The sequence below is a fragment of the Tepidimonas sediminis genome (assembly GCF_007556605.1).
Taxonomy (GTDB): Bacteria; Pseudomonadota; Gammaproteobacteria; order Burkholderiales; family Burkholderiaceae_C; genus Tepidimonas; species Tepidimonas sediminis.
Genome location: NZ_VJND01000002.1, coordinates 108906 through 164040 on the forward strand (window position 1 = coordinate 108906; position 55135 = coordinate 164040).

The 55135-nt window shown below is 72.5% G+C and carries 52 protein-coding genes (2 of these 52 only partly in view); 32 read left to right on the forward strand and 20 right to left on the reverse strand.

Going from position 1 to position 55135, the window contains the following annotated elements; genetic code table 11:
* The 3 genes from Tsedi_RS02455 to sucC form a co-directional block, all read right to left on the reverse strand.
* A protein-coding gene (locus Tsedi_RS02455) for a Stp1/IreP family PP2C-type Ser/Thr phosphatase (RefSeq protein ID WP_143893552.1) crosses the window boundary here: on the reverse strand, positions 1-246 show its start. The gene continues 552 nt to the left of window position 1, outside the view; the window shows 246 of its 798 coding nt (coding positions 1-246); the start codon lies at positions 244-246; the stop codon falls past the left edge of the window.
* Positions 247-363: 117 nt separating this feature from the next.
* Positions 364-1257, reverse strand: coding sequence for a succinate--CoA ligase subunit alpha (gene sucD / locus Tsedi_RS02460; RefSeq protein WP_143893254.1), 894 nt, complete (start codon positions 1255-1257; stop codon positions 364-366).
* A gap of 29 nt (positions 1258-1286) precedes the next feature.
* Positions 1287-2456, reverse strand: a complete 1170-nt coding sequence (sucC, locus tag Tsedi_RS02465) for an ADP-forming succinate--CoA ligase subunit beta (RefSeq protein ID WP_143893256.1) — start codon at positions 2454-2456, stop codon at positions 1287-1289.
* 145 nt (positions 2457-2601) lie between these two features.
* Here sucC and argC point away from each other — a divergent pair, with 145 nt between their 5' ends.
* Positions 2602-3522 (forward strand): N-acetyl-gamma-glutamyl-phosphate reductase, encoded by a 921-nt coding sequence (gene argC / locus Tsedi_RS02470; RefSeq protein WP_143893258.1) that lies wholly within the window; start codon positions 2602-2604, stop codon positions 3520-3522.
* Between the two features lie 13 nt (positions 3523-3535).
* On the opposite strand, the gene Tsedi_RS02475 is transcribed toward argC, so the two are convergent.
* Both Tsedi_RS02475 and Tsedi_RS02480 read right to left on the reverse strand, forming a co-directional pair.
* Entirely contained in the window at positions 3536-4486 is a 951-nt protein-coding gene (locus tag Tsedi_RS02475) for an alpha-E domain-containing protein (protein WP_143893260.1), read from the reverse strand.
* An 18-nt stretch (positions 4487-4504) separates the two neighbouring features.
* Positions 4505-5953, reverse strand: a complete 1449-nt coding sequence (locus tag Tsedi_RS02480) for a circularly permuted type 2 ATP-grasp protein (RefSeq protein ID WP_143893263.1) — start codon at positions 5951-5953, stop codon at positions 4505-4507.
* A 69-nt stretch (positions 5954-6022) separates the two neighbouring features.
* On the opposite strand from Tsedi_RS02480, the gene Tsedi_RS02485 reads away from it, so the two are divergent.
* Positions 6023-6769 carry a proteasome-type protease gene (locus Tsedi_RS02485; protein ID WP_143893265.1) on the forward strand — a complete coding sequence of 249 codons (747 nt, stop codon included), beginning with the start codon at positions 6023-6025 and terminating at the stop codon, positions 6767-6769.
* Between the two features lie 16 nt (positions 6770-6785).
* Here Tsedi_RS02485 and Tsedi_RS02490 read toward each other — a convergent pair whose 3' ends face one another.
* From Tsedi_RS02490 to Tsedi_RS02535, 10 genes are all read right to left on the reverse strand, one after another.
* Positions 6786-7493 carry a response regulator gene (locus Tsedi_RS02490; protein ID WP_143893267.1) on the reverse strand — a complete coding sequence of 236 codons (708 nt, stop codon included), beginning with the start codon at positions 7491-7493 and terminating at the stop codon, positions 6786-6788.
* Entirely contained in the window at positions 7477-8994 is a 1518-nt protein-coding gene (locus tag Tsedi_RS02495; protein ID WP_185970553.1) for a PAS domain-containing sensor histidine kinase, read from the reverse strand. Before Tsedi_RS02495 ends, Tsedi_RS02490 begins: the two co-directional genes overlap by 17 nt.
* 34 nt (positions 8995-9028) lie before the next feature.
* The gene (locus tag Tsedi_RS02500) at positions 9029-10720 is read right to left on the reverse strand and encodes a methyl-accepting chemotaxis protein (protein ID WP_185970554.1); all 1692 of its coding nucleotides are present in this window, start codon (positions 10718-10720) and stop codon (positions 9029-9031) included.
* Positions 10721-10748: 28 nt separating this feature from the next.
* Positions 10749-12527: a putative bifunctional diguanylate cyclase/phosphodiesterase gene (locus Tsedi_RS02505; protein WP_246099157.1), complete on the reverse strand. Its 1779-nt coding sequence runs from the start codon at positions 12525-12527 to the stop codon at positions 10749-10751.
* Positions 12528-12684: 157 nt separating this feature from the next.
* Positions 12685-15678: a chemotaxis protein CheB gene (locus Tsedi_RS02510; RefSeq protein ID WP_143893275.1), complete on the reverse strand. Its 2994-nt coding sequence runs from the start codon at positions 15676-15678 to the stop codon at positions 12685-12687.
* An 81-nt stretch (positions 15679-15759) separates the two neighbouring features.
* The gene (locus tag Tsedi_RS02515; RefSeq protein WP_143893277.1) at positions 15760-16722 is read right to left on the reverse strand and encodes an MBL fold metallo-hydrolase; all 963 of its coding nucleotides are present in this window, start codon (positions 16720-16722) and stop codon (positions 15760-15762) included.
* Between the two features lies 1 nt (position 16723).
* Positions 16724-17893, reverse strand: a complete 1170-nt coding sequence (locus Tsedi_RS02520; RefSeq protein WP_143893279.1) for a GGDEF domain-containing protein — start codon at positions 17891-17893, stop codon at positions 16724-16726.
* 106 nt (positions 17894-17999) lie between these two features.
* The gene (locus tag Tsedi_RS02525; RefSeq protein WP_143893281.1) at positions 18000-18572 is read right to left on the reverse strand and encodes a PIN domain-containing protein; all 573 of its coding nucleotides are present in this window, start codon (positions 18570-18572) and stop codon (positions 18000-18002) included.
* Between the two features lie 4 nt (positions 18573-18576).
* Positions 18577-19038, reverse strand: a complete 462-nt coding sequence (locus Tsedi_RS02530) for an excisionase family DNA-binding protein (protein ID WP_143893283.1) — start codon at positions 19036-19038, stop codon at positions 18577-18579.
* A gap of 133 nt (positions 19039-19171) precedes the next feature.
* Positions 19172-20866: an AMP-binding protein gene (locus tag Tsedi_RS02535; RefSeq protein ID WP_143893285.1), complete on the reverse strand. Its 1695-nt coding sequence runs from the start codon at positions 20864-20866 to the stop codon at positions 19172-19174.
* Positions 20867-21072: 206 nt separating this feature from the next.
* Here Tsedi_RS02535 and Tsedi_RS02540 point away from each other — a divergent pair, with 206 nt between their 5' ends.
* From Tsedi_RS02540 to Tsedi_RS02600, 13 genes are all read left to right on the forward strand, one after another.
* Positions 21073-21732, forward strand: coding sequence for a GNAT family N-acetyltransferase (locus Tsedi_RS02540; protein WP_246099147.1), 660 nt, complete (start codon positions 21073-21075; stop codon positions 21730-21732).
* A 79-nt stretch (positions 21733-21811) separates the two neighbouring features.
* A complete protein-coding gene (locus Tsedi_RS02545) occupies positions 21812-22684 on the forward strand; it encodes a CorC family transporter (protein WP_143893289.1) in 873 nt (290 codons plus the stop codon).
* Complete coding sequence (gene lnt / locus Tsedi_RS02550; RefSeq protein WP_143893292.1) at positions 22681-24300, forward strand: apolipoprotein N-acyltransferase; 1620 nt, start codon at positions 22681-22683, stop codon at positions 24298-24300. Before Tsedi_RS02545 ends, lnt begins: the two co-directional genes overlap by 4 nt.
* Positions 24301-24311: 11 nt before the next feature.
* A complete protein-coding gene (gene glyQ, locus Tsedi_RS02555; RefSeq protein ID WP_143893294.1) occupies positions 24312-25232 on the forward strand; it encodes a glycine--tRNA ligase subunit alpha in 921 nt (306 codons plus the stop codon).
* 57 nt (positions 25233-25289) lie between these two features.
* A complete protein-coding gene (locus Tsedi_RS02560) occupies positions 25290-25547 on the forward strand; it encodes an AbrB/MazE/SpoVT family DNA-binding domain-containing protein (protein WP_246099148.1) in 258 nt (85 codons plus the stop codon).
* On the forward strand, positions 25544-26017 hold the full coding sequence (locus Tsedi_RS02565) for a type II toxin-antitoxin system VapC family toxin (protein ID WP_185970555.1): 474 nt from the start codon (positions 25544-25546) through the stop codon (positions 26015-26017). Before Tsedi_RS02560 ends, Tsedi_RS02565 begins: the two co-directional genes overlap by 4 nt.
* Positions 26014-28143 carry a glycine--tRNA ligase subunit beta gene (gene glyS, locus Tsedi_RS02570; RefSeq protein WP_143893298.1) on the forward strand — a complete coding sequence of 710 codons (2130 nt, stop codon included), beginning with the start codon at positions 26014-26016 and terminating at the stop codon, positions 28141-28143. Before Tsedi_RS02565 ends, glyS begins: the two co-directional genes overlap by 4 nt.
* Positions 28144-28159: 16 nt before the next feature.
* Positions 28160-28747, forward strand: a complete 588-nt coding sequence (gene gmhB / locus Tsedi_RS02575) for a D-glycero-beta-D-manno-heptose 1,7-bisphosphate 7-phosphatase (protein WP_143893300.1) — start codon at positions 28160-28162, stop codon at positions 28745-28747.
* Positions 28744-29520 carry a lysophospholipid acyltransferase family protein gene (locus Tsedi_RS02580; RefSeq protein ID WP_143893302.1) on the forward strand — a complete coding sequence of 259 codons (777 nt, stop codon included), beginning with the start codon at positions 28744-28746 and terminating at the stop codon, positions 29518-29520. Before gmhB ends, Tsedi_RS02580 begins: the two co-directional genes overlap by 4 nt.
* Positions 29474-30103, forward strand: coding sequence for a M48 family metallopeptidase (locus tag Tsedi_RS02585; RefSeq protein ID WP_143893304.1), 630 nt, complete (start codon positions 29474-29476; stop codon positions 30101-30103). The genes Tsedi_RS02580 and Tsedi_RS02585 overlap by 47 nt, the downstream gene beginning before the upstream one ends.
* A gap of 20 nt (positions 30104-30123) precedes the next feature.
* Positions 30124-31368 carry an efflux RND transporter periplasmic adaptor subunit gene (locus Tsedi_RS02590; protein WP_143893557.1) on the forward strand — a complete coding sequence of 415 codons (1245 nt, stop codon included), beginning with the start codon at positions 30124-30126 and terminating at the stop codon, positions 31366-31368.
* 15 nt (positions 31369-31383) lie between these two features.
* Positions 31384-32652: an ABC transporter permease gene (locus Tsedi_RS02595; RefSeq protein ID WP_143893306.1), complete on the forward strand. Its 1269-nt coding sequence runs from the start codon at positions 31384-31386 to the stop codon at positions 32650-32652.
* Positions 32649-33371 carry an ABC transporter ATP-binding protein gene (locus tag Tsedi_RS02600; RefSeq protein WP_143893308.1) on the forward strand — a complete coding sequence of 241 codons (723 nt, stop codon included), beginning with the start codon at positions 32649-32651 and terminating at the stop codon, positions 33369-33371. Before Tsedi_RS02595 ends, Tsedi_RS02600 begins: the two co-directional genes overlap by 4 nt.
* Positions 33372-33396: 25 nt before the next feature.
* On the opposite strand, the gene Tsedi_RS02605 is transcribed toward Tsedi_RS02600, so the two are convergent.
* Complete coding sequence (locus Tsedi_RS02605; protein ID WP_143893310.1) at positions 33397-34371, reverse strand: prenyltransferase; 975 nt, start codon at positions 34369-34371, stop codon at positions 33397-33399.
* 102 nt (positions 34372-34473) lie between these two features.
* On the opposite strand from Tsedi_RS02605, the gene Tsedi_RS02610 reads away from it, so the two are divergent.
* The 5 genes from Tsedi_RS02610 to Tsedi_RS02630 are packed head-to-tail and all read left to right on the forward strand — an operon-like array spanning position 34474 to position 39928.
* A complete protein-coding gene (locus Tsedi_RS02610; RefSeq protein ID WP_143893312.1) occupies positions 34474-34887 on the forward strand; it encodes a MerR family transcriptional regulator in 414 nt (137 codons plus the stop codon).
* A 41-nt stretch (positions 34888-34928) separates the two neighbouring features.
* Positions 34929-36110, forward strand: coding sequence for an isovaleryl-CoA dehydrogenase (locus Tsedi_RS02615; protein WP_143893314.1), 1182 nt, complete (start codon positions 34929-34931; stop codon positions 36108-36110).
* On the forward strand, positions 36110-36784 hold the full coding sequence (gene can / locus Tsedi_RS02620; RefSeq protein WP_143893316.1) for a carbonate dehydratase: 675 nt from the start codon (positions 36110-36112) through the stop codon (positions 36782-36784). Before Tsedi_RS02615 ends, can begins: the two co-directional genes overlap by 1 nt.
* Before the next feature lie 22 nt (positions 36785-36806).
* Positions 36807-38741, forward strand: coding sequence for a bifunctional isocitrate dehydrogenase kinase/phosphatase (gene aceK, locus Tsedi_RS02625; protein WP_143893318.1), 1935 nt, complete (start codon positions 36807-36809; stop codon positions 38739-38741).
* Positions 38738-39928, forward strand: a complete 1191-nt coding sequence (locus Tsedi_RS02630; RefSeq protein WP_143893320.1) for an acetyl-CoA C-acyltransferase — start codon at positions 38738-38740, stop codon at positions 39926-39928. The genes aceK and Tsedi_RS02630 overlap by 4 nt, the downstream gene beginning before the upstream one ends.
* A gap of 26 nt (positions 39929-39954) precedes the next feature.
* Here Tsedi_RS02630 and Tsedi_RS02635 read toward each other — a convergent pair whose 3' ends face one another.
* On the reverse strand, positions 39955-40512 hold the full coding sequence (locus Tsedi_RS02635) for a Uma2 family endonuclease (RefSeq protein WP_185970556.1): 558 nt from the start codon (positions 40510-40512) through the stop codon (positions 39955-39957).
* A gap of 137 nt (positions 40513-40649) precedes the next feature.
* On the opposite strand from Tsedi_RS02635, the gene Tsedi_RS02640 reads away from it, so the two are divergent.
* From Tsedi_RS02640 to Tsedi_RS02655, 4 genes are read left to right on the forward strand one after another with little or no spacing between them, the layout of a single operon-like run.
* Entirely contained in the window at positions 40650-41777 is a 1128-nt protein-coding gene (locus Tsedi_RS02640) for an acyl-CoA dehydrogenase family protein (protein WP_143893325.1), read from the forward strand.
* 57 nt (positions 41778-41834) lie between these two features.
* Complete coding sequence (trkA, locus tag Tsedi_RS02645; protein WP_143893327.1) at positions 41835-43226, forward strand: Trk system potassium transporter TrkA; 1392 nt, start codon at positions 41835-41837, stop codon at positions 43224-43226.
* A gap of 18 nt (positions 43227-43244) precedes the next feature.
* On the forward strand, positions 43245-44717 hold the full coding sequence (locus Tsedi_RS02650; RefSeq protein ID WP_143893329.1) for a TrkH family potassium uptake protein: 1473 nt from the start codon (positions 43245-43247) through the stop codon (positions 44715-44717).
* Between the two features lie 11 nt (positions 44718-44728).
* Positions 44729-46189: a TrkH family potassium uptake protein gene (locus Tsedi_RS02655; RefSeq protein ID WP_143893331.1), complete on the forward strand. Its 1461-nt coding sequence runs from the start codon at positions 44729-44731 to the stop codon at positions 46187-46189.
* A 36-nt stretch (positions 46190-46225) separates the two neighbouring features.
* Here the strand turns inward: Tsedi_RS02655 and Tsedi_RS02660 are convergent, their stop codons facing one another.
* The 3 genes from Tsedi_RS02660 to Tsedi_RS02670 all read right to left on the reverse strand — a co-directional run bounded on the left by Tsedi_RS02660 (position 46226) and on the right by Tsedi_RS02670 (position 48291).
* Positions 46226-46600, reverse strand: coding sequence for a carboxymuconolactone decarboxylase family protein (locus tag Tsedi_RS02660; protein WP_143893333.1), 375 nt, complete (start codon positions 46598-46600; stop codon positions 46226-46228).
* A 96-nt stretch (positions 46601-46696) separates the two neighbouring features.
* Positions 46697-47182, reverse strand: coding sequence for a rhodanese-like domain-containing protein (locus tag Tsedi_RS02665; protein ID WP_143893335.1), 486 nt, complete (start codon positions 47180-47182; stop codon positions 46697-46699).
* A gap of 14 nt (positions 47183-47196) precedes the next feature.
* Positions 47197-48291: an AraC family transcriptional regulator gene (locus Tsedi_RS02670; RefSeq protein WP_143893337.1), complete on the reverse strand. Its 1095-nt coding sequence runs from the start codon at positions 48289-48291 to the stop codon at positions 47197-47199.
* 79 nt (positions 48292-48370) lie between these two features.
* On the opposite strand from Tsedi_RS02670, the gene Tsedi_RS02675 reads away from it, so the two are divergent.
* The 8 genes from Tsedi_RS02675 to Tsedi_RS02710 form a co-directional block, all read left to right on the forward strand.
* On the forward strand, positions 48371-49978 hold the full coding sequence (locus tag Tsedi_RS02675) for a carboxyl transferase domain-containing protein (protein ID WP_143893339.1): 1608 nt from the start codon (positions 48371-48373) through the stop codon (positions 49976-49978).
* Between the two features lie 11 nt (positions 49979-49989).
* Entirely contained in the window at positions 49990-50775 is a 786-nt protein-coding gene (locus Tsedi_RS02680; RefSeq protein WP_143893341.1) for an enoyl-CoA hydratase/isomerase family protein, read from the forward strand.
* Between the two features lie 67 nt (positions 50776-50842).
* Positions 50843-52891, forward strand: coding sequence for an acetyl/propionyl/methylcrotonyl-CoA carboxylase subunit alpha (locus Tsedi_RS02685; RefSeq protein WP_143893343.1), 2049 nt, complete (start codon positions 50843-50845; stop codon positions 52889-52891).
* 90 nt (positions 52892-52981) lie between these two features.
* On the forward strand, positions 52982-53179 hold the full coding sequence (locus tag Tsedi_RS02690) for a DUF4160 domain-containing protein (RefSeq protein WP_185970557.1): 198 nt from the start codon (positions 52982-52984) through the stop codon (positions 53177-53179).
* A complete protein-coding gene (locus Tsedi_RS02695) occupies positions 53172-53615 on the forward strand; it encodes a DUF2442 domain-containing protein (protein WP_143893347.1) in 444 nt (147 codons plus the stop codon). The genes Tsedi_RS02690 and Tsedi_RS02695 overlap by 8 nt, the downstream gene beginning before the upstream one ends.
* A 24-nt stretch (positions 53616-53639) precedes the next feature.
* On the forward strand, positions 53640-54563 hold the full coding sequence (locus tag Tsedi_RS02700; RefSeq protein WP_143893349.1) for a hydroxymethylglutaryl-CoA lyase: 924 nt from the start codon (positions 53640-53642) through the stop codon (positions 54561-54563).
* A gap of 1 nt (position 54564) precedes the next feature.
* Positions 54565-55071: a YbaK/EbsC family protein gene (locus tag Tsedi_RS02705; protein ID WP_143893351.1), complete on the forward strand. Its 507-nt coding sequence runs from the start codon at positions 54565-54567 to the stop codon at positions 55069-55071.
* Positions 55072-55080: 9 nt separating this feature from the next.
* Positions 55081-55135, forward strand: the 5' portion of a protein-coding gene (locus tag Tsedi_RS02710; RefSeq protein ID WP_143893353.1) for a DUF1289 domain-containing protein. It continues 188 nt past the right edge of the window; only the first 55 of its 243 coding nucleotides appear in the window; its start codon is at positions 55081-55083; the stop codon falls past the right edge of the window.

Below are 55135 nucleotides of genomic sequence, written 5' to 3' on the forward strand. Positions count from 1 at the left end.
TGCCTGCAGCCGCTCGCCCGCCGTGGCCAGCGTGTCGCCGGCGCTGTCGGCCAAGGCGGCGCGCAGCGCCTCGCAGCAGGTGCGTGCGGCCACTTCGCCGGCGTTGTAGCCGCCCATGCCGTCGGCCACCACCGCCAACCCCAGCGCCGGATCCAGCAGCACCGCATCCTCGTTGTTGGGCCGCAGCCGCCCGGGGTCGGAGGCGCAGGCGTAGCGCAGGGCGAGGGAGGGAGCGGACGGCGGCATCACGCCCGCCAGTGTAAACCCGCGCGCGGGCCGCGCCAGAAAAGACGAGCCCCGCGCAGGGCGGGGCTGTCGGGTCGGAGGACGCCGGCCGGCCCGCAGGGCCGGCCGGGGCAAGGCTCACAGCAGGCTCTTGAGCAGCTTGCCCATCTCGGAGGGGTTGCGCGTGACCTTGAAGCCGCACTCCTCCATGATGGCGAGCTTGGCCTCGGCCGTGTCGGCGCCGCCGCTGATCAGCGCGCCGGCGTGGCCCATGCGCTTGCCCGGCGGCGCGGTGACGCCGGCGATGAAGCCGACCACGGGCTTCTTCATGTTGTCCTTGCACCAGCGCGCGGCCTCGGCTTCGTCCGGCCCCCCGATCTCGCCGATCATGATGACGGCGTCGGTGTCCGGATCGTCGTTGAACATCTTCATCACGTCGATGTGCTTGAGGCCGTTGATCGGGTCACCGCCGATGCCCACCGCGCTGGACTGACCCAGCCCCAGCTCGGTCAGCTGCGCCACCGCCTCGTAGGTCAGGGTGCCGGAGCGCGACACCACGCCGATGCGGCCCTTGCGGTGGATGTGGCCCGGCATGATGCCGATCTTGATTTCGTCCGGCGTGATCAGGCCGGGGCAGTTCGGCCCGAGCAGCAGCGTCCTCTTGCCGCCGGCGGCTTCCTTGGCCTTCATCTTGTTGCGCACCATCAGCATGTCGCGCACCGGGATGCCCTCGGTGATGCACACGACCAGGTCGAGGTCGGCCTCCACCGCCTCCCAGATGGCGTCCGCCGCACCCGCCGGCGGCACGTAGATGACGCTGACGGTGGCGCCGGTGGCCTCCTTGGCCTCGCGCACGCTGGCGTAGATCGGGATGCCCTCGAAGTCCTCGCCGGCCTTCTTCGGGTTGACGCCGGCCACGAAGCACTCGCGGCCGTTGGCGTAGTCCCGGCACATGCGGGTGTGGAACTGGCCGGTCTTGCCCGTGATGCCCTGGGTGATGACCTTGGTGTTCTTGTCGATCAGGATGGACATGGTGTCTTGCGCTCCGGGGGTTGGCGTCCTCAGGCGGCCGAGGCGGCAGCGGCCACCACCTTCTGGGCGGCCTCGGCCATGGTGTCGGCGCTGATGATGGGCAGGCCCGACTCGGCCAGCATCTTCTTGCCCAGATCCTCGTTGGTGCCCTTCATGCGCACCACCAGCGGCACCTTCAGGCCCACCGCGCGTGCCGCGGCGATGACGCCCTCGGCGATCACGTCGCAGCGCATGATGCCGCCGAAGATGTTGACCAGGATCGCCTTGACGTTGGGGTTGCGCAGCATGATCTTGAAGGCCTCGGTGACCTTCTCGGTGGTGGCGCCGCCGCCGACGTCGAGGAAGTTGGCCGGCTCGCCGCCGAACAGCTTGATGGTGTCCATCGTCGCCATCGCCAGGCCCGCGCCGTTGACCAGGCAGCCGATGTTGCCGTCGAGGCTGATGTAGGCCAGGTCGTACTTGCTGGCCTCGACCTCGGCCGGGTCTTCCTCGTCGAGGTCGCGCAGCGCCACGATCTCCGGATGGCGGAACAGCGCGTTGCTGTCGAAGTTGAACTTGGCGTCCAGCGCGATCAGGTTGCCCTTGCTGTCGCGGTTGAGCGGGTTGATCTCCACCAGCGACGCGTCGGTCTCCATGTAGCAGCGGTAGAGGTTCTTCAGCAGCGCCACCATCTGCTCGGCGGTGACGCCCTCCATGCCGATGCCGCGCGCCAGCTCGCGCGCCTGCTCGTCCGTCAGGCCCACCAGCGGATCGACGAAGATCTTGACGATCTTCTCGGGCGTCCTGGCCGCCACCTCCTCGATGTCCATGCCGCCTTCGCTGGAGGCGATGATGGCCACCTTCTGCGTGGCGCGGTCGGTCAGCACCGAGACGTAGTATTCCTTGCCGATGTCGGCGCCTTCCTCGATGTAGAGCCGGCGCACCTTCTGCCCCTCGGGGCCGGTCTGATGCGTGACCAGCTGCATGCCCAGCATCTTGCCGGCCAGCTCGCGCACCTCCTCGATGCTGCGCGCCAGCTTGACGCCGCCGCCCTTGCCGCGGCCGCCGGCGTGGATCTGGGCCTTGACCACCCAGACCGGGCCGCCGAGCTTCTGGGCAGCCTCCACCGCCTCCTGCACCGTGAACGCCGCAATGCCGCGCGGCACCGGCACGCCGAATTGACGCAAGATCTCCTTGCCCTGGTACTCGTGAATCTTCATGGAATGTCCGTCCGTTGGGGGCCAAACGGCAAAACTGTATCATGGTGCGCTGCACCAACCTGAACCGAGGCTGACGGCTCCGCGGCGGCGCGCGCCGAGATGGTACGCCTGCTGATCACTCGACTTCCCCCGAGGGTATCCTGACATGCACCGCATCTTCATCGACGGCGAGGCCGGCACCACCGGCCTGCAGATCCGCGAGCGCCTGCAAGGCCTGGCCGGGCTGGAGCTGCTGTCGATCGACCCGGCGCGGCGCAAGGATCCGCAGGCCAGGCGCGCGCTGATGGCGCAGGCCGACGTGGTCATCCTGTGCCTGCACGACGAGGCGGCGCGCGAGGCGGTGGCCATGATCGAGGCGCTGCGCGCCGAGACGGGCCGCGCACCGCGCGTCATCGACGCCTCCACCGCGCACCGGGTGGCGCCGGGCTGGGTCTACGGCTTTGCCGAGCTGGCCCCGGGCCAGGCGGAGGCGATCGGCCGTGCCGAGCGCGTGGCCAACCCCGGCTGCTACGCCACGGGGGCGATCGCGCTGATCCGCCCGCTGATCGACGCCGGCCTGCTGCCGCCCGACGTGCCGCTGTGCCTGCCCAGCGTCAGCGGCTACACGGGCGGCGGGCGCGCGATGATCGAGGCCTACGAGGCCGGTCGCGCGCCGGCCTTCGAGCTCTATGCGCTGGGGCTGGAGCACAAGCACCTGCCGGAGATCATGGCCTACACCGGCCTGAAGCGCCGGCCGATCTTCGTGCCGTCGGTGGCCAACTTCCCGCAGGGCATGCTGGTGCAGCTGCCGCTGCATCTGGACCTGCTGCCGGGCCAGGTGCGCGCCGCCGACCTGCACGCGGCGCTGGCGGCGCACTACGCCGGCAGCGCGTGGGTGCGCGTGCTGCCGCCGAGCGCCGACGGGCGGCTCGACGCCGTGGCGCTGGCGGGGCAGGATCACCTGGAGCTGCGCGTCTACGGCCACGATGGCCACCGCCACGCGCTGCTGGTGGCGCGGCTGGACAACCTCGGCAAGGGCGCCAGTGGCGCCGCGGTGCAGAACCTGCGCCTGATGCTGGGGCTGTGATGGCCGCCGCGCCTCAGGCCGCCGCCGGCGCCTGGTGGCGCCAGAAGTACTGGCGCGCCAGCGCGTCGTGCAGCGCCGCGAGGTCGCGCTGAATGCCGTCCATGCGCGCGTGCAGCGCGCCCAGCGCCGCCTCGTCGCGCTCCAGTGCGCGCAGCCGGCGCCACAGCGCGCGCGCCACCGCCAGCGGCCCCTGGAAGTCCGGCAGCTGCGCCAGCCCGGTCTCCAGCTCGCCCAGGCAGTGCGCCACCGCGCGCGGGAAGCGCGCATCCAGCGTCAGGTAGCGCAGCACCGCCTCCGGCTGCACGCGCACGCCCACGTGCTGGCGCACCATCTGCAGCGCCGACAGCGCGTTCAGCGTGCACAGCCACAGCCGCTCGCGCGCCATCTGCGCGCCGGCCGGGTCGTCCGGCAGCCGCACCGCCGAGTTGACGTCGAGGATGCGCGTGGTCATGTCGGCCCGCTCCAGCTGGCGCCCCAGCGCGATGAACTGCCAGGCCAGGTCGCGGCTCATCGAGCCCTCCAGCAGCCCCACCACCGACTGCTGCCGCTCGATGACGCCGTTGAGCATCTCCCAGCGCGCGCGCCGCCCGCACCAGGCCGCCGGCGCCTGCTCGCGCACGAACAGGTGCAACGCGTTGATGCGCTCCCAGATCTCCATCGGCAGCACCTCGCGGAAGGTGCGCGCGTTGTCGCGCGCGCGCTGCACGCTGGCCACGATCGAGCTGGGGTTGTGCTCGTCGGCGATGAGGAACTGCATGATCGCGTCCTCGTCGGCCGTGTCGTGGTGCCAGGCGTAGAGCTCGTCCAGCCCGGCGGCCTTCAGCAGCACGTCCCAGCCGAACGAGGCGCCGCGCGGCAGGTCCAGCAGCATTAGCGTGACGCTGTTGATGAAGCGGGCGGTGTTCTCGGCGCGCTCCAGGTAGCGCGCCATCCAGTAGAGGTTTTCCGCGACGCGGGACAGCATGGGGTGCTCCTCAGGGGGTCAGGCCCCGGTGTCGACGATCCAGGTGTCCTTGGCCCCGCCGCCCTGCGACGAGTTGACCACCAGCGAGCCGGCCTGCAGCGCCACGCGCGTCAGCCCGCCGGTGGTCACGTGCAGCTCGCGCGCCTGCAGCACGAACGGGCGCAGGTCCACGTGGCGCGGCTCCAGGTGATCGTCGATCCAGGTCGGCGCGGTCGACAGCGTCAGCGTCGGCTGCGCCATGTAGTTGCGCGGGTTGGCGCGGATCAGCTCCGCGAAGCGCGCGCGCTCGGCCGCGCTGGCGCGCGGGCCGATCAGCATGCCGTAGCCGCCGGACTCGTTGGCCGGCTTGACCACCAGTTCGTCCAGGTGCGTCAGCACGTAATCGCGCTGCCGGGGATCCATGCACAGCCAGCTCGGCACGTTGGGCAGGATCGGCTCCTCGCCGAGGTAGTAGCGGATGATCTGCGGCACGTAGGCATAGACCACCTTGTCGTCGGCCACGCCGGCGCCGGGGGCGTTGGCGATGGCCACGCGGCCGGCGCGCCAGGCGCGCATCAAACCGGGGACGCCGAGCACCGAATCGGGGCGGAACACCTCCGGGTCGAGGAAGTCGTCGTCGATGCGGCGGTAGATCACGTCCACGCGGCGCAGCCCGGCCACCGTCTTCATGTAGACGCAGTCGTCGTCCTGCACCGTCAGGTCGCTGCCTTCCACCAGCACCGCGCCCATCTTCTGCGCCAGGTAGGAGTGCTCGAAGTACGCCGAGTTGTAGATGCCCGGCGTCAGCACCGCGATCACCGGCCGGCTGCCCTGCCGCGGCGACAGCGCCGCCAGCGTCTCGTAGAGCCGCTCGGGGTAGTCGTCCACCGGCAGGATGTCGCTGGCGCGGAACAGCTCCGGAAACAGCCGCTTCATCAGCTGGCGGTTTTCCAGCATGTACGACACCCCCGAGGGCACGCGCAGGTTGTCTTCCAGCACGTAGACGGTGCCGTCGCGGTCGCGCACCAGATCGGTGCCGCAGATGTGCGCCCACACCCCAAATGGGGGCGAAAACCCGCGGCAGGCGGCGCGGAAGTTCTTCGAGCCGGCCAGCACCTCGGCCGGAAAGACGCCGTCGCGCACGATGCGCTGCGCGTTGTAGAGATCGTCGATGAACAGGTTGAGCGCGCGCAGCCGCTGGCGCAGGCCGGCCTCGATGCGGCGCCATTCGCTCAGCGCCAGCACGCGCGGCACGATGTCGAACGGCCAGGCGCGGTCGATGTTGCCGGCGTCGCTGTAGACGGTGAAGGTGATGCCGGCGGCCACGATGGCCGCATCCACCGCCCGGCGCCGCGCGGCCAGTTCCGCCGGCGGCAGCTGCGCCAGATGCTCCAGCAGCGCGCGTGCCGCCGCGCGTGGCTGGCCGTCCGGGCCGATCAGCTCGTCATAGAATCCCGCCCCCTGATAGGCGCGCAACAGCTCATTCATGGTTCACCTCGTGGCCCGGTCTTTGCAAGGAGCGTGCCCGACCTTCCCGACCCCGAGCGAAAGACGACGATGACGTACTGCGTGGGCATGCTGATGGACGCCGGGCTGGTGTTCCTGTCCGACACCCGCACCAACGCCGGCGTGGACCAGATCAACACCTTCCGCAAGATGGCGGTGTTCGAGCGCGCCGGCGAGCGCGTCATGGTGCTGCTGTCGGCCGGCAACCTGGCGGTGACGCAGTCGGTGGTGACGCTGCTGCACGAGCGCATGGCGCAGGACGGCGACAGCCTGCTGCGCGCGCCCAACCTCTTCGAGGCGGCGCGCCACGTCGGCGACTGCGTGCGCGAGGTGCACCGCCGCGACGCCGAGTCGCTGCGCGCCTTCGGCATCGACTTCAACGTCAGCCTGATCTTCGGCGGCCAGATCGCCGGCGAGCCGCCGCGCCTGTTCAATGTCTACGCCGCCGGCAACTTCGTCGAGGCCACGCCCGACACGCCGTACTTCCAGATCGGCGAATCGAAGTATGGCAAGCCGATCATCGACCGCATCTTCCGCCACCACACGCCGCTGGAGGAAGCGGCCAAGTGCGCGCTGATCTCGATGGACTCGACGCTGAAGTCCAACCTGTCGGTGGGCATGCCGCTGGACCTGGCGATCCTGCGGCGCGACGAGCTGCGGGTGGCCTGCCTGCGTCGCATCGAGGCCGACGACCCGTACTTCCAGCGCCTGCGCGTGGGTTGGAGCGAGCGCATCCAGCAGGCCTTCACCGCGCTGCCGGGCCTGGAGGAGGCCGGCTGGTGCGACGGGCGCGGCTGAGCCGCCCGCCGGCACCTCAGCCCAGCAGCGCCGCCAGCCGCTGCAGCAGCTCGACGTCGTTGCGCGCGCCGAGTTTTTCGCGCAGGCGCTTCTTGTAGGTGTGCACCGTCTGCGCGCTGACGCCCAGGCGGTGCGCGATCGCCTTCTGCGTCAGCCCGGCCAGCAGCAGCATGCCGACCTGGCGCTCCTGCTCCGACGGGGCGGGCGGTGCGCCGGCGTCGGTTGCCGGCGGCGGCGCCACCGGGCGCGCCGGGGCTGGCGCAGCACCCAGCAGCGTCGGGTCGACGTAGGTATGGCCCTGCCGCACGGCGTCGATCGCCTCGAACAGACGCTGGCCCGGACTGCCCTTGGTGACAAAGCCGTGCGCGCCCAAGTGCAGCGCGCGCATGACGATGGCGCTGTCATCGTGCATGCTCAGCACCAGCACGCGTGCCGGGCTGCGCTGGCGCAGGGCGGGCAGCGCGCGCAGGCCCTGCAGCTCCCCGTGGCCGCGTTCGGCCTCCGGCGGGCCGGGCAGGTTCAGATCCAGCAGGATCACGTCGGCCAGGGCCAGCTCCGGCAGCGCCAGCAGGCTGGTGACGTCGTGCGCCTCGGCCAGTACCTTCCAGCCCGGCCGCGCCGCCAGCAGGTGGCGCAGCGCCGCCAGCACCAGCGCGTGATCGTCGGCCAGCACCAGCCGCAGCGGGGCGGCCGCAGCAGCGAGGGGATCAGGGGATGGGTTCATCGTCCTGCGGGTGCAAGGGGGCGTCCAGACGGATGCGGGTGCCGCGGCCGGGTGCGGTGTCCAGGTGCAGCCGGCCCTTGAGCGTGCGTGCGCGTTCCTGCAGGCTGACCAGGCCGAGCCGGCGGCCGCCGCCGGCGCGCGCCGGCTCCAGCCCGACGCCGTCGTCGGCCACCTCCAGCGTCAGCCAGCCGGACGCGCCGCGGCGCAGCGTCACCTCGACACGGTGCGCGCGCGCGTGCCGCGCCACGTTGTTGAGGCACTCGCGCAGCATGCCGGTGATGAGGCTGGCGCGCCACGGCTCCGGCTCCGGCAGGTCGGGCTCCAGCCGCAGGTGCACCGCCAGCCCGTGCAGCCAGCGCTCGCGGTACTCCTGCACCACCTGCTCGACGGCGCCGGCCAGACCCAGCGCCGCAGCGGTCGGGCGCAGCCGTCGCGCCAGGTCGCGCAGGCGCTGGTGCGCCTCGTCGATCGCACGCAGCCAGTCGGGGGTCGGGTCGGCCACGCCACAGGCCGGCGCCTGCTGCGCCAGGCAGCGCTGCGCCGCCTCGATCTGCCAGCGCAGCCCGGTCAGGATCTGGCCGACCTCGTCGTGCAGCGCGGCGGCGATCTGCAGCCGCTCGCGCTGGCGCGCCTCCTCCTCGTGGCGTACCCAGCGGCGTGTCTGCTCGCGCGTGCGCACGAGTTCGTCGATGTCGATCAGCGCGCCGTCCAGCACCAGCGCGTCGGTGCCGGTGGTGGCCGGCGCCGCACGCCGCCACGCCAGCGACAGCCGCACCCAGCGCTGCAGGCCGCCGGGCTGCTGCAGCCGCAGCTGCGCGCGGCACGGCTGGCCGGGCTGGGCGCGGCGCAGGTCGGCGATCAGGCGGCGCAGCCACGGCCGGTCCGGCCGCAGCACCAGCCACCGCAGCGCCAGCAGGCTGCGCAGCCGGCTGAAAGCGTGGCCGGTCAGCTCCACGAACACCTCGTTGTGGGTCAGCTGCCGCGTGCGCAGGTGCAGCGTGAACCAGGCGATGCCGGCCAGGTCCTGCACCAGCGCCAGGTGGCTGCTGCGCTCCTCCAGCGCACCGTGCGCCTCCACCTCGGCGCTGACGTCGCGGCTCATCGTCAGCAGCCCGGTGATGGTGCGCCCGCCGCCGTCTGCGTACAGCGGCACGCCGACGAAGTCGATCCACACCCAGTGGCCGTCGCGGTGGCGCAGCCGCAGCCGGCTCTTGACGGTGGCGCCGCGCAGCATCGGCTCGTGCATGCGCCGGCGCACCGCCGGCTCGTCGTCGGGATGGACGAACTCGTAAGGGTTGCGGCCGAGCAGCTCGGAGGGCCGCCAGCCCAGCAGCGCGGTGATCTGCGGGCTGACCAGGCGGTAGGTGCCCTGCGGATCGTGCCAAGCGTACACGTCCGGCAGGTGCGGCAGGGTGCGCGCGATCAGGCGCGGCAGGATCTCGTCGGCGGCGTTCAAGGCGGCGGACTCGACGGCGGTCGAGGCGTCGATGATACGCAGCACGGCCGCGCTCCGCATCGCCGCCCGCCGTCGCCCGTCAGGCCGCTGCCCCGGCCGGCAGCGCCGACCAGCCCGGCTGGCGCGCCAGCGCCGGCCGCGCGGGCCGCGCCGCGGCAGGCCGTCCGCCGCTGCGCGGCGGCTGTGCGTGGGCAGCCGGCGCCGCGGCGGCCAGCCCGTCGGGCAGGCGGAAACGCTGCACCATCTCGCTCAGGCGCTGTGCCTGCTCGTGCAGGCTCTCGCACGCGGCCGAGGTTTCCTCCACCAGCGCCGCGTTCTGCTGCGTCACCTGGTCCAGCTGCATCACCGCCTGACCGACCTGGTCGATGCCCTCGGCCTGCTCGCGGCTGGCGTGGGCGATGTCGGCGATCAGGCCGCTGATGCGCTTGACCTCCTCGACGATCTCGCCGACCGACACGCCGGCCTGCTGCACCAGCGCCGAGCCGGCCTCCACCTCCTGCAGGCTGGTCTCGATCAGGCCCTTGATCTCCTTGGCGGCCTGGGCGCTGCGCTGCGCCAGCGCGCGCACCTCGCCCGCCACCACCACAAAGCCGCGGCCGGCCTCGCCGGCGCGTGCGGCCTCCACCGCGGCGTTGAGCGCCAGGATGTTGGTCTGGAACGCGATGCCGTCGATGACAGCGGTGATCTCGCCGATGCGCCGCGCGCTGCCGGTGATGGCCTCCATGCGGCGCACGACGTCGGTCATGAGGCGCCCGCCCTGCTCGGCGGCCTGGCGCGCCTCCTCGACGCGGTGCGTCGCCTGCGCGGCGCTTTCGGCGTTCTGGCGCACGGTGGCGGTGAGCTGCTCCATGCTGGCCGCCGTTTCCTCCAGGCTCGAGGCCTGCGTCTCGGTGCGGCCGCTCAGGTCGTGCGTGGCCTCGGCGATCTGGCGGCTGGTGGCGGCCACCGCCTCGGCCTGCGCGCGCACCTCCAGCACCACCTCGCGCAGGCGCTGCTGCATTTGGCTCAGCGAGGCCAGCACGCTGGCGTGGTCACCGGTGCGCAGCGCCAGCTCGGTGCGCAGGTCGCAGTCGGCCACGCGCCGCGCCACCGCCTGCGCCTGCGCCGGCTCGCCGCCCAGCAGGCCCAGCAGCCAGCGCGTCAGCCACGCCGCCACGCCCAGCGCCGCGGCCAGCGCCAGCGCGCCCAGCGCCCCCAGCAGCACCAGCAGGCCGTGCACGCGCTCCTCCACCGCGGTGGCAGCCGCGGCCAGTGCCTCGTCCTCGCCCTCGATCAGGCGCTCGAAGGCGTCCAGGTAGCGTTCCTGCGGCGCGAGCATCTCGCCCTTGAGCAGGTCGACCGCCTCGCTCAGACGGCCGGCCTCGACGTGGTCGAGGAAGCGCTGCTGCAGCGGCAGGTAGGCGTCTCGCGCCATCCGGGCCTGTTGGAGCAGCGCCTCTACTTCCGGACCCAGATTCAATTCGCGCAGACGGTCCAGCTGCACGCTGTTGCGGGCGCGCGCGGCCTCGAGCCGCCCTTGCGCGGCGCGCAGGCGGTCGGCATCCCCGTTGGCCAGCGCCATGTCGCGCATCGCCAGCGCGACGTCGTTCATCGCGTCGCGGCTCTGTTGGGCCAGTTGCACGGCGCGCACATGCACGTTCAGCGACTGCTGCAGGTCGCGTTCGGTGGCCCACAGGCCCCAGGCGCCGGCGCCGGCCACGGCCAGCAGCAGCGCCACCAGGGTGCCCATGCCCAGCATCAGCCGGGCGGCGGTGGTCAGGTTGGCGAACATGGCAAGACTCCTGTCGTACACGAGGGCATCACAAGGCGGGGGCGCTGGCGCGGCAAAGGGCGGCGTCGGCCAGCGTGCAGGTGGACGCCGCCGGGCAGCCCGGGGCGTCGTGGCGTGCGGCCGCGCGCGTGGCGCGCGGCAGCCAGTGCTCGGCGAATACGTGCGCATCCAGCGCGCGGCTGATGTGCCAGCCCTGCACGTGCTGGCAGCCCAGCGCGCGCAGGCGCTCGGCCTGGGCGGCGGTCTCGATGCCCTCGGCCACCACGTTCAGGCCGATCACACCGGCCAGCCGCACGACGCTGTCCACGAGTGCCTGGCGGTAGGGGCAGTTCTCGATGCCGTCGACGAAGCGGCGGTCGATCTTGACCGCGTGCAGCGGCAACTCCGTCAGCGCCGACAGCGACGAGTAGCCGGTGCCGAAGTCGTCCAGCGCCAGCCGCACGCCCAGCTCGCGCAGGCGCTGCAGCGCCGCACGCGTGGCCGGATCGTCCAGCGGCTGCGACTCGGTGATCTCCAGGCACAGCGCCCCGGGCGGCACGTGGTGGTACTGCAGCGTCTCGCGCACCAGCGCCGGCAGGCTGGGGTCGAGCAGCTGCACGCGGCTGACGTTGACCGCCAGGTACCAGCCGGTGGCGCCGCGGCGGCGCCAGGCGGCCAGCTGCGCCACCGCCTGCTGCAGCACCCAGCGGCCCAGCGCCTCCATCAGGCCGCCCCCCTCGGCCACCGGGATGAACTCGGCCGGCGACACCGGCCCGTGTTGCGGGTGGTGCCAGCGCAGCAGCGCCTCGCAACCGACCAGCCGGCCGTCGTCCAGCGCCACCAGCGGCTGGTACTGCAGCGCCAGGCCGAGGCCATCCTGGCGCAACGTCGTCAGCAGCGCCTGGTGCAGCGCGTGCTGGCGCACCAGCAGCGCGCGGTGTTCGTCCTCGAACGGGGCGGCGTGGCCCGGTCCTTGGCGCTTGGCGTGCTGCAGCGCGGCGTCGGCGCGCGTCAGCCACTCGTGACCCGGCAACGGCCCGCTGGCGGCCAGCACCCAGCCGACGTTGCCCTGCAGGTGCAGCGTCAGGTCGCCCACCCGCACCGGCTCCTGCAGGCAGGCCAGCAGCGCGGCGGCGGTCTGGTGCGCCGAGCCGTCGGTCTCGCAGCCGGGCAGCCACAGACCCAGCTCGTCGGAGCCGATGCGCACCACCGCCAGCGTGGCGCGCGCCACCGCCGGCGCGTCGGCGTACTCGCTGCGGTGGCGCCACTGCGCCGCCAGCCGGCGCAGCCGGTCGGCCACCGCGCGCACGACGGCGTCGCCGGCCGCGTGGCCGCAGGCGTCGTTGACGCGCTGGAAGTCATGCAGGTCCAGCACGAACAGCCCGCACGGCACGCCGGGGGCCAGGGTGTTGAGCCTGTCGATGCGCTCCACCAGCCCGCCGCGGTGCAGGCAGCCGGTCAGTGCGTCGCGCTGCGCCTGGCGCTGGGCGCGGTGGCGCTGGCGCAGCAGCGCGCGCTCGCGCGCCGCCGTGCGGCGCAGAAAGAAGCGCCAACCCAGCCCCAGCAGCGGCAGCGTGACCCCGCCCAGCAGCGCCGCTTCCAGCCACCACGGCGATTCGAGCCACGTCAGCCGCAGCGTCAGGTCCAGCACCATCGCCAGCAGCACGCTCAGCACGCTCCACAGCCCCCACCAGTAGAACCAGCCCACCAGCCGGCGGGGCCGCAGGCGGCCACGGACGGACGTCGGTGGGGCCGCCTCGATGTCGGGTGGCGTGGCGGCGGCCGGCAGGGCCGGATCCCGGGCTGGCGCCCCATGCGCGATCGACATGTCCACGACGCCCTCCTTGCAAGGCTGTTTGTCCTGGACAAATTGGACGCGACGACGACCCGCCCGTTCCGTCGTAAAAAGACCAAGTGGTGCAGTCGGGTTTGTCTGATTTTTCTGACGGCGCGGTGCCCGGTCGGCTGCCGGGATGCCTCGCCCTTCACTGCGGGGCGGCGTCTGCCCGCGCGCGCCGTACCCAGGCGGTGATGTTGACGTGGCTGACCACCGCGCCGTGCGTCTCGCCCGCCAGCGGGCGCACGTGCATCACGAACCAGCGCTCCTCGTCCGGCGAGTGGCAGGGGTACTCCATCGTGAAATGGCTCAGCCGTCCCTCCAGCACGGCGCGCAGGCCTTCGCTGGCGCGGCGCGCGAAGTCGGCATCGGCCACGCCGGGGCCGACGCGGCAGACCTCCAGGTAGTTGGTGCCGGGGCCGCTGTGACGCAGTTCCGGGTCGCCATTGGCCTGCGCGAATTGGCGCCAGGCCTGGTTGACCATCACGATGCGGCCGTGCTCGTCCAGCACCGCGACGTGCTCGGCCAGCGCGTCCAGGATGTCCTGCAGCCGGCTGGCCTCGTGGATCGAGGTGGTGTCGATGAAGCTGACCACCAGCCCGCGCGAGGCCGACGACGGGATGCGGTACGGCAGCATCTTGACCAGGTAATGGCGCCCGCCCGCGCCGGTGACGGACTTTTCCAGCGGCGTGCCGTTGTCCAGCGCCGCGCGCAGGTCGCGCATCAGGTCGGGATAGTCCAGCACGTGGTTGAGGTCCGACAGCGGCCGGCCGATGTCGCTGTCGCGCAGGCGGAAGATGGCGCTGGCGTCGGGGCTGAAGCGGGTCAGGCGCAGCTCCTCGTCGACGAACACCGTGCCGGAGGCGACCACCTTGGCCAGGCTCTCCAGGTCGGCGTTGATGCGGTTGAGGATGTCGATCTTTTCCTGGTACTCGGCGTTGACGGTGTTGAGCTCCTCGTTGACCGACTGCAGCTCCTCGTTGGAGCTTTGCAGCTCCTCGTTGCTGGCCATCAGCTCCTCGTTGGTGGCCTGCAGTTCCTCGTTGGCGGTCTCCAGCTCCTCGATGGTGGCCTGCAGGCTTTCGCGCGTGGCGGCCAGCTCGTGCTCCAGCACCTCGATGCGCTCGGAGGTTTCGCTGGGCAGGTCGATGGTGGGGGGCTGCGCGCCGGCGGCGGCGTGCACCTCCTCGAACACCAGCAGCGTCAGGCGCTGGCCCTCGACCTCGCCGACCGGCCAGGCGCTCAACCGCACCAGGCGCGGCGGCCCGCCCGGCTCCAGCGGCAGGCGCACCGGATCGGCGCTGGCGCTGGCGTTCTCACGCGCCACCTTGAACAGCAGCGCCGCGGCCACCGGGATCAGCGGCTCCGGCAGGATGCGGCCGATCTCCAGGCTCGCCTCGCCTTCGCGCAGCTCCAGAAAGCGCTTGACGTCGCCGTAGAAGTGCAGCGGCTCGTGCCCGGCGTCGACCAGGATCGCCGGCGGCGGCGCAAAGGCCTTCAGCAACGTCTGGTAGCCCAGCTCCACCGCGCTGTGCGCGCCGCGGCCGCGCGGCGCGGCCGGGCGGCGGCTGTAGATCGGCGGCATGACCCCCACGCCCTTGCCCGCTCCCAGGTCCAGCGGCATGGTGGTGGGGCGCACCACCTGCCAGATCTTGTGGCGGGCGCTGAGCGTGCGAAAGTCCGTGTGCAGGTTGCCCAGCGACTCGCTGGAGCCGAGGAACAGGTAGCCGTTGGGCGCCAGCGCATACTGCAGCCGCCGCAGCACGCGCTCCTGCGCGTCGTTGCGGAAGTAGATCAGCGTGTTGCGGCACACGACCAGATCCATCTTGGTGAACGGCGGATCGGTCAGCAGGTTGTGGCGCGCGAACACGATGCACTGGCGCAGCTCGGTCTTGACGGTGTACTGGTTGCCGCGCTTGACGAAGAAGCGCTCCAGCTGCGCGGCCGAGATCTCGGCCATGATCGATTCGGGGTAGGTGCCGGCAGCGGCGGTGTCGAGGTTGGTCTGGTCGACGTCGGTGGCGAAGATCTTCAGGTTCGGCCAGCGTTTGGCGGCCTCGAACGCCTCCAGGAACAGCATCGCCACCGAGTACGCCTCCTCGCCGGTGGAGACGCCCGCGCACCAGACGCGGATCGCCTCGCCGACGCCCTTGCCGTTGACGATGGGCTCGATCACCTGCTTGCGCAGCGCGTCGAAGGCGTCGGCGTCGCGGAAGAAGCTGGTCACCGGGATCAGCAGCTCACGGCGCAGCGTCTGCAGCTCGTTGCGGTCCTGCGCCAGCAGGATGAGGTACGACTCCAGCGAGCCGATCTGCCGCACCGCCATGCGCCGCTCAATGCGCCGCGTGACGGTGCCCGGCTTGTAATCCTCGAAGTTGATGCCGCCGGCCTGCAGCAGCAGGTGCATGATGCCGGCCATGGCCGATTCCGGCCCGCTGGCGGTGTGCACCAGCGGCTGCAGCGCGTCGGCCGGCAGCGGCACCGGCTGGTTGGTGACGTGCGCGACGATGCGCTGCGCGATCTGCTCCACCGGCAGGATGGCGTCCACCAGGCCGGTGGCGATGACGCTGCGCGGCATGCCGTCGAACTTGGCGTTGTCCGGATCCTGCGCGATCAGCAGGCCGCCGGCCTCGTTGATGGTGCCGGCGCCGCGCGTGCCGTCCGATCCGGTGCCCGACAGGATCACGCCGACCGAGTGGTCGCCGTAGTGCGTGGCCAGCGACTGGAAGAAGACGTCGATGGGCAGCGTGAAGGCCCGGGGGCTCTTGGGCGTCAGGCGCAGGTGCGCGCCGTCCAGGTGCATGATCGCGCCGGGCGGGATCAGGTACACATGGTTGGCCCGGATCGGCATGTCGTCCTCGACCATGATGACCGGCATCGCCGTGTGCCGCGCCAGCAGGCTGGCCATCATGCTCTTGTGGTCCGGCGACAGGTGCTGGATGACGACGTAGGCCGCGCCGGTGTCGGGCGGCAGGGCGGCGAACAGCTTTTCCAGTGCATCCAGCCCGCCGGCCGAGGCGCCGATGGCGACGACGTAGAGGCGGTGTTCGTCGCGGGACGGCGCAGCGGCGTCGTGATCGGCCGGCGCGGCCGGGCTGCTGGCGCGGCGTCCGGGTCGGCCGCGGCTGGCGCGCAGGTTCATGGCTCAAGCCCTCCAGCCCTCATCCTAGCAAAGGGCCGCCGCATGCCGTGTCGTCTCGCGTCGAATGGGGAGATGCCGCGCTCAGCCGCCGTCGACCAGCACGTCGCCGTCCCGCCGCGCGGCGCCGCTGGCGCACAGGTCGTCGACCAGCGCCTGCAACCAGGCGTCGAACGGCGCGCCGCCGCCGTGGTGCGCGTGCAGCCGCACGAGCAGCGGCACCTGCCGTGCCCACGCGTGCACCGCCGCCAGCGGCTGGCGCTGCCACTGCAGCAGCTTGAACTTCAGCAGCACCTTCAGCGCATGGCGGCGGTGGCGCGCGGGGTCGGCGGCCAACGCCTGCAGCCGCTGGCGCGCCAGCGCCAGCGCCGCCGCCACCGGGGCGGCCGGCCCGGCGCCGCCGTGCGCCGCGTCGCCGAACGGGCTGCCGTGGCCGGGGATGACGACGCGCGGCGCCAGCCGCTCGATCAGATCCAGCGTCGCCGCCACGGCGTCGAAGCCGGGCTCCCCCTCCAGTTCCGGAAAGACGACGCCGAAGCCATGCTGCCACAGCGCATCGCCGCTGATCAGCGTGCGGCTGGCGGGCTCGAATAGCATCACGGCGTCCGGGTCGTGACCCGGGGCGGCGTGGATCTGCCACCCGCGGCCGGCCAGCGTCACCGTCGCGCCCGGGGTCAGCAGCGCGTCGAAGGTGAAGCGCGCGCAGTCCTGCCCGGTGGCGCGGTAGCTCAGGCGCGCCTCGTCCCACGCGCGCACGGCCTCGGCCTGCCCGGGCGGGATGGCGGTGCGCAGGCCGGGGTAGCGCGCCTGCAGCGCGGCGTTGCCGCCGCAGTGGTCGCTGTGCAGGTGGGTGTTGAGCAGCCGCTGCAGCGGCCGCCCGCCCAGCGCATGCTCCACCAGCGCCAGCGTCTGCGCGGCGTGGCTGACGTAGCCGCTGTCGACGAGCGCCGTGCCCTCCGGCCCCTCGCACAGCACGTTGTTGGCCGAGAGCCAGCCGCGCTCGAACACGCGCACGCCGGGGGGCAGGGCGGGGTGGTGGATGCTCATGTCAAGCCGCGGTGCCCGTCGGCGCCTGCACGACGCGGTCGCGGCCCCGCGCCTTGGCCTCGTACAGCGCCGCGTCGGCCAGGGCGATGGCCGCTTCCAGCGTCACGCCGGGTGGGGCATCCGCGCCGGCGGGCGCGACGGCCGTCAGGCCGATGCTGACGGTGTAGGCAGGCACGTCCGCCGCGCACGGCTGGGCGCGGATGCGCTCGGCGATGGCCAGCGCGGCGGTGGCCTCGGTGTCGGGCAGCAGCACGACGAACTCCTCGCCGCCGTAGCGGCCGAAGCGGTCGGTGGCGCGCAGGGTGCGCCGCACGCGCTGCGCGAAGTCGCGCAGCACGCGGTCGCCGGTCGGGTGACCATGCGTGTCGTTGACGCGCTTGAAGTGGTCCAGGTCCAGCATCAGCAGCGCGGCGGGCCGCATGCTGCGCTGCTGGCGGCGCAGCTCGTGCGTGGCGGCGTCCCAGAAGGCGGCGCGCGTCAGCGCCCCGGTCAGGCTGTCATGCGTGGCCAGGTCGCGGATGTGCTGCTGCAGCCGCTGCTGCGCCAGCAGCACGAGGCCGATGCCCTCGCCCAGCAGCGAAAAGGCGTAGCTGCCCAAGTAGATGTTTTGCCAGACCGAGGGGGTGAACAGGTCGGCGTCGCGTGCCTCCAGCTGCGCGGTGGCGGAGCGAAATGCCAGCGCCACGGCGCTGAAGGCGATCCAGCCGAGCAGGAACCGGGCGGCGAAGCTGCTGCGGTCGTGCCGCCACACCAGCTGCAGGTGGGCCAGCTGCACCACCGCCATCAGTCCCGGCACGATCATCAGCCGCAGCGGGTAGTGCGGCCAGACGGTGCTGAGCAGCAGCAGCGCCACCGCCGTCACCCCGAGCCAGACCCAAGGCCAGCGCGGCAGCCGCTCGTCCCAGAAGCGGCAGCTGCCCATGTACATCAGCGCCGCGCCGCCGACGATGCAGCCGTTGCCGAGCACGATGCTGACCGGCGGGCTGATCCAGCCGCGCAGGCCCATCAGCACCGTGCCGACGAAGATCACCAGCGGCCCGGCCGCCCACCACGCGGCAGCGGGCAGCAGCTCGCGGTTCTGCCGCCACAGGTGCAGCAGCACCACCGAGGTCAGCACGCCGATGGCACCCAACAGCAGCACCACGGCGCGCAGGTCGAGTTCGCTGGTCATCGTCCGCCCCTGCGACGTTGCCGGATCGACGTCAGTGTAACGGCCCGGTTTGTCGTTTTGAGCGGGATTGCAACCCTTGCTCGTGCTTGTAGCGCAAGGGCATCGATCAAAGCGCAAACATCCAGCGGCGCAGTACCGCCACCGTCTGTGTCAGGCCCTGCGCCCGCAGGGTGTCGAGGTATTCCTCGGCGGTCTTGGGCGGGTGGCGCAGCGAGCGGCGGTGGCGGGCGGCCGCTTCCAGCGTCCGCGCAGGCTGCTGGTCCAGCAGGTCGGCGATGAAGTCATCCGGGTGCTGCGCCGCAAGGCCGTAGGGCCGCGGCGCCTCGGCTGGGAAATCCTGCAAGTTGAAGGTGACAATCAGCTCGGCCTTGGCGCGGATGGCGGCGGCCACCACGTGGCGGTCATCGGGGTCGGGCAGGTCGATCGCCGGGATCAGCGGCTCGAAGTCGCTGACAAGGCAGTCACGCACGTGGGCGTCCATCAGCTGGCGCGTGCGCTCGAGCTGCTCTGCGGTCAGGTCGGGGCGGCGCGCCCGGACGTTGCGCATCCACTCGTCGTGGATGCGCGCGCTCCAGCGCGCCCGCACCAGATCGGCCAGCGCCAGATGCATCAGCAGGTCGCGCAGCGGCGCGGGGTAGAGCACGCAGGCGTCGTGGACGGCGATCGGCGGCGCGCCCATCCCGTCAGTAGCCCATGCCGAGCGCCTGGGCCTGGGCTGCCAGTTCGTCGAGCGCCTGGCTGCGCGCGGCGTCGATGCGCTGCTTGTAGGCGAGCACGTCCTGGTAGCGCACGCGCCGGTGGCGACCGACGCGGTGGAACGGGATTTCCCCCTTTTCCAGCAGCTGGATCAGGAAAGGCCGCGACACCTGCAGCAGGTCGGCCGCCTCCTGCGTCGTCAGCTCGGCGTGCAGCGGGATGAGGGTGACGGTGTGCCCTTGGCCGATCTCGGTCAACACGTCCAGCAGCAGGCGCAGCGCGGGCGCCGGCAGCGTCACGGAATGCACGGCGCCCTGCTCGTCGCGGAAGTCGATGCGCTGGCTGCCCGCGCGGGTCTGCAGCACGGCCGACAGCACGCGCGATGATGCCCGCGCAAGCGCGGCCTCCTCGGCCGAGGGCGGCGTGGTGGGGCGGACGAGGCTGACCATGCGGTGTCCGGTGTCTCCGATGGTGATGCCCGGATCATAATCGAAATAAACGAAAAGAGGGGGAAGAGGACTGACCTGCACGGCCGATGCGTCATCCGTTTGCCTCGTCGCCCCTTCGTTCCCGCGCCGCGGGTCAGGCCTTGCCGCGCAGCTCGCGGCGCAGGATCTTGCCCACCGCGCTCTTGGGCAGCTCCTCGCAGAACTCGATGTACTTGGGCCGCTTGTAGCCGGTCAGGTTGTCGTGGCAGAAGCGCATCACCTGCTCCTCGGTCAGCGTCGGGTCGCTGCGCACGACGTAGAGCTTGACCGCCTCGCCCGAGTGCGGGTCGGGCACGCCCACCGCGGCGCACTCCAGCACCCCGGGGCAGGTGGAGACGACGTTGTCGATCTCGGTCGGGTAGACGTTGAAGCCCGAGACGATGATCATGTCCTTCTTGCGGTCGACGATGCGGATGTAGCCGCGCTCGTCCATGACGCCGACGTCCCCGGTGCGCAGGAAGCCGTCGGCGGTGAAGACCTTGGCCGTCTCCTCCGGCTTGTTGTAGTAGCCGGTCATGACGTTGGGGCCGCGGATGCAGATCTCGCCGATGCGGCCCGGCGGCAGGTCGGCGCCGTCGTCGTCCTTGATGGTGATCTCCACGCTGGGCAGCGGCAGGCCGATGGTGCCGGTGAACTCGGTGTTGGTGACCGGGTTGTTGGTGCCGATGGCGCAGGTCTCGCTCATGCCCCAGCCCTCGATCATCGTGCAGCCGGTGACCTTCTTCCACTGCCGCGCGGTGCCTTCGCTGGCGGCCATGCCGCCGGCTTGCGACAGCACCAGCGACGAGAAGTCGAGCTGGCGGAAGCGCGCATTGGCCAGCAGCCCGTTGAACAGCGTGTTGACCGCGGGCAGCACGTGAAACGGCCGGCTCTTGAGCACCTCGACGAACCTGGGGATGTCGCGCGGATTGGGGATGAGGGTGGCGTGCGCACCCTGGCGCATGACCAGCAGCATCAGCGTCAGCGCGAAGATGTGGTAGAGCGGCAGCGCCATGATGTGGTTGGTGCGGCACGCATCGCCGACGCGGTCCAGCGCCGGCTGGAACCACGCCTCGGCCTGCAGGATGGCGGCCACGACGTTGCCATGCGTCAGCACGGCGCCCTTGGACAGGCCGGTGGTGCCGCCGGTGTACTGCAGGAAGGCGATGCTGTCGCGGTCCACCGCGGCGGGCTTGAGCGTGAGCGCCTCGCCCGCGCTCAGCGCCCGGCGGAACGGCACGACGGTGCGCGGTCCCCCCGGCCCCTGCAGCGGCAGCCGGAACGCCGGCACCATGCGCGCCACGTGCCGCACGAGAAAGGTCATCCAGCGCCCGTACCACGGCCCGAGCAGGTCGCCGAAGCTGGCCAGCACGACGTGGCGCACCGGCGTGTGGTCGATCACCTCCTCCAGCGTGTGGGCGAAGTTTTCCAGGATGACGATCGCCTCGGCGCCGGCGTCGCCGAGCTGGTGCTGCAGCTCGCGCGCGGTGTAGAGCGGGTTGACGTTGACGCAGGTGTAGCCGGCGCGCAGCACCGCGGCCATCGTGACCAGGAACTGCGGCAGGTTGGGCAGCATGATGGCCACGCGCGCCCCGGTGGGCAGGCCGAGCGACTGCAGGTACGCGCCCAGCGCGGTGCTCCAGCGGTCGAGCTGGCCATAGGTCATCCAGCGGTCCATGCAGACCGACACCGGCTCGTGCGCGCTGCGGCGAAACGCCTGCTCCAGCAATTCCACCAGCGAGCGGTACTGCGTCGGGTCGATGTCGGCGGGCACGCCGGGCGGGTAGCTCTTCAGCCAAATGCGTTCCATGGGCGGCAGCGAGGGGGAAGGATCCGGCCATTGTGGAGCGGGGGGACGCGCTGCGGTTCAGGGGATGCCCCTAGAAGCTGTCGCCGGCGGCACAGGCGCGGCGGCGGGACGGTCGCCGCCGTCCCTTCGTCGGCCTCGGATATCCGGGAAAACCCTGATGCGCAGGCGTCGGATCGTGTACAGTGCGGGGCATGGTCAGTCCCGCGATGTCCGAACGTCCCGATGTCGTCACCCCGCCGGTGGCGCGGCGGGCGCGCACGCGCGTGCCGATCCGCACGCTCGACGCCGGCGACCGCGAGGCGATCCTGCAGCACCTGCTGGCGCTGGGCGAGCGCGACCGCTACCTGCGTTTCGGCTTTGCCGCCCAGGACGAGCACATCCGCCGCTACGTCGACGGCCTGCGCTTCGGGCTGGATGAGGTGTTCGGCATCTTCAACCGCCGCCTGCAGCTGATCGCGATGGCGCACCTGGCCTACATGGTGCGGCCGGGGCAGGGCAGCGATGCGGCCGAGTTCGGGGTCAGCGTGAGCGCGCATGCGCGCGGGCGCGGCTACGGGCAGCGGCTGTTCGCGCGCGCGCTGCTGCATGCACGCAACCACGGCGTGCGTCTGCTCTACATCCATGCGCTGAGCGAGAACGCGCCGATGCTGCACATCGCGCGCAAGGCCGGCGCCGTCGTGGTGCAGCAGGCCGGCGAGAGTGAGTGCCACCTGGAACTGCCGCCGGCGGACTTCGACTCGCAGTGGCGCGAGCTGCTGCAGGAGGAGCTGGCGCGCGCCGACTTCGGGTTCAAGGCGCTGCGCGCGCGGTTGCGGCGGCTGGGCCGTTGGCTGCAGGGCCGGCTGGGCCTGCGCCAGGGGCGTTGAGGACGGCGGCGGCGCCGGGCCGGCCGGCGCTGCGTCCGGCTGTTGTATCCTTGCGGCGTCGCAACCACCGCCCACCTCCGTGGCCGATCCTGCCCATTCCGCCGAACGCGGGGCCAGCCGCAGCCGCTCCGGCGACCCGCGCGGCTTCCTGCAGCGCCTGGTCGAGTTCCTGCACCCCGGTCCGGATTCGCGCGCCGAGCTGATCGAGGCGCTGGCCGAGGCCGAGGACAACGACGTCATCGGCGCGGAGTCGCGCGTGATGCTGGAGGGCGTCATCCGCATCGCCGACATGACGGCGCGCGACGTGATGGTGGCCGCCGCGCGCATGGACGCGCTGGACATCAACGCGCCGTACCCCGAGCTGCTCAATGTCGTCATCGACACCGGGCACTCGCGCTTTCCGGTCTACGACGGCGAGCGCGACAACATCATCGGCATCCTGCTGGCCAAGGATCTGCTTAAATTGCAGCGCGCCCCGGAGCTCAACCTGCGCACGCTGCTGCGCCCGGCGGTGTTCGTGCCGGAGAGCAAGCCCCTCAACGACCTGCTGCGCGAATTCCGCGCCAACCGCAACCACCTGGCGATCGTGATCGACGAGTTCGGGCGCGTGGCCGGGCTGGTGACGATCGAGGACGTGCTGGAGGAGATCGTCGGCGACATCGAGGACGAGTTCGACGCCGACGACGAGCCCGAGGGCGACATCTTCGCGCTGGCCGACGGCACCTGGCGCATCAGCGGCGACACGCCGATCGAGCGCGTCAACGAATGGTTCCGGGTGCAGCTGCCGCAGGGTGAGTTCGAGACCATCGGCGGATTCGTCGCGCACGAGATGGGGCGGGTGCCGCGGCGTGGCGAGCGCTTCGAGGCGCAGGGTCTGAGCTTCACGGTGCAGCATGCGCGCGGCGGGGCGGTGCGCTGGTTCAAGGTGACCCGCCTGCCCACCGCGCCATGACGCCGGCGCGCGCAGCCGCGCTGGCGCCGGCTGCGCTGGCGCTCCTCGCCGGGCTGCTGCAGGCGTGGTCGGTGGCGTGGCCGTGGGGGCTGGAACTGGCACCGTGGCTGCGCCGCGGCGAGCCGGCCGGCTGGCTGCAGGTCACCAGCCTTGCCGCCGCGGTGGCGCTGCTGGCGCGCAGCCCGGATGCGCGCGCGCTGCTGCTGCGCGCGCTCGCCTTTGCCACCGCGTGGCTGGCGGGGGTGTTCGCGTGGCTGTTCACCTCCATGCACGCCTACGGTGGCATGGCCGCGCCCCTGGCGGCCGCCGCGGTGCTGCTGCTGGCGCTGTTCCTGGCGCTGGACTACGCGCTGGCGGCGTGGCTGTGGTGGCGCTGGCGGCCCGCCGCGCCCTGGGCGGCGGCGCTGGCGTTCGCCGCCGCCTGGACGCTGGCGGAGCTGGCGCGCGGCGTGCTGTGGACTGGTTTCCCTTGGGGCGCGGGGGGGTACGCGCAGGTGGACGTGCTGGGCGCGCTGGCCCCGTGGCTGGGCGTCTACGGCCTGGGGGCGCTGGCGGCGCTGGCGGCGGCGTGGCTGGCGCTGGCGCGCGGCGCGGCGCGGCTGGCCGGGGCGGCGCTCGTGCTGGCGCTGTGGGGCTGGCCCGGCGCCGGTGCGTGGCTGCACGCGCGCCTGCCGCAGCCGACGCAGCCGGCGGGGGCGCTGCCGGTGCGGCTGCTGCAGGGCGCCATCCCGCAGGACGAGAAGTTCGACGCCGAACGCGGCATCGAGCGCGCGCTGCGCTGGTACGGGCAGGCGCTCGTGCGCGCGGCGCAGACCCCTTCGCTGGCCGGCGGGCTGGTGGTGGCGCCCGAGACCGCCATTCCGCTGCTGCCGCAGGACGTGCCGGCCGACTACTGGACGGCGCTGGCCGGCGCGGTTCGCCAGGGCCACGCGGCGGTGCTGATGGGGCTGCCGCTGGGCAGCCTCGCCGACGGCTACACCAACTCCGTGGTCGGCTGGCGGCCCGGTGCGGCGCCGCAGGACGGAGCGCACGCGCCGGCGCGCGCCGACTACCGCTACGACAAGCACCACCTGGTGCCGTTCGGCGAATTCGTGCCGCCGGGCTTTCGCTGGTTCGTCGACCTGATGGTGATGCCGATGGGCGACTTCGCGCGCGGCGCGCTGCCGCAGCCGCCGCTGCAGTGGGGCGGCCAGCGCATCGCACCGCACGTCTGCTACGAGGACCTGTTCGGCGAGGAGCTGGCGGCGGCGTTCCGCGACCCGATGCAGGCGCCGACGGTGCTGGTCAACGTCAGCAACATCGCCTGGTTCGGCGACGGCGTGGCGATCGACCAGCACCGCGGCATCGCCCGCCTGCGCGCGCTGGAGCTGGGGCGCCCGATGCTGCGCGCCACCAACACCGGGGCGACCGCGGCGATCGACCACCGCGGGCAGGTGATCGCGGAGCTGCCGCGCGGCGTGCCGGGCGAGCTCGACGCCGTCGTGCAGGGCCGGCAGGGCCTGACGCCCTACGCGCGCTGGGCCGGCCGCTGGGGGCTGGCGCCGGTGGCCGCCGCGGCGCTGCTGCTGTGGGCGCTGGCGCTGGCCGCGGGCGGGCGGCGCCGGGTGGGGCCGTAGAATCGGCCTTCATGCTGACCTTCCAACAGATCATCCTGAAGCTGCAGGCCTACTGGGACGCGCAGGGCTGCGCGCTGCTGCAGCCGTACGACATGGAGGTGGGCGCCGGCACCAGCCACACCGCCACCTTCCTGCGCGCGCTGGGGCCGGAGCCGTGGAAGGCCGCCTACGTGCAGCCCAGCCGCCGCCCGAAGGACGGCCGCTACGGCGAGAACCCCAACCGGCTGCAGCACTACTACCAGTTCCAGGTGGTGCTCAAGCCCGCGCCGGCCGACATCCTCGACCTCTACCTCGGCAGCCTGCAGGCGCTGGGCTTCGACCTGAAGACTAACGACATCCGCTTCGTCGAGGACGACTGGGAGAACCCGACGCTGGGCGCCTGGGGCCTGGGCTGGGAGGTCTGGCTCAACGGCATGGAGGTGACGCAGTTCACCTACTTCCAGCAGGTCGGCGGCCTCGACTGCCGCCCGATCACCGGCGAGATCACCTACGGGCTGGAGCGGCTGGCGATGTACCTGCAGGGCGTGGAAAACGTCTTCGACCTGACCTACGCGCCGGGCCTCACCTACGGCGACGTGTTCCACCAGAACGAGGTGGAGCAGTCGGCCTACAACTTCGAGCACGCCGACACCGAGTTCCTGTTCACGGCGTTCGCGGCGCACGAGCGCCAGGCGCAGCACCTGATGGCGCAGCAGCTGGCGCTGCCGGCCTACGAGCAGGTGCTCAAGGCCGCGCATACCTTCAACCTGCTGGATGCGCGCGGGGCGATCAGCGTCACCGAGCGCGCCGGCTACATCGGTCGCATCCGCAACCTGGCGCGCAGCGTCGCCCAGAGCTACGTCGACAGCCGCGCGCGGCTGGGCTTTCCGCTGGCGCCGCGGCCCTGGGCCGAGGAGGTGCTGGCGCAGCGCGCCGCCAAGGCGGCGGCCTGACGGGGCGGACGGTCCATACTCGCAGATACGTTGGATCGACGTCTGCCGGAGTCCGCCATGGAACTGACCGTCAGTCGCTGGGGCAACAGCCTGGCCATCCGCCTGCCGCGCGAGCTGCTGCGCCAGCTCGGCGAGCTGCGCGAGGGCGACCGGCTGCAGGTCGAGCCGCTGGGCCCGGCGCGGCTGGTGGTGGCGGTGGATCCGCAAGCCCTTCAGCAGCGCCGCCAGTGGCTGCAGGCATTGGACGCGCTGCACGAGCGGCTGGACGTGCCGGCCACCGGGCCGGTGCCGCGCGAGGCATGGAGCCGGGTTTGAGCGCGCAGACCTGCTACGTCGACACCAGTGTCGGGGTCGCGCTGCCGAGCCGCGAGCCGACGGCCCCGCACGCGCGCGCGGTGCTGCAGGGTGGCTGGCGCCTGCTGACGGCCGACTGGACCGAAGTCGAGGTGGCCAGCGCGCTGGCGGCCAAGGCGCGCCGCGGCGACTTCGCGCCGGCCACGGCGGCGGCGCTGTGCGATGCCTACCGCGACGGCGTGCGCCGCGGCGGCATCGACGTCGTGGCCGGCGAGGGCGAGGATTTTTCGGCGGCCGCCGGGCTGTGCCAGCGCGTGGCAAGCGGCCTGCGCGCCGGCGACGCGCTGCACCTGGCGCTGGCCTGGCGGCGCGGCTGCACGCTGTTCTTCGGCTTCGATCGGCTGCTCAACCGCAACGCCCGCGCGCTGGGGCTGGGCTGGCCTGACGAGGAGGTGCCCCACCGAACGGGGCGATCTGGAATCACGACATGACTGCACACGAACGACAGCCCTTGCTGGTGGAGCTCTGCGTCGAGGAGCTGCCGCCGAAGGCCCTCAAGGTTCTGGGAGCGTCCTTCGCGACGACGCTGGCTGCGCAGCTGCGCGCGCAGGGGCTGGCCGCCGAGGACGCGGTGGTCACGCCCTACGCCAGCCCGCGGCGGCTGGCGGCGCACGTCAGCGGCGTGCTGGCCAAGGCGCCGGACCAGCCGGTGCGCGTCAGGCTGATGCCGGTCAGCGTCGGCCTGGATGCCCAAGGCCAGCCGACGCCGGCGCTGCTGAAGAAGCTGGCGGCGCTGGGCGTGGCGGTGGACGATCCGGCGGCGCTGCGGGCGCGGCTGGTGCGCCAGCCCGACGGCAAGGCCGAGGCCCTGTTCTGGGACAGCGTGGTGCCGGGCGCGACGCTGGCCGACGGCCTGCAGAAGGCGCTGGAGGAGGCGCTGCGGCGGCTGCCGATCCCGAAGGTGATGACCTACCAGCTGGCCGACGGCTGGACCAACGTGCATTTCGTGCGCCCGGCGCATGCGCTGGTGGCGCTGCACGGCGCGGAGGTGGTGCCGGTGCATGTGCTGGGCCTGCAGGCGGGCCGTCACACGCACGGTCACCGCTTCGAGGCCGCGCGCGACCCGATCGAGGTGCCGCACGCCGACGCCTATGCCGAGGTGCTGGCGCGCGACGGTGCGGTGATCGCGAGTTTCGAGGCGCGCCGCGCCGAGATCCGCCGCCAGCTCGAGGAGGCCGCCGCGCGCGTCGGCGGCGGCTGCCGCCCGATCGACGACGAGGCGCTGCTGGATGAGGTCACGGCGCTGGTGGAGCGGCCCAACGTGCTGGTCTGCCAGTTCGATCCGGCGTTCCTCGAGGTGCCGCAGGAGTGCCTGATCCTGACGATGAAGGCCAACCAGAAGTACTTTCCGCTGCTGGACGCCGATGGGCGGCTGACGCACCGCTTCCTGGTGGTCAGCAACGTCACGCCGGCGGATCCGGGTGCGGTGGTGGCCGGCAACGAGCGCGTCGTGCGCCCGCGGCTGGCGGATGCGAAGTTCTTCTACGACCAGGACCGCAAGCGGCCGCTGGAGTCGCGCGTGCTCGGGCTGGCCAGGGTGGTGTACCACCGCGAACTGGGCACGCAGGGCGAGCGCGTGGAGCGCGTGGCGGCGATCGCGCGCGCGATCGCGCAGCGCTTGGGCGGCGAGGAGCTGCTGCGCCTGGCGGACCGCGCGGCGCTGCTGGCCAAGGCCGACCTGCTGACCGACATGGTCGGCGAGTTTCCCGAGCTGCAGGGCACGATGGGGCGCTACTACGCGCTGCACGACGGCGAGGACGCGCGCGTGGCCGAGGCGATCGAGGACCACTACCGGCCGCGCTTTGCCGGCGATGCGCTGCCGCGCGGCGAGGTCGGGCTGGTGCTGGCGCTGGCCGACAAGCTGGAGACGCTCACCGGCCTGTTCGGCATCGGCCAGCTGCCCAGCGGCGACAAGGATCCGTACGCGCTGCGGCGCCACGCGCTGGGCGTGGTGCGCATGCTGATTGAGCGCGACCTGCCGCTGGCGCTGCCGGACCTGCTGGACGACGCCGTGGCGGCGTTTGGCGAGCGCATCCGCGATCCGCGCGCGGCGCTGGCCGACTTCATCTACGACCGCCTGGCGGTGCTGCTGCGCGAGCAGGGCTACACCGTGCACGAGGTGGAGGCGGTGCTGGCGCTGCGCCCGGCGCGGCTGGCGCAGGTGCCGCGGCGGCTGCAGGCGGTGCGGGCGTTCGCCGCGCTGCCGGAGGCGCCGGCGCTGGCGGCGGCCAACAAGCGCGTCGGCAACATCCTGCGCAAGGCCGGGCAGGCGGTGGCGCCGCAGGTGGAGCCGGCGCGGCTGGTGGAGCCGGCCGAGCGCGCGCTGCACGAGGCGCTGCTCGAGGTGCAGCCGCAGGCCGACGCCGCCTTCGAGGCCGGCGACTACACCGAAAGCCTGCGCCGGCTGGCGGCGCTCAAGGCCCCGGTGGACGCCTTCTTCGATGGCGTGATGGTCAACGCCGACGATCCGGCGCTGCGCGCCAACCGGCTCGGGTTGCTTGCGCTGCTGCAGCGCGCCATGAACCGCGTGGCCGACCTGGCGCGGCTGGCGGCCTGAACCGGAGCGGCCGCCGATGCCCGTGCGCATCCCCCGGCTGCTGGTCGTCGACCGTGACGGCACGCTCAGCCGCGATCCGGAGGACTACGTCCACGGGCCGGAGGACTGGGAGCCGCTGCCGGGCGCGCTGGAGGCGCTGGCGCGCCTCAACGAGGGCGGCTGGCGCATCGTCGTCGCCTCCAACCAGACCGGACTGGGGCGCGGCCTGTTCGACATGGCCACGCTCAACGCGGTGCACGCGCGCATGCACCGCATGCTGGCGCAGGCCGGTGCACGGGTGGAGGCGGTGTTCTTCTGCCCCCACGCGCCGGATGAGGGTTGCGACTGCCGCAAGCCGGCGCCGGGGCTGTTCCTGCAGGTGGCGCGGCGCTTCGGCGTGGCGCCGCAGCAGCTGGTGGCGGTGGGCGACTCGATGCGCGACGTGCAGGCGGCGCTGGCCGCCGGCTGCGAGACGCACCTGGTGCTGACCGGGCAGCTGGCGGCCTGGCGCGGGGGCGGCCGTCCGCCGGAGCTGCCGGCCGCCGTGGCCTGCCACGACGACCTGGCCGCGTTGGCCGACACGCTGCTGGCACGCCCGGCGCAGGGCGAGGAGGGGGCGGCATGAACGCGCTGCGCTCCTGGGTCCACCTGCTGTTCATGGGCGTGACGGTGGTGCCGTGGGCGCTGGTGGCGGTGGCGCTGTCGCCCTTCCTCGCGTCGCAGCGGCTGTACTGGTTCTGCGTCGCCTGGGTGCGGCTGCAGATCTGGGCGGCGCGCTGGATGCTGGGCATCCGCAACGAGGTGATCGGCTGGGAGAACCTGCCCACCGACACCCGCGCGCCCGCCATCCTGCTGGCCAAGCACCAGTCCACGTGGGAGACGTTCGCGCTGCCGGTGCTGATGCCGCATCCGCTGGCGTTCGTGTTCAAGCGCGAGCTGCTCTACATCCCGTTCTTCGGCTGGGCGCTGGGCCGGCTGGACATGATCCACATCGACCGCTCCAAGCGCGCGCAGGCGTTCCACAAGGTGGTCGAGCAGGGCCGGGCGCTGCTGGCGCGCGGCGTGTGGGTGATCATGTTCCCGGAGGGCACGCGCGTGCCGCGCGGCGCCAAGGGGCAGTACAAGACCGGTGGGGCGCGGCTGGCGGTGGCCACCGGCGTGCCGGTGATCCCGATCGCCGTCACCTCCGGCCGCTGCTGGCCGCGCCGCGCCATCGTCAAGCGGCCCGGCACCGTGGTGTTCTCGATCGGGCGGCCGATCCCCAGCGTCGGCCGCGACCCGGATGACCTGATGCGCGAGGTCGAGACGTGGATCGAGGCCGAGATGCGCCGGCTCGATCCCGAGGCTTACCGTGACGCCGCGCCACCCGATGCCGCCCGATCCGCCACCGCTGGCTGAGCCGGTCGCGGCGGCGCCGTGGCGCCACCCGCAGGCCAACCGCGCCGCCCGGCTGGCCGGCCGCGAAGTGGCCTATCGGCTCGAGCGCAGCGCGCGGCGGCGCACGCTGGCGCTGCAGGTCGGCCCGCAGGGGCTGCAGGTGCGTGCCCCGCTGCGCGCGCCGCTGGCGTGGGTGGAGGCGTGCCTGCAGCGGCGCGCGGGCTGGATCGTCGCGCACCTGCAGCGGCAGGCGCAGCGTGCGGCGCCGTCGTGGCCCGAGCCGACGCCGGCCCTGCTGGCGCAGGCCCGGGCTGATCTCGCCGCGCGCGTGGCGCACTGGGCACCGCGGCTGGGGGTGCGGCCGCAACGGCTGCGCCTGTCCTCGGCGCGCACCCGCTGGGGCAGCGCCAGCAGCCGCGGCACCGTCAGCCTGAACTGGCGCCTGGTGTGCCTGCCCGACCCGCTGCGCGACTACGTCGTCGTGCACGAGCTGGCGCACCTGCGCGAGCTGCATCACGGTCCGGCGTTCTGGGCGCTGGTGGCGCAGGCACTGCCCGACTGGACGGTGCGCCGTGCCGAGCTGCGCCGCTGGGCGCTGGCCTGATGGTGGTAGGCTAGGCCATGATGGAACGACGCACGCTGTGGATCGCAGGGGGTGCCATGGCGCTGGCGGGGCTGGCGGCTGCGGCGTGGCTGATGGCGCGGCCGGCGCCGGTGCGCGTGGTGACGGTGCAGCGCGCGCCGATCGTGCAGGCGGTGGTGGTCAGTGGCCGCGTCGAGGCCAGCGCCCGGCTCGACGTCGGCGCCGAGCTCACCGCCACCGTGCGCGAGGTGCTGGTGCGCGAGGGCGACGCGGTGCGGGCTGGCCAGACCCTGATCCGGCTGGCCGACGACGAGGCGCTGGCTGCGCTGCGGCAGGCCGAGGCCACCCTGCAGGAGGCGCGCCTGCGCCGGCGCGAGCAGGCCGACGTCACGGCGCCGGTGAGCGAGCAGACCTTGGCGCAGGCCGAAGCCAACCTGCGCAACGCCGAGCGCGAGGCCGAGCGCGCCCGCGCGCTGGTGGCGCGCGGCTTCTACCCGACGCAGCGCGCCGACGAGGCCGAGCGCGCGCTGGCGCAGGCGCGCGGCGCGGCGCAGGCCGCGCGCGTGCAGGCGCAGGCCAACCGCGCCGGCGAGGTGGCCGCGGCGCTGGCGGCGGCACGCGAACGCCAGGCCGAGGCCGCCGTGGCGCTGGCGCAGGCACGGCTGGCGCGGTTGCGGCTCACCAGCCCCGCCGCCGGCGTGGTGCTGGCGCGCCACGTCGAGCCGGGCGGCCTGGCGCAGCCCGGGCGGGCGCTGCTGACACTGGCGGTGGACGGGCCGCTGCGCATCGAGGCGGCGGTGGACGAAAAGCACGTGCGCCAGCTGGCGCCGGGCATGCGGGCGCGCGCCGCCGCCGATGCCGACCCGGCCCAGCCGTTCGACGCCGTGCTGGAGTGGATCGCCCCGGCGGCCGACGCGCAGCGCGGCACGGTGGCGGTGCGACTGGCGCTGCCGGATCCGCCACCCTGGCTGCGCCCCGAGATGGCGGTGTCGGTGGAGATCGTCGGCGCGCGCCGCGAGGATGCGCTGGTCGTGCCGGCGGTGGCGGTGCGCGATCCGGACGGGCCGGCGCCGTGGGTGCTGGCGCTGCGCGACGGCCGCGCGGTGCGCGTGCCGGTGACGCTGGGCCTGCGGGGAGTGGGCCACGTCGAGCTGGCCAGCGGCGTGGAGGCCGGCGCGGCGCTGATTCCGCAGACCGAGAAGGCCGCTGCGGGCGACCGCGTGCGCGCGCTGCCGGCCGCCGGCGCGCGCGGACCGGACATCCCGCAGGGTGTGCTGTCGCGCTGAAGAGGCGGATCGGCCATGGCCTCCTTGCGCGCGCGTCCGGCACTGAGCCCCTGGGCCCGGCGCCTGCCTTTCGAGCTGCTGGTGGCGCTGCGCTTCCTGCGCGAGGGGCGCATGCAGAGCGCCCTGATCCTGGCCGGCGTCACCGGCGGCGTGGCGGTGATCATCTTCCTGACGCAGCTGATCGATCAGCTGCAGGGCTCCATCATCGAGCGGGTGCTGGGTACCCAGCCGCACGTGGTGATCCGCGCGCCCGAGCCGCAGACCCGCCGCGTGCCGGCCGGCCCGCCGGAGCTGGCGGTGGCCGCGCGCGTGCAGCCGCGCGAGCAGCCGCTGCGGCCGGTGGATCAGTGGGAGCGGGTGGCGGCCCTGGCGGCGCGCACGCCGGGGGTGCTGGCGATCTCGCCGGTGGCCAGCGGCCCGGCGCTGGCGCTGCGCGGTCAGGGCAACCGCAGCGTGGCGCTGATCGGCATCGTGCCGGACGCCTACCGGCGCGTCGTGCGCATGGACGACAAGATGGTGCGCGGCCGCTTCGAGGTCAGCGGCACCGAGGCGCTGATCGGCGTCGAGCTGGCCGCCGACCTGGGCGTGGGCGTGGGCGACCGCATCCGTGTCGGCACCGCGGGCGGCCGCGGCGAGACGCTGACGGTGGCCGGCCTGTTCGACCTCGGCAACCGCGACCTCAACCGCCGCTGGGTGTTCGTGCCGCTGCGTCTGGCGCAGACGCTGCTGGAGGTGCCCGGCGGCGTCACGCAGCTGGAGCTGACGGTGCGCGACCTCTTCGGCGCCGAGGCGGTGGCCGCCGAGCTGCGCGCGCAGACCGGCCTGACGGTGGACTCCTGGATGCAGACCAACGCCGCGCTGCTGACGGCGCTGGCCAACCAGACGGTCTCCAACAACCTGATCCGCAGCTTCGTGGTCATCATCGTCGCGCTGGGCATTTCCAGCGTGCTGGTGGTCAGCGTGGTGCAGAAGCAGCGCGAGATCGGCATCCTGCGCGCGATGGGCGCCGGCCGGCGCCAGATCATGGCGGTGTTCCTGCTGCAGGGCGGCATCGTCGGGCTCGCCGGCTCGGCGCTGGGCACCACGCTGGCCTGGGGGCTGCTGGTGGTGTTCTCGCGCGTGTTCAAGAACCCGGGTGACGGCGGCGCGCTGTTCCAGCCCGAGCTCGACCCGCGGCTGGTGCTGCAGGCGGCGCTGGTGGCCTGCGCGGTGGGCCTGCTGGCGGCGTGGATCCCGGCGCGGCGCGCCGCGCGCATGGACCCGGTGCAGGCGATCCGCGCATGAGCACGGCCGGCCGCGACCACCCGGTGCTGGCGCTGCGCGGCATCCGCAAGCGCTACCAGATCGGCACGCCGGTGGAGACCGAGGTGCTGCACGGCATCGATCTGGAGCTGCAGCCGCACGAGTTCGTCGCGCTGACCGGCCCGTCCGGCTCCGGCAAGAGCACGCTGCTCAACGTCATCGGCCTGCTGGAGCGCGCCACCGAGGGGCGACTGCACATCGACGGGCACGACACCGCGGCGCTGACCGAGGCACAGCTGACGGCGCTGCGCGGGCGCACGATCGGCTTCGTGTTTCAGTACCACCACCTGCTGCCGGCCTTCACCGCGCTGGAAAACGTCCTGCTGCCGGTGCTGGCCGCGCACGGCTCGCTCACCGCCGACGACGAGGCGCGCGCCCGCGCGCTGCTGCAGCGCGTCGGCCTGGGCGAGGCGCTGGCCAAGCGGCCCGGGGAGCTGTCCGGCGGCATGCAGCAGCGCGTGGCCATCGCGCGCGCGCTGATCCTGCAGCCGCGCCTGATCCTGGCCGACGAGCCCACCGGCAACCTCGACACCGCCAGTGCCGACGCGGTGTTCGCGCTGCTGCGCGCCTTCAACCGCGACCATGGCAGCGCCTGCCTGATCGTCACGCACGACCCGCGCCTGGCGGCGCGCTGCGACCGCGTCGTCGAACTGGTGGACGGCCGCATCGTCGCCGACCGCCGCGTGGACGCGGCGGAATGAGGCGGCGCGCCCCGCAGCCGGCGCTTCAGCGCTGCAGCGCCACCGCGACGAACGCCGCCGCCAGCGCCAGCGCGTGCAGCAAAGCCGCGGCGATGGTCAGACCGATGGCCGGCCGCAACGCCGTCACCGGCTCGCCGCGCGCGACGAAGCACCACAGCCGCGCCGCCGCCGCCAGCGACAGCGGCGCCGAGGCCAGCCCCCACCAGGCGGTGGTGGGCGGGATCAGCGCGCGCCACGCCACCAGCAGCGCGCCGTGCGCCAGCAGCGCCAGCGCCGTGTAGGCCGCCGCCACGCCCGCCGGCCCGAGCCGCACCGCCAGCGTGCGCTTGGCCACGCGCGCATCGAACGGCGCGTCCGGCACGCCGTTGATCAGCAGGATGTTGGCCACCAGCAGCGCAAACGGCACGGCGCTGACCGCCGGCACCAGGTGCCAGGCGCCGCGCTGCGTGGCATCGGCGCCGACCACGATCAGCCACCATGCCGCCGCCACGGCGAGCTCGCCCAGGCCGCGCGCCATCAGCCGCAGCGGTGGCGCCGAGTAGGCCCAGCCGAGCAGCAGCCCGGCCAGCCCGATGACGACCAGCACCCCGCCGGCCTGCAGCGCCAGCCACAGCCCGCCCAGCACCACCAGCGTCGCCAGCGCCAGCGCCAGCCGGCGCGCGTCGGCGGCGCTGGCCTGGCCCTGCTGGATGACGCGCGAGCCGCCGGTGAACGGCGCCAGCGGCGCGGGGTTGAGCGCATCGGCACCGCTGACGGCGTCGTGATGGTCGTTCCACGCGTTGGCCGCCGCGTGCGCCAGCAGCGCCAGCGCCAGCGCCACCGCCGCGCGCAGCGCATCGAAGCCGCAGCCGCATGCCGCCGCCATCGCGCTGCCGAGCAGCACCCCGGCCACCGTCACCCACAGGAAGCCCGGCCGCACCAGACGCCAGGCGGCCGCGGGTGCCAGGGGGCGCGGCGGCGGCGCGGCCGGCGCGACGGCGTCGGAAGAAGGTTGCCTCATCGCCCCTCACTATACGCCGCCGGTTGCCGCGCGTATGATGCGCGCGGTGTTGACGTTGACGTCAACGTCAATCGGGGCCAGGCCCCCGCATCCGGACACGCGATGGGCAAGACCACCACCTACACGATCGGCGACCTGGCGCGCGAGTTCGACCTGACGACGCGCGCGATCCGCTTCTACGAGGACATGGGGCTGCTGCAGCCGCGCCGGCAGGGGCGGCAGCGCGTCTACTCCGCGCGCGACCGCACGCGCCTGAAGCTGGTGCTGCGCGCCAAGCGCCTGGGCCTGAGCCTGACCGAGGCCAAGGAGCTGATCGACATGTACGACAGCCCGCGCGACACCGGGCCGCAGCTGCGCAAGTTCCTGGAAGTGCTGGCCGTGCACCGGCGCCAGATCGAGGAGCAGATGGCCGACCTGCAGGCCACGCTCGACGAGATCAAGGCGCACGAGAAGGAGGCGCGCACCTTGCTGGCCCGCCTGGGCGACGGGGCGACCGCGCCCGAAAAGGCGGCATAATTGACGTTTACGTAAACGTCAATTCATTCAGGAGACGACCCATGACCCACCTGCCCGGTCTCGATTTCCAGCTCGGTGACGACGTCGAGGCGCTGCGCGATGCGGTGCGCGCCTTCGCCCAGGCCGAGATCGCCCCGCGGGCCGCGGAGATCGACCGCACCGACCAGTTCCCGATGGACCTGTGGCCCAAGCTGGGCGAGCTGGGCGTGCTCGGCATCACGGTGGAGGAGGAGTACGGCGGCGCCGGCATGGGGTATCTGGCGCACATGATCGCGATGGAGGAGATCAGCCGCGCCAGCGCCTCGGTGGGCCTGTCGTACGGCGCGCACTCCAACCTGTGCGTCAACCAGATCCGCCGCAACGGCACCGAGGCGCAGAAGCGCAAGTACCTGCCCAGGCTGATCAGCGGCGAGCACGTCGGCGCGCTGGCGATGAGCGAGCCCGGCGCCGGCTCCGACGTGGTGAGCATGAAGCTGCGCGCCGAGGACAAGGGCGGCTATTATCTGCTCAACGGCAGCAAGATGTGGATCACCAACGGCCCCGACGCCGACGTGCTGGTGGTCTACGCCAAGACCGAGCCGGAGCTGGGCGCGCGCGGCATCACCGCCTTCCTGATCGAGAAGGGCATGAAGGGCTTCTCGGTGGCGCAGAAGCTCGACAAGCTGGGCATGCGCGGCAGCCACACCGGCGAGCTGGTGTTCCAGAACGTCGAGGTGCCGGCCGACAACATCCTCGGCGGTCTCAACAACGGCGTCAAGGTGCTGATGAGCGGGCTGGACTACGAGCGCGCGGTGCTGGCCGCCGGGCCCGTGGGCATCATGCAGGCGGTGATGGACAACGTCATCCCCTACATCCACGAGCGCAAGCAGTTCGGCCAGAGCATCGGCGAGTTCCAGCTGATCCAGGGCAAGGTGGCCGACATGTACACCACGCTGCAGGCGGCGCGCTCGTTCCTCTACACCGTCGGCAAGAACCTGGACCGGCTGGGCGCGGCGCACGTGCGCCAGGTGCGCAAGGACTGCGCCAGCGTGATCCTCTGGTGTGCCGAGGCCGCCACCCGGATGGCCGGCGACGGCATCCAGATCTTCGGCGGCAACGGCTACATCAACGACTACCCGCTCGGTCGCCTGTGGCGCGACGCCAAGCTGTACGAGATCGGTGCCGGCACCAGCGAGATCCGCCGCATGCTGATCGGCCGCGAGCTGTTTGCGGAGACCGCCTGATGCCGTGGCGCGCCCTGCTGGAGCGCAACCGTGCCTGGGCCGCGCGCGTGCAGGCCGAGCGCCCCGGCTTCTTCAGCGCGCTGGCGCGCCAGCAGTCGCCGCGCTACATGTGGATCGGCTGCTCCGACAGCCGCGTGCCGGCCAACCAGATCACCGGGCTGGAGCCGGGCGAGGTGTTCGTGCACCGCAACGTGGCCAACGTGGTGGTGCCCACCGATCTCAACTGCCTCTCGGCGGTGCAGTACGCGGTGGACGTGCTGCGCGTGGAGCACCTGATGGTGGTGGGGCACTACGGCTGCGGTGGCGTGCAGGCGGCGCTGCAGGGGCTGCGCGTCGGCCTGGCGGACAACTGGCTGCGCCACGTGCGCGACGTGGCCGAGCGCCACGCCGCGGCGCTGGCGGCGCTGCCGGAGCAGGCGCGGCTGGACGCGCTGTGCGAGTACAACGTCATCGAGCAGGTGCGCCACGTGGCGCAGTCCACCGTGCTGCAGGACGCCTGGGCGCGCGGGCAGGCGGTGACGGTGCACGGCTGGGTCTACGGTCTGCACGACGGCCTGCTGCACGACCTGGGGACCTCGGTGGACGGGCCGGCCCGCATCGACGCGGTATATGCTCAGGCCTGCGCCGCGGTGGCGCGGCGGCGCGCGCCGTCGGCCGCCGGCGCCGCGTCCTGAATTCCCGACGAGCGATCCGCCCATGCTGCTGCAACGCATCGACTCCAACGTGGCCTACGGCATCGCGCGCGCGATGATCGACGGCTTCAACCGGCACTACCGGCTGTTTCGCGCCGAGTCGGCGCGCGCCAAGCACCGCTTCGAGACGGCGGACTGGGCCGGCCAGCAGCGCGCGCAGCGCGAGCGCATCGAGTTCTATGACCTGCGCGTCAAGGAGTGCGTCACGCGGCTGGAGCGCGAATTCCAGGCCTCGCGGCAGCCGATGGAGGTCTGGCAGCAGGCCAAGCTGCTCTACATCGGCATGCTGGTCGACCACCGCCAGCCGGAGCTCGCGGAGACCTTCTTCAACTCGGTCACGACCAAGATCCTGCACCGCAGCTACTTCCAGAACGACTTCATCTTCGTGCGGCCGGCCATCAGCACCGAGTACATCGAGCCGGAGGACCCGTCCGCGCACACCACGTACCGCAGCTATTACCCGCAAAGCCTGGAGGAGCTGCGCCCGGTGCTGCAGCGCATGGTGGAGGACTTCGGCCTGCGCGTGCCGTTCGAGGATCTGGCGCGCGACGTGGCCGACGTGCACGCCGCGCTGCTGCCGCTGTTCGACCACAGCCGCCTGCGCCCCAACTTCCAGATCCAGGTGCTCGACAGCCTGTTCTACCGCAACAAGGGGGCGTACGCGGTCGGAAAGCTGATCAACGGCTTCCAGGAGGTGCCGTTTGCGCTGCCGATCCTGCACAACGACCGCGGGCAGCTGGTCATCGACGCCCTGCTGCACGGCGAAGACGACCTGCTGATGCTGTTCTCGTTCGCGCGCGCCTACTTCATGGTCGACATGGAGGTGCCCAGCGCCTACGTGCAGTTCCTGCGCAGCATGATGCCGAGAAAGCCGCGCGCCGAGTTCTACAACGCGCTCGGGCTGGCCAAGCAGGGCAAGACGCTCTTCTACCGCGACTTCCTCTACCACATGCGGCACAGCACGGACAAGTTCCGCATCGCGCCCGGCATCAAGGGCATGGTGATGCTGGTGTTCGACCTGCCGAGCTTTCCGTTCGTCTTCAAGGTCATCAAGGACCGCTTCCCGCCGCAGAAGGACATCACGCCCGAGCAGGTGCGCGCCAAGTATCAGCTGGTCAAGCAGCACGACCGCGCCGGCCGCATGGCCGACACGCTGGAGTTCTCGGAGGTCGGGTTCCCGCGCGCGCGCTTCACCGACGAGCTGATCGAGGAGATCCTGCGCGAGGCGCCCAGCCAGATCGAGATCGGCGACCGCAACGGCGACGGCAACGTCGAGGTCGTGCTCAAGCACGTCTACATCGAGCGGCGCATGATCCCGCTCAACCTCTACCTGCAGGAGTGCTTCGATGCGCTGCAGCAGGATCCCAACGACCAGCGCGCGCGCCAGCAGCTGGAGCACGCCGTCATCGAGTACGGCAACGCGATCAAGGACCTGGTGGCGGCCAACATCTTCCCCGGCGACATGCTGTGGAAGAACTTCGGCATCACGCGCCACGGCAAGGTGGTGTTCTACGACTACGACGAGATCGAATACATCACCGACTGCAACTTCCGGCGCGTGCCGCCGCCCCGCCACGAGGACGACGAGATGAGCGGCGAGATCTGGTACAGCGTCGGCCCGCACGACGTCTTTCCGGAGACTTTCGGTCCGTTCCTGCTGTCCAACCCGCTGGTGCGCGAGATCTTCATGCGCCACCACGCCGACCTGCTCGACGTCGACTTCTGGCTGGCGCACCAGCAGCGGCTGCGTGCCGGCCACGTGCACGACATCTTCCCGTACGAGCAGTCGCGCCGCTTCTCGACCAAGCGCGCCGTGGTGCTGAGCCCGACGGCCGAGTCCGCCAGCGGCGCGGCCGCCCCCTCTCCACCCCCCCTGGACGGCGCGGCGCTGGTGGCCGCCTCGTCCACCTTTTCCTCTGCAGAAGGAGTCACCGCATGAGCACCGCTACCGATCCCGTGGTCATCGTCGGCGCCGCGCGCACGCCGATGGGTTCGTTCCAGGGCGACTTCGCCGCGCTGGCTGCGCACGACCTGGGCGCCGCCGCCATCCGTGCCGCCGTCGAGCGCGCCGGCGTCGCGCCCGAGCTGGTCGACGAAGTCCTGATGGGCAACTGCCTGATGGCCGGCCAGGGCCAGGCCCCGGCGCGCCAGGCGGCGCTCAAGGCCGGCCTGCCCAAGAGCGCCGGCGCCGTGACGCTGTCCAAGATGTGCGGCTCGGGCATGCGCGCGGCGATGTTCGCGCATGACATGCTGCTGGCCGGCAGCGCGCAGGTGATGGTGGCCGGCGGCATGGAGAGCATGACCAACGCGCCGTACCTGCTGCTCAAGGGCCGCGGCGGCTACCGCATGGGGCACGACCGCGTCTTCGACCACATGATGCTCGATGGTCTGGAGGACGCCTACGAGCCCGGCCGCAGCATGGGCACCTTCGGCGAGGACTGCGCCGCCAAGTACCAGTTCACGCGCGAGCAGCAGGATGCCTTCGCCACCGAAAGCGTCAAGCGCGCGCAGCGCGCCGTGGCCGACGGCAGCTTCGCCGCCGAGATCACGCCGGTGACGGTGAAGGACAGGAGCGGCGAGCGCGTGGTGGCCACCGACGAGGGGCCGGGCAAGATCAAGCTGGACAAGATCCCGCAACTGAAGCCCGCGTTCAAGAAGGACGGCACGATCACGGCGGCCTCCAGCTCCTCGATCAACGACGGCGCGGCGGCCCTGGTGCTGATGCGTGCCTCCACCGCCGAGCGGCTGGGCTGCACGCCGCTGGCGCGCATCGTCGGCCACGCCACGCACGCGCAGGAGCCCAACTGGTTCACCACCGCGCCGGTGGGCGCCACGCGCAAGCTGCTGGCCAAGGTCGGCTGGCAGGTGTCCGACGTGCAGCTGTGGGAGGTCAACGAGGCGTTTGCCGTGGTGCCGATGGCGCTGATGACCGAGCTGGGCGTGGCCCATGACATCGTCAACGTCAACGGCGGCGCCTGCGCGCTGGGCCACCCGATCGGCGCCAGCGGCGCGCGCATCATGGTCACGCTGATGCACGCGCTGAAGGCGCGCGGCCTGAAGCGCGGCGTGGCCACGCTGTGCATCGGCGGCGGCGAAGGCACCGCGATCGCGCTGGAGATGCTCTGATGCGCGCGGCGGCGCGGCGCCGGGCCTCAGCCCAGCAGGGCCGACAGTGGGCCGCGCCAGCCGACGCTCGTCAGTTCCGCCTCGGCCTGCACCCCCTCGACGACATGGTGCTCGAAGCGCCCTTCAGCGTTGCGGCGGAACACCTCCAGACGCAGCCGCGCAGGGTCGAGCAGCGCATACTCGCGCACGCTGGGCAGTCGCTGCAGGCTGAGGAACTTCTCCCCGCGGTCGTAGGCTGCCGTCGAGGGCGACAGCACCTCCAGCACCAGGACGGGGGCGCGCAACGCTGTGGCATCCGGGTCGTCCAGGTCCTGCGGATCGCAGGTGACGACCACGTCGGGATAAAACCAGTGCTGCGCCGCCTCCACCGCCACCCGCACGTCGCTGACGAAGACCTGGCAAGGGGTATCCTGCAGGTGTCGCTGCAGCGTCATCGCGGCGGCCAGCGTGGCGCGGTTGTGCCGCAGCGAGCCACCCGTCATCGCATACACCTCGCCGCGCCAGAAGTCGTGGCGCAGCGGCTGCGCGCTTTCCCAGCGCAGGTATTCGTCGAGGCTCAAGCGGGCGGGTTCAGCTTGGCCCATGGGGGCTCCAGTCAAGTTAGGGACGTAGCGACTTATCGTAGTGGATCGACGCCGGCGGCGCCAGCAGGGCGTGCCGGGTCGAGCCGGACGTGCGGCGCGATACCGCCCGGAACCCATCGAGACGAGGAAGACGAACGATGCTGCTGAACGACGACCAGCGCATGATCCGTGAGGCGGTGCGCGCGTTCGCGCGCGAGCGGCTGTGGCCGCACGCCGCGCAGTGGGACCGCGACCACACCTTCCCGCGCGAGGCGCACCGCGGGTTGGCGCAGCTGGGCTGCTACGGCGTGTGCGTGCCGCCGGAGTACGGCGGCGCCGGGCTGGATTACCTGAGCCTGGCGCTGGTGCTGGAGGAGATCGCCGCCGGGGATGGGGGCACCAGCACCGCCATCAGCGTCAACAACTGCCCGGTGTGCGCCATCCTGCTGCGCTACGGCAGCGAGGCGCAGAAGCGCCGCTGGCTCACGCCGCTGGCGCGCGGCGAGATGCTGGGGGCGTTTTGCCTGACCGAGCCGCACGTCGGCTCGGACGCCGCGGCGCTGCGCACCACCGCGCGGCGCGACGGCGACGGCTACGTGCTCGACGGCGTCAAGCAGTTCATCACCAGCGGCAAGAACGGGCAGGTCGCCATCGTCATCGCCGTCACCGACAAGGCCGCCGGCAAGCGCGGCATGAGCGCGTTTCTGGTGCCCACCGACACGCCCGGCTACATCGTCGAGCGGCTGGAGGACAAGGTCGGCCAGCACTCCAGCGACACGGCGCAGATCCGCTTCGAGGGCTGCCGCATCCCGGCGGAAAACCGCATCGGCGAGGAGGGCGAGGGCTACAAAATAGCCCTTTCGGCGCTGGAGGGCGGGCGCATCGGCATTGCGGCACAGAGCGTCGGCATGGCGCGCAGCGCGCTGGAGGTGGCGATCGACTACGCCAAGCAGCGCGAGAGCTTCGGCAAGCCGATCTTCGAGCACCAGGCGGTGGGTTTTCGCCTGGCCGAGGCGGCGGCGCGGCTGGAGGCGGCGCGGCAGCTCACCTGGCACGCCGCCGCGCTGCGCGACGCCGGCCAGCCGTGCCTGAAGGAGGCGGCGATGGCCAAGCTGATCGCCAGCGAAACGGCCGAGTGGGTCTGCTCGGTGGCGATCCAGACGCTGGGCGGCTACGGTTACGTGCGCGACTTTCCGGTCGAGCGCATCTGGCGCGACGTGCGCGTCTGCCAGATCTACGAGGGCACCAGCGACGTGCAGAAGATCCTGATCCAGCGCGCGCTCTGACGCGCGCGCCTGCGGCGGCGGTGCCGTCGCCGGGGCGCGGCGTATGATAGGCGCGCCATGAACATCATCATCTTCGGCGCCGGACGCGTGGGCGAGAGCGTCGCCGAGAGCCTGGTGTCCGAGCAGAACGACATCACGGTGATCGACCAGGACCCGGCGCGCGTGCGGGCGCTGGAGGAGCGGCTGGACCTGCGCGGCGTCGTCGGCAACGGCATCCAGCCCTCGGTGCTGGCCGAGGCCGGGGCCAAGGACGCCGACATGCTGATCGCGTGCGCGGCGCTGGACGAGTCCAACCTGGTGGTCTGCAAGGTCGCGCACGACGTCTTCCAGGTGCCCACCACGATCGCGCGCCTGCGCTCGCCGGAGTTCGAGGAGGGCAGCGAGCTGCTCGGCAAGAGCGGCTTCGCGGTCGATCACGTGATCTGCCCGGAAGAGTCGGTGATGCGCTACATCCACCAGCTCATCGACTACCCGGAGGCGCTGCAGGTGCTGGAGTTCGCCGACGGGCGCGTGTGCCTGATCGCGGTGCGCGCCACCGCCGGCAGCGCGCTGGTCGGGCACACCATCGGCGAATTCCGCCGCCTGGTGCCGGACGTGGAGATGCGCGTGGTGGCGCTGTACCGGCTCGACGCCGAGATGGATCCCGGCCCCTCCACGCGCATCCTGCCCGGCGACGAGGTGTTCATCCTGGCGGCCAACGACCAGATCCGCCAGGTGCTGGCGGCGCTGCACGCGCGTGACAAGCCGGTGCAGCGTGTCATGATCGCCGGCGGCGGCAAGGTCGGCCTGCGGCTGGCGCGCTCGCTGGTCGGGCAGTGCCAGGTCAAGATCGTCGAAGCCAGCGCCAAGCGCTGCGAGTACCTGGCCAGCCAGCTGCCCTCCAGCACGCTGGTGCTGCACGGCGACTGCACCGACGAGGCGCTGCTGGAGGAGGAAAACGTCGCCGAGATGGACCTGTTCCTCGCGCTGACCAGCGACGACGAGGACAACATCATGGCGGCGATGCTGGCCAAGCGGCTCGGCGCGCGGCGCGTGCTGGCGCTGATCAACCGCCGCGCCTACGCCGAGATGATGCAGGGCAGCGCGATCGACATCGCGGTGTCGCCCGCGCAGACGGTGATCGGCGAGCTGCTGGCGCACGTGCGCCGCGGCGACGTGGTGGCGGTGCACAGCCTGCGCCGCGGCGCCGCCGAGGCGCTGGAGGGCGTGGCGCGCGGCGACGTCAAGAGCTCGCGCCTGGTGGGCCGGCGCGTCGAGGAGGTCAAGCTGCCGCCCGGGGCGCGCATCGGCGCCATCGTGCGCGGCGAAGGCCCCGATGCCGCGGTGCTGATGCCGCATCACGACACGCTGATCCAGGCCGACGACCACATCGTCATCTTCATCCCCAACAAGCGCCTGGTGCGCGAGGTCGAAAAGCTGTTCCAGGTCGGGGCGACCTTCTTCGGCTGAACCCCGCAGGCCGACGCCATGCCGTTCGTCCGCATCGCGCCCATCCTTGGCGTCGTCGTGATGGTGTTCGCGCTGGCGATGCTGGTGCCGCTGGCGGTGGCGCTGGGGATGCAGGATGGCACCGCCGCGGTGTGGGGCGCGCCGATGGGGCTGGCGCTGCTGGCCGGTGCGGCGGTGTGGGGACTGGGGCGACGCGCGGTGGGGGCGGAGCCGGATCTGCAGCCGCGCGACGGCATGCTGCTGGTGGTGCTGGCGTGGACGGTGCTGCCGGCCATCGCCACCGTGCCGCTGCTGCTGTTCTACCGCCAGCACGGCGGGGCGCTGACGTTCACGCAGGCCTACTTCGAGACCGTCTCGGCGCTGACCACCACCGGCGCCACCGTGCTGACCGGGCTGGACGCGCTGCCGGCCTCGATCAACCTCTGGCGCGGCCTGCTGCAGTGGCTGGGCGGCATGGGCATCCTGGTGCTGGCGGTGGCGATCCTGCCGATGCTGGGGGTGGGCGGGCAGCTGCTGCGCGCCGAGGCCACCGGCCCGATGAAGGACACGCGCCTGACGCCGCGCATCGAGGAGACCGCCAAGGGCCTCTGGAGCGTCTATGCGGTGATTTCGCTGGTCTGCCTGCTGGCCTACCGCTGGGGCGGCATGTCGTGGCTGGACGCCTGGATCCACATGTTCACGACGATGAGCCTGGGCGGCATGTCGTCGCACGATGCGAGCTTTGCGCACTTCAACTCGCCGCGGCTGGAGTGGATCGCCACCTTCTTCATGCTGGTGGCCAGCGGCAGCTTCGCGCTGTACTTCGCGGCGCTGGTCAAGCGCAGCCCGGCGCGCGTCTGGCGTGACGCCGAATGGCGCGGCACCTGGCTGCTGATGATCGGCTCCAGCCTCTTCATCGCCTGGCTGCTCGTGCAGCGCGGTGTCGTGACCGAGCCGGCCGAGGCGCTGCGGCTGGCGGCGTTCAACGTCGTTTCGGTGGCTTCCACCACCGGCTACGCCAGCACCGATTACCTGCAGTGGCCGGTGTTTGCGCCGATCTGGATGCTGCTGCTGTCCGGGGTGGCCACCAGCGCCGGCTCCACCGGCGCCGGCATCAAGATGGTGCGGCTGCTGATTCTGCTGAAGCTGGCGCGGCGCGAGCTGACGCGCATCATCCACCCGCGCGTGGTCAGCCCGGTCACGCTGGGCGGACGCGCGGTGGGAGCGGACGTGGTCTACGCGGTGCTGGCCTTCATGCTGGTCTACGGCGGCACGATCGCCGTGCTGACGATGGCGCTGCTGCTGACCGACATGCCGTTCGACACCGCCTTTTCGGCCATCGTCGCCAGCGTCAACAACCTCGGGCCGGGGCTCGGCGAGGTGGGGCCGGCGGGCAACTTCGCGGGGCTGACGGCGCCGCAGCTGTGGCTGTGCACGCTGGCGATGCTGATGGGACGGCTGGAGATGCTGGCGCTGCTGGTGCTGTTCACGCCGGGTTACTGGCGCAAGTGAGGGAAGGGGCCATGGGCACGCTCGGACCGACGCTGTACGTCTTTTCGCACGTGCTGATGGCGTTCGCGCTGGCGTTCGCGGTGCCGATGGGCTGGGCCTGGTTCCACGATGACGTCACGTACGAGCTGCAATGGGCGCAGGCGGCCGGGCTGACGCTGGTCAGCGGGGCGCTGCTGTGGCTGCTGACGCGGCGCCAGCGGCGGGAACTGGCCACGCGCGACGGCTTTCTGCTGGTCAACCTGGTGTGGCTGGTGCTGCCGGCCTACGCGGCGCTGCCGCTGAAGTGGATGGTGCCGGGCATCACCTGGCACCACGCCTACTTCGAGGCGATGAGCGCGCTGACCGCCACCGGCGCCACCGCGCTGTCGGGGCTGGAGCGGCTGCCGGTGTCGGTCAACGTCTGGCGCTGCTTCCTGCAGTACGTGGGGGGGCTGGGCGTGATGCTGCTGGTGGTGGCGGTGCTGCCGATGCTGGGGCTGGGCGGCATGCAGCTCTACAAGGCCGAGACGCCCGGCCCGATGAAGGACCAGAAGCTCACCCCGCGCATCGCCGAGACCGCGCGTGGGCTGTGGGGGGTGTATTTCGCCTTCTCGCTCGCGTGCCTGCTGGCCTACCGCTGGGCCGGCATGAGCTGGGCGGATGCCTTCATGCACATGTGCACGACGATGGGGCTGGCGGGCTTCTCGTCGTACGACGCCAGCCTGGGGGCGTTCCAGTCGCCGGCGGTGGAATGGGTGGCGGTGGTGTTCATGGCGCTGGCCGGCATCAGCTTCCTGCGCTATTTCATGGTGCTGCGCGGCCTGACGCTCAGGCCCCTGTGGGCCGACCGCGAGATCCGCACCTATGCCGCCGTGCTGCTGGCGGCCACCGCCTGGGTGGCCGGCATGCTGGCGGTGGAAGGGGTGTACGCGGACTTCCCGACTGCGCTGCGGATGGCGGCGTTTCACGTGCTGTCGCTGGCCACCACCACCGGCTACGCCACCACCGACTACCTGCAGTGGCCCCCGTTCATTCCGGTGTTCCTGCTGTTCCTCGGCATGTTCGTCTCGTGCGCCGGCTCCACCGGGGGCGGCATCAAGATGGTGCGCATGGTGCTGCTGATCAAGCAGGCGCGCCGCGAGCTCGTGCGCATCCTGCACCCGCACGTGGTCAACCCCGTCACCCTGGGCGGACAGGCGGTGCCGGCGGCGGTGATGAACGGGGTGCTCGGCTTCATGCTGATCTACGGCGCGGTCACCGTCGGGCTGGCGTTCCTGCTGCTGCTGTCGGGGCTGGACGTGGTGACGGCGTTCTCGGCGGTGATCGCCACCGTCAACAACATCGGCCCGGGCCTGGGCGAGGTCGGGCCGGCCGGCAACTACGGGGGGCTCACGCCGTTTCAGCTCTGGGTGCTGAGCTTCGCGATGCTGCTCGGGCGTCTGGAGCTGCTGAGTGTGCTGGTGCTGTTCACGCGCGCATTTTGGCGCCGCTGAACGGCGCCGCAAGCGGCCCGACCCAGGGGCGCAAGGTCAGGCGGTGGCGGTGGCGGCGCAAACTTGCTCGGCGGTCATCGCGTCCCAGCACTTGAGCGCCTCGGCCGCATACATCAGCGCCGGGCCGCCGCCCATGTAGGTGCAGATCGTCAGCAGCTCCTCCAGCTCCTGGCGCGTGCCGCCGAGCTTGATCAGCGCGCGCACGTGGTAGCCGATGCAGCCGGAGCAGCGCTGCGTGATGCCGATGGCCAGCGCGATCAGCTCCTTGTGCTTGGCGCTGATGGCGCCGTCGGCCATCGAGGCCTGCGCCAGCTGGGAGAAACCGCGCATCGCCTCGGGCTGGGCCTTGCGCAGCTGGTTGAGCTGGGCGCTGATGTCGCAGATCAGGTCGTTGTGGTCGACGATGGGCATCGCGGGCTCCTGCAAGCGGATGATGAGGCCGGCAGGATACCCATATGGGTATCAACCGGGGTTGACCGGGATCAAGGACGCACGCCGCGCGGGCGTTCAGTGCCGTGGGGCGGTGGCCGGGCGCGGCGTGTCCGCCACGCCGGGGCGGCCGGCGGCCTTCCAGCCCTCCAGCCCGCCCTGCAGCACGCGCACGTTGTCCCAGCCGGCCAGCCGCAGGGCGAACGCCGCCTGCGCCGACAGCGAGCCGGTGTTGCAGTACAGCAGCACCGGGCGGTCGCGCGGGATGCGGGCGCGCTCGGCGATCACGCGGCGCCACTCGATGTGGATCGCCCCGGGGATGTGCTCACGGGCGTACTGGCCGGCGTCGCGCGCGTCGATGAAGACGTAGCGCGGCCAGTCCTCGCGCGTGAGTTGTTCCGGAAACATCACCCCGCCGCCATAGTCGACGAAGTCGAGGTAGGACTCGAGCGCCTCCACCACCGCGGGGGCGGGCTCGGCGTGGGCGGCAGCCACGGCCAGCGTGGCGCTCAGCGCGGCCGCCAGGGCGCGCAGGGTCGGACGGCGGACGGACGTCGATCGCATGAGGCGCGAGCATATCAGCATGCACCGATATCGTCGCCGGCCGCGCGTCGCGCCCGCTCGCGCCACGCCGCCGGGCTGCAGCCGGTCCAGGCGCGAAACGCGCGCAGGAAGCTCTTGTCGCTGGCGTAGCCGACCGCGGCGGCGATGCGCTTGACCGGCCAGGTGGTGCGCAGCAGGTGCTGCTCGGCCAGCTCCTGCCGCACCCGCTCGCGCAGCGCGTGCAGGGTGGTGCCGGCGGCGGCCAGCTGGCGCTGCAGCGTGCGTGGCGAGACGTGCAGCAGCGCGGCCAGCTGCGCGGTGTCGGCGCCGGGCTGGGCACGCAGCGCCAGTCGCGCGCGCTCCAGCAGCAGGCGGTCGTGCCGGTAGGGGCGCACCATCAGCCGGATCGCCTGCGGCAGCATCGCGCGCAGCGCCGCCTCATCGCGCCGCAGCGGCTCGTCCAGCACCGCCGCGGCCAGCCGCGCCTCGGTGCGCGCGGCGTGGTAGCGCAGCCGCGCGCCCGGGAACAGCAGCGCGTGCACGTCGGCGTGCGCCGGCGGCGCAAAGGCCAGATCCAGCTCCAGCAGCGGCAGCCGCGCGTCGATCCACCACGCCGACAGCCCCAGCGCGTTGCGCAGCAGCGAGACGTGCGCGAACTCCCGCAGGATGGCGCGTTCGGCAACGTCCGCCAGGGCCGCGCCGGGCGCCACGCGCTCGTGCAGCGTCAGCCGCGCCACGGCGCCGTCGCGCTCGAGCGTCAGCACGACCTCGTCGGTCAGCAGCGCGTGGTGGCGGCACCAGCGCGCCAGCGCCACGCCCAGCGTTGGCGCGGTCAGCGAGGCGCGCGCCAGCATGCCGTAGCTGCCCCACGGCAGCCGGCGGGTGAACCAGCCCAGCGCCTCGTCGTCCAGCTCGCGCATGGCGCGCAGCGCCAGCCGCTCGAACGGCAGGCTGGTCAGGCGTGCCTGCGCATCGAGCAGGTCGGCGCTGCCGAGGCCCGCCTCGCGCAGCGCCGCCGCGGGATCGGCGCCCCGCAGCCGGTAGCCGAGGGCGATCGCGCGCGCGAACGCCATCGGCGTGGCGGCCACCGGCGCGCGCCGGCGCGGCGGGCGTTGCGGATCGGGCGACATGGTTGGCGCATTATGCAACCTCCGCGCCGGGCTGTCCCTCTGGTGCACGGGCGGCCCAGGCGCCACAATCCGGCGCACCATGAGCGTGCTGACCTCCCGACTCAACCCCCGTTCGGCGGACTTCCAGGCCAACGCCGCGGCGATGCGCGCCCTGGTGGACGACCTGCACGCGCGCATCGCGCAGGTGGCCCAGGGCGGCGGCGAGGCCGCGCGTGCCAGGCACGTGGCGCGCGGCAAGCTGCTGCCGCGCCAGCGCGTCGAGATGCTGCTCGACCCCGGCACGCCGTTTCTGGAGATCGCGCCGCTGGCGGCGCTGGGCATGTACGACGACGAGGCGCCGTGCGCCGGGCTGATCGCCGGCATCGGCCGCGTGGCCGGCGTCGAGTGCGTGATCGTCTGCAACGACGCCACCGTCAAGGGCGGCACCTACTACCCCATGACGGTGAAGAAGCACCTGCGCGCGCAGGAGATCGCGCAGGCCAACCGCCTGCCCTGCATCTACCTGGTCGATTCGGGCGGGGCCAACCTGCCCAACCAGGACGAGGTGTTTCCGGACCGCGACCACTTCGGGCGCATCTTCTACAACCAGGCCAACATGAGCGCGCAGGGCATCGCGCAGATCGCGGTGGTCATGGGCTCGTGCACGGCGGGCGGGGCCTACGTGCCGGCGATGAGCGACGAGACCATCATCGTCAAGAACCAGGGCACGATCTTCCTCGGCGGCCCGCCGCTGGTGAAGGCCGCCACCGGCGAGGTGGTCAGTGCCGAGGATCTGGGCGGCGGCGACGTGCACACGCGCCTGTCGGGCGTGGCCGACCATCTGGCCGAAAACGACCTGCACGCGCTGGCGCTGGCGCGCGAGGCGGTGGCGCGGCTCAACCGCCGCAAGGACTGGCCGGTGGCGCGCCGGGCGCCGCGCGCGCCGCTGTACCCGGCCGAGGAGCTCTACGGCGTCATCCCGACCGATGCGCGCAAGCCGTTCGACGTGCGCGAGATCATCGCGCGCCTGGTGGACGGCTCGGAGTTCCACGAGTTCAAGGCGCGCTACGGCACGACGCTGGTCACCGGCTTTGCGCACCTCGAGGGCATGCCGGTGGGCATCGTCGCCAACAACGGCATCCTGTTCGCCGAAAGCGCCGACAAGGGTGCGCACTTCATCGAGCTGTGCTGCCAGCGCAAGGTGCCGCTGGTGTTCCTGCAGAACATCACCGGCTTCATGGTGGGACGCAAGTATGAGAACGCCGGCATCGCGCGCGCCGGCGCCAAGATGGTGACGGCGGTGGCGTGCGCGCAGGTGCCCAAGTTCACCGTCATCATCGGCGGCAGCTTCGGCGCGGGCAACTACGGCATGTGCGGCCGGGCCTATTCACCACGCTTCCTGTGGATGTGGCCCAACGCCCGCATCAGCGTGATGGGCGGCGAGCAGGCGGCCTCGGTGCTGGCCACGATCCGCCGCGACGCCATCGAGGCCAAGGGCGGCACCTGGAGCGCCGAGGAGGAGGAGGCGTTCAAAGCCCCGATCCGCGCGCAGTACGAGCGCCAGGGCCACCCCTACTACGCCACCGCACGCCTGTGGGACGACGGGGTCATCGATCCGGCGGATACGCGCCGCGTGCTGGCGCTGGGCCTGTCGGCGGCGCTGAATGCCCCGATTCCGGACACGACGTTCGGCGTCTTCCGCATGTGAGGGAGGGGACGATGGCTGACCTGAACGTGACGGTTCGCGACGCGCGCGCCACGGTGACGCTGGCGCGTCCGCAGCTGCGCAACGCTTTCAACGACGAGCTGATCGCCGCGCTGACCGCGGCGTTCGCCGAACTGGGGGCGCGCGCCGACGTGCGCGTGATCGTGCTGGCTGCCGAGGGGCCGGCGTTCTGCGCCGGGGCGGACCTGAACTGGATGCGCCGCATGGCCGACTACGGCCGCGAGGAAAACCTGGCCGACGCCGGGCGGCTGGCGGCGATGCTGCGTACCCTCCACGCCTGCCCCAAGCCGACGATCGCGCGCGTGCACGGCGACGCCTACGCCGGCGGCGTGGGGCTGGTGGCGGCGTGCGACCTGGCGGTGGCGGCCGACACCGCGGGCTTCTGCCTGAGCGAAGTCAAGCTCGGGCTGATCCCCGCCACCATCGGGCCCTATGTGGTGCGCGCGATGGGGGCGCGCGCGGCGCGGCGCTACATGCTGACCGCCGAGCGCTTCGACGCCGCCGAGGCGCGCCGCATCGGCCTGGTGCACGAGGTGGTGCCGGCCGGGCAGCTGGACGAGCGCGTCGGCCAGCTCGCCGACCAGCTCGCCGCCAACGGGCCGCAGGCGCTGGCGGCGTGCAAGCGGCTGCTGGACGACGTGGCCGAGGCGGCGCTGGACGACGCGCTGGTGGCGCGCACCGTGCAGGCGATCGCCGACGTGCGCGCCAGCGCCGAGGGGCGCGAGGGCGTGCAGGCGTTTCTGAACAGGCGCCGGCCGGCCTGGCTGGCGACGACGTGAGACCGCGGCCGTCGCCGCGCCGCCCGTGGGGGGCGTGGCGGCCGGTATCGTCAAGGAAGGATGGCGGATGTTCGACAAGATCCTGATCGCCAACCGCGGCGAGATCGCCTGCCGCGTGGCGGCCACCGCGCGGCGGCTGGGCGTGCGCACCGTGGCGGTGTATTCCGAGGCCGATGCGGGGGCGCGCCACGTCGCCGCCTGTGACGAGGCGGTGCCGATCGGCGGCGCCGCGGCGCGCGACAGCTACCTGCGCTGGGAGCGCATCCTGGAGGCGGCGCGCGCCACGGGTGCGCAGGCCATTCACCCCGGCTACGGTTTCCTGAGCGAAAACGAAGCCTTCGCGCGCGCCTGCGCCGAGGCCGGACTGGTGTTCATCGGCCCGCCGCCGCAGGCCATCGCCGCCATGGGGCTGAAAGCCGAGGCCAAGCGTCTGATGGAAGCCGCCGGCGTGCCGCTGGTGCCGGGCTACCACGGCGCCGACCAGGATCCGCGCGTGCTGCGCGCCGAGGCCGAGCGCATCGGCTGGCCGGTGCTGATCAAGGCCAGCGCCGGCGGCGGCGGCAAGGGCATGCGCCGCGTGGACGGGCCGGGGGGCTTCGACGAGGCGCTGGCGGCCTGCCAGCGCGAGGCGCAGGCCGCGTTCGGCGACGCGGCGGTGCTGATCGAGCGCTACGTGCAGCGCCCGCGCCACGTCGAGATCCAGATCTTCGCCGACGCGCACGGCCACTGCGTGCACCTGTTCGAGCGCGACTGCTCGGTGCAGCGGCGCCACCAGAAGGTGCTGGAGGAGGCGCCGGCGCCGGGCCTGCCGCCGGAGCTGCGCGAGCGCATGGGGCTGGCGGCGGTGGCCGCGGCGCGCGCGGTGGGCTACGTCGGCGCCGGCACGGTGGAGTTCATCGTCGAGCAGCCGCTCGGCTACGACCACCCCGAGGCGCTGCGCTTCTACTTCATGGAGATGAACACGCGGCTGCAGGTCGAGCACCCGGTCACCGAGGCCATCACCGGGCTGGATCTGGTGGAGTGGCAGCTGCGCGTGGCCGCCGGCGAGCCGCTGCCGTGGTCGCAGCACGAGCTGACCTGCCGCGGGCACGCGATCGAAGCGCGCATCTGCGCCGAGGATCCGTCCAAGGGCTTCCTGCCCGCCACCGGCCGGTTGCAGGTGCTGCGCGCGCCGGCGCACGTGGCGTTCCGGGTCGGCGACGTGCGGCTGGACGCCGGCGTCGGCGAAGGCGACGTCATCAGCCCGCACTACGACTCGATGATCGCCAAGCTGATCGTGCGCGGCGACACGCGCCAGCAGGCGCTCAAGCGGCTGGATGAGGCGCTGGCGCGGCTGCACGTGGTCGGCGTGGCCAACAACGTCGCATTCCTGCGCCGCGTGGTGCGCAGCGACGCGTTCGCGCGGGCGCGGCTGGACACGGCGCTGATCGAGCGCGAGGCCGCGCAGCTGTTCGCCCAGCCGGGCCTGCGGCGCGAAGCGGCGCTCGCGGCGGCGGTGGCGCACGTGCTGCACGGCTGGCAGGCGCAGGCCGAGGCCGACCCCGATCCCTGGAGCGCGCGTGACGGCTTTGCCAGCCACGGCCGGCGCGAGCGCGCCCTGGCCTTGCAGTGGGGCGAGGAGACGGTGGCGGCGGCGCTGGTGTGGCCGCGCGGCGGTGCGGTGCGGCTGCGCCTCGGCACCGGCGCGGACGCCCCTGAGCACCCGCTGCGCTGGCGCGCCGACGACGGCGGCGCGTGGGCGCTGCGCGTCGGCTGGGGTGAGCTGGACCTGCGCGCCAGCGTCTACGCCGAGGGCGAGCGGCTGCACGTCTTCACGCCCGAAGGCCGCGACGTCGTGACCTGGATCGACGCGCTGGCGCACGCGGCGGATGCCGCCGGGCCCGAGGGCGGCCAGCTGACCGCGCCGATGCCCGGCAAGGTGGTGGCGTTGCTCGTGCAGCCGGGCCAGCGTGTCACCAGGGGACAGCCGCTGGCGGTGCTGGAGGCCATGAAGATGGAGCACACCATCGCCGCCCCGCGCGACGGGGTGGTCGAGGAGCTGCTCTACGCCCCCGGCGACCAGGTCGCCGAAGGTGCCGAGCTGCTGCGCCTGGCGGCGGAGGTGGCGGCGGGGTGATCGGGTGGTTCGATCAACGCGGCAGCTTGCAAAAACCCAACCTGTTGGGTTATCATGGCGAGCATCCGGCACGGTTCGTTGAGGCTGGTCGTGTATCCCAATGATCACGAGCCCCCCCATGCGCACGTGATCGGGGCCGGTTGGGAGGTCCGGGTGGCGCTGTCGTGCCCGCCCGGACTGCTGACCGTGGCGGGGCGGCCCAAGGCGGGCGAGGGCGCCGACGCCCTGCTGGCGGTCGAGGCGCGCTTGAGCGAACTGCGGCAACTGTGGAGTGAACTGCATGGGTGAGTCCCCCACGTGGCCCGACTGGGTCAAGGCCGAGCTCCGGCGGCTGCCCGAAGCTGAATCCGCTGGCCGGGCGCAGGTTGGCCACGACCCGCTGCGGGCCGTGGCGGCGCGCTACGACCGGCGCCATCGCCGGGTGGTCGTCGAGCTGGCCAACGGCTGCGTTTTCGCGTTCCCCGTGGATCTGGCGCAGGGGCTGGCCGGCGCGAAGGTCGCGGACTTGGCCGACATCGAGATCACGCCGCTGGGTACCGGCCTGCACTGGCCGCGCCTGAACACCGATCTGACCGTGGAGGGACTCCTGGCCGGGGTGTTCGGCGGGCGGGTCTGGATGCGGTCTCTCGCGGCGCGTGGCGGCCGCGTCACCTCGGCCGCCAAGGCCGCGGCGGCCCGGCGCAACGGCGCCAAGGGTGGCCGGCCGCGCAAGGCGGTCGCTTGAAAGGGGAAATCGGGAATGCCTGCCATGAAGCTGCCTGCCCGCGTGCGCATCGTCGACGTCAGCCCGCGCGACGGGCTGCAGAACGAGCGCCAGCCCGTGCCCACCGACGTCAAGGTCGAGCTCGTCCACCGCCTGCAGGCCGCCGGCGTGCAGGAGATCGAGGTCACCAGCTACGTCAGCCCGAAGTGGGTGCCGCAGATGGCGGACAACCACGCGGTGATGACGGGCCTGCAGCGCCGGCCGGGCGTGCGCTACGCCGTGCTGGTGCCGAACCTCAAAGGGCTGGAGGCGGCGCTGGCCGACCGGCCCGACGAGATCGTGGTGTTCGGCGCCGCCAGCGAGGCGTTCAGCCGCAAGAACATCAATTGCTCGATCGCCGAGAGCATCGAGCGCTTCGCCCCGGTGGTCGAGCAGGCGCGCGCCGCCGGGGTGGCGGTGCGCGGCGCGATCAGCTGCGCGGTCGGTTGTCCGTACGAGGGCGAGGTGGCGCCGGGGCGCGTCGGCGAGGTGGCGCGCCGCTTCAAGGCGATCGGCGTGCAGCGCGTGGACGTGGCCGACACCATCGGCGTGGGCACGCCGCTGAGGGTGCAGCGGGCGCTGGAGGCGGTGCTGGCGCACTACGACCTCGACCACGTCAGCGGCCATTTCCACGACACCTACGGCCAGGCGCTGGCCAACACGCTGGCGGCGCTGCAGCTGGGGGTGTGGAACTTCCAGTCCTCGGTCGCGGGGCTGGGCGGCTGCCCCTATGCGAAGGGCGCCACCGGCAACGTCGCCACCGAGGACGTGGTCTATCTGCTGCACGGCCTGGGCCTCGACACCGGCATCGATCTGGAGGCGCTGGCCGAGACCGGCGCCTGGATCAGCGAGCGGCTGGGCCGCCCGACCGGCTCGCGCGCCGGGCGCGCGCTGCTGGCCAGGCGCGCTTGCGTGGCCGAGGGAGGCTGAGATGGGCGGCGCGCAGGTCAAGCCGCTGCCCGAGGGGGTGCGCCGCGTCGCCGCCGCCTTGCAGGGCCACGGTGCCGGGCACGAGCCGGTGATGCTGGACGCCGCCGCGCGCACGGCGCAGCAGGCGGCCGATGCGCTGGGGGTGGCGTTGGGGCAGATCGCCAAGAGCATCGTCTTCCGCCGGCTGCCGGACGATGCGGCGGTGCTGGTCATCACCAGCGGCGACCGCCGCGTGGACGAGGCCAAGGTGGCCGCGCGGGTGTGCGGCCCGGGGCAGACACTGGCGCGGGCGGATGCGGCGTTCGTCAAGGCGGCGACGGGGTTCTCGATCGGCGGCGTGGCGCCGCTGGCGCACGCCCGCCCCCCGGTGATGCTGATCGACGCCGAGCTGTTCCGCTTCGACGTGATCTGGGCCGCGGCGGGACATCCGCATGCGGTGTTCCGGCTGACCCCGGCGGAGCTGCGGGCTTGGACCGGGGCCCCGGTGGCCGACGTCACCGCCCGCTAGCATGCACGCATGACGTCCCCGCCCCCGGATCGCCGGCGTCTGACGCTGGCCGAGGCGCTGCGCC

What these genes read in the sequence shown, in the direction of transcription:
- Tsedi_RS02680 (WP_143893341.1), top strand. Translation starts at nt 49,990, where the DNA reads ATGGCTGACCTGAACGTGACGGTTCGCGACGCGCGCGCCACGGTGACG.
- Tsedi_RS02515 (WP_143893277.1), bottom strand. Translation starts at nt 16,722, where the DNA reads ATGAGCATCCACCACCCCGCCCTGCCCCCCGGCGTGCGCGTGTTCGAG.
- Tsedi_RS02520 (WP_143893279.1), bottom strand. Translation starts at nt 17,893, where the DNA reads ATGACCAGCGAACTCGACCTGCGCGCCGTGGTGCTGCTGTTGGGTGCC.
- Tsedi_RS02695 (WP_143893347.1), top strand. Translation starts at nt 53,172, where the DNA reads ATGGGTGAGTCCCCCACGTGGCCCGACTGGGTCAAGGCCGAGCTCCGG.
- Tsedi_RS02650 (WP_143893329.1), top strand. Translation starts at nt 43,245, where the DNA reads ATGCCGTTCGTCCGCATCGCGCCCATCCTTGGCGTCGTCGTGATGGTG.
- sucD (WP_143893254.1), bottom strand. Translation starts at nt 1,257, where the DNA reads ATGTCCATCCTGATCGACAAGAACACCAAGGTCATCACCCAGGGCATC.
- Tsedi_RS02665 (WP_143893335.1), bottom strand. Translation starts at nt 47,182, where the DNA reads ATGCGATCGACGTCCGTCCGCCGTCCGACCCTGCGCGCCCTGGCGGCC.
- sucC (WP_143893256.1), bottom strand. Translation starts at nt 2,456, where the DNA reads ATGAAGATTCACGAGTACCAGGGCAAGGAGATCTTGCGTCAATTCGGC.
- Tsedi_RS02600 (WP_143893308.1), top strand. Translation starts at nt 32,649, where the DNA reads ATGAGCACGGCCGGCCGCGACCACCCGGTGCTGGCGCTGCGCGGCATC.
- Tsedi_RS02675 (WP_143893339.1), top strand. Translation starts at nt 48,371, where the DNA reads ATGAGCGTGCTGACCTCCCGACTCAACCCCCGTTCGGCGGACTTCCAG.
- Tsedi_RS02640 (WP_143893325.1), top strand. Translation starts at nt 40,650, where the DNA reads ATGCTGCTGAACGACGACCAGCGCATGATCCGTGAGGCGGTGCGCGCG.
- Tsedi_RS02660 (WP_143893333.1), bottom strand. Translation starts at nt 46,600, where the DNA reads ATGCCCATCGTCGACCACAACGACCTGATCTGCGACATCAGCGCCCAG.
- Tsedi_RS02525 (WP_143893281.1), bottom strand. Translation starts at nt 18,572, where the DNA reads ATGGGCGCGCCGCCGATCGCCGTCCACGACGCCTGCGTGCTCTACCCC.
- Tsedi_RS02480 (WP_143893263.1), bottom strand. Translation starts at nt 5,953, where the DNA reads ATGAATGAGCTGTTGCGCGCCTATCAGGGGGCGGGATTCTATGACGAG.
- Tsedi_RS02560 (WP_246099148.1), top strand. Translation starts at nt 25,290, where the DNA reads ATGGAACTGACCGTCAGTCGCTGGGGCAACAGCCTGGCCATCCGCCTG.
- Tsedi_RS02655 (WP_143893331.1), top strand. Translation starts at nt 44,729, where the DNA reads ATGGGCACGCTCGGACCGACGCTGTACGTCTTTTCGCACGTGCTGATG.
- gmhB (WP_143893300.1), top strand. Translation starts at nt 28,160, where the DNA reads ATGCCCGTGCGCATCCCCCGGCTGCTGGTCGTCGACCGTGACGGCACG.
- Tsedi_RS02540 (WP_246099147.1), top strand. Translation starts at nt 21,073, where the DNA reads ATGTCCGAACGTCCCGATGTCGTCACCCCGCCGGTGGCGCGGCGGGCG.
- Tsedi_RS02485 (WP_143893265.1), top strand. Translation starts at nt 6,023, where the DNA reads ATGACGTACTGCGTGGGCATGCTGATGGACGCCGGGCTGGTGTTCCTG.
- Tsedi_RS02510 (WP_143893275.1), bottom strand. Translation starts at nt 15,678, where the DNA reads ATGAACCTGCGCGCCAGCCGCGGCCGACCCGGACGCCGCGCCAGCAGC.
- Tsedi_RS02580 (WP_143893302.1), top strand. Translation starts at nt 28,744, where the DNA reads ATGAACGCGCTGCGCTCCTGGGTCCACCTGCTGTTCATGGGCGTGACG.
- Tsedi_RS02490 (WP_143893267.1), bottom strand. Translation starts at nt 7,493, where the DNA reads ATGAACCCATCCCCTGATCCCCTCGCTGCTGCGGCCGCCCCGCTGCGG.
- Tsedi_RS02635 (WP_185970556.1), bottom strand. Translation starts at nt 40,512, where the DNA reads ATGGGCCAAGCTGAACCCGCCCGCTTGAGCCTCGACGAATACCTGCGC.
- argC (WP_143893258.1), top strand. Translation starts at nt 2,602, where the DNA reads ATGCACCGCATCTTCATCGACGGCGAGGCCGGCACCACCGGCCTGCAG.
- Tsedi_RS02700 (WP_143893349.1), top strand. Translation starts at nt 53,640, where the DNA reads ATGAAGCTGCCTGCCCGCGTGCGCATCGTCGACGTCAGCCCGCGCGAC.
- Tsedi_RS02705 (WP_143893351.1), top strand. Translation starts at nt 54,565, where the DNA reads ATGGGCGGCGCGCAGGTCAAGCCGCTGCCCGAGGGGGTGCGCCGCGTC.
- Tsedi_RS02605 (WP_143893310.1), bottom strand. Translation starts at nt 34,371, where the DNA reads ATGAGGCAACCTTCTTCCGACGCCGTCGCGCCGGCCGCGCCGCCGCCG.
- Tsedi_RS02530 (WP_143893283.1), bottom strand. Translation starts at nt 19,038, where the DNA reads ATGGTCAGCCTCGTCCGCCCCACCACGCCGCCCTCGGCCGAGGAGGCC.
- glyQ (WP_143893294.1), top strand. Translation starts at nt 24,312, where the DNA reads ATGCTGACCTTCCAACAGATCATCCTGAAGCTGCAGGCCTACTGGGAC.
- Tsedi_RS02610 (WP_143893312.1), top strand. Translation starts at nt 34,474, where the DNA reads ATGGGCAAGACCACCACCTACACGATCGGCGACCTGGCGCGCGAGTTC.
- Tsedi_RS02670 (WP_143893337.1), bottom strand. Translation starts at nt 48,291, where the DNA reads ATGTCGCCCGATCCGCAACGCCCGCCGCGCCGGCGCGCGCCGGTGGCC.
- Tsedi_RS02505 (WP_246099157.1), bottom strand. Translation starts at nt 12,527, where the DNA reads ATGTCGATCGCGCATGGGGCGCCAGCCCGGGATCCGGCCCTGCCGGCC.
- aceK (WP_143893318.1), top strand. Translation starts at nt 36,807, where the DNA reads ATGCTGCTGCAACGCATCGACTCCAACGTGGCCTACGGCATCGCGCGC.
- Tsedi_RS02595 (WP_143893306.1), top strand. Translation starts at nt 31,384, where the DNA reads ATGGCCTCCTTGCGCGCGCGTCCGGCACTGAGCCCCTGGGCCCGGCGC.
- Tsedi_RS02475 (WP_143893260.1), bottom strand. Translation starts at nt 4,486, where the DNA reads ATGCTGTCCCGCGTCGCGGAAAACCTCTACTGGATGGCGCGCTACCTG.
- trkA (WP_143893327.1), top strand. Translation starts at nt 41,835, where the DNA reads ATGAACATCATCATCTTCGGCGCCGGACGCGTGGGCGAGAGCGTCGCC.
- Tsedi_RS02535 (WP_143893285.1), bottom strand. Translation starts at nt 20,866, where the DNA reads ATGGAACGCATTTGGCTGAAGAGCTACCCGCCCGGCGTGCCCGCCGAC.
- Tsedi_RS02630 (WP_143893320.1), top strand. Translation starts at nt 38,738, where the DNA reads ATGAGCACCGCTACCGATCCCGTGGTCATCGTCGGCGCCGCGCGCACG.
- lnt (WP_143893292.1), top strand. Translation starts at nt 22,681, where the DNA reads ATGACGCCGGCGCGCGCAGCCGCGCTGGCGCCGGCTGCGCTGGCGCTC.
- Tsedi_RS02615 (WP_143893314.1), top strand. Translation starts at nt 34,929, where the DNA reads ATGACCCACCTGCCCGGTCTCGATTTCCAGCTCGGTGACGACGTCGAG.
- Tsedi_RS02685 (WP_143893343.1), top strand. Translation starts at nt 50,843, where the DNA reads ATGTTCGACAAGATCCTGATCGCCAACCGCGGCGAGATCGCCTGCCGC.
- glyS (WP_143893298.1), top strand. Translation starts at nt 26,014, where the DNA reads ATGACTGCACACGAACGACAGCCCTTGCTGGTGGAGCTCTGCGTCGAG.
- can (WP_143893316.1), top strand. Translation starts at nt 36,110, where the DNA reads ATGCCGTGGCGCGCCCTGCTGGAGCGCAACCGTGCCTGGGCCGCGCGC.
- Tsedi_RS02590 (WP_143893557.1), top strand. Translation starts at nt 30,124, where the DNA reads ATGGAACGACGCACGCTGTGGATCGCAGGGGGTGCCATGGCGCTGGCG.
- Tsedi_RS02500 (WP_185970554.1), bottom strand. Translation starts at nt 10,720, where the DNA reads ATGTTCGCCAACCTGACCACCGCCGCCCGGCTGATGCTGGGCATGGGC.